Genomic DNA, 57,671 nt, shown 5'->3' with positions numbered 1-57,671 from the left:
TTCTAGCGACGTAAAGGCTCGTTGCATAGTATTGGGGTTAACACCAGCTTCCTCAGCCAAGTCTCTGACAGTGGGAAGCTGCTGACCAGGCTTAATTTCTTGACTGATAATCTGCATTTTAATATGATTAGCAATCTGAAGATAGATGGGTGATTTTTCGTTAAATTTCCAAGCCATCTTTAACTCCCTTCTAAATGTATAATTGTGTTATATATATAATACAATTATAACAAAATAATGTCAAGAGGTAATTTAGGAATACTAGATGAGACTATATAAAGCTGTAAAAGATTAGCAGAGAATTATGGCTATTTATAGTATAATAGAAGGCAAGAGGATTTTAAGGAGAAGGCCATGTTTGCACAATTAGATACTAAAACCGTTTATAGTTTTATGGATAGTTTGATTGACTTAAAGTCTTACATCAAAAAGGCTAAAGAGCTGGGGTATTCACATATTGGTATTATGGACAGGGACAATCTCTATGCTGCCTTTCATTTTATCAAAGCAGCTCAGCAGGAAAATTTGGTGCCGATTTTAGGGCTTGAAACAGATTTAATGCTAGGTGATGAGCAGGTGACTATGTGTTTTATTGCTCAAAATACGATTGGCTATCAGAATCTGCTTAAAATTTCAACGGCTAAGATGACTGACCACCAGCTGTTTTCTGATATCGAAGAATTTATGGAGGGTGTTGCGGTTGTTATTCCTTACTTTGAGGGGATCGAAAATATTGAACTGTCTGTTCCTTTCTATATTGGTGTTAGGCCGGATACGCCGCAGCTGAATTTCACACATAAACTCCTGCCTCTTTATACTGTGCGCTATTATGAAAATGCTGAAACGGAAACCCTTCAAATCTTACATGCTATCAGGGACAATCTTCCTTTAAGAGATGTAGCCCCCATCGCTAAAAATCAGTACCTTTTGCCTGAACAGGAGCTGGAAGCCGTTTTTGCAGAACGTTTTCCAGAAAGCCTCCCAAATTTAGAAGAGCTTGTGACTTCAGTTTCCTATCAGTTTAATACTGATTTGAAACTGCCGCGCTTTAATCGCCATAAGCCTGCTGCTGAAGAACTAAAAGAATTAGCGCAGCAGGGACTGAAAACTAAAAATCTTTTAAGCGGCAGTTATCAGGAACGCTTGATAGATGAATTAAATGTCATTCATAAGATGGGATTTGATGATTATTTTTTGATTGTTTGGGATTTGCTGCGTTTTGGCCGTTCCCAAAATTATTATATGGGTATGGGACGGGGCTCTGCAGCAGGCAGTCTGGTGGCTTTTGCCCTAGATATTACTGGAATTGATCCTGTAAAAAATGATCTGCTTTTTGAGCGTTTTCTCAACGAAGAACGCTATAGCATGCCGGATATTGATATCGATTTGCCCGATATTTATCGCAGTGAGTTTCTTCGCTATGTCCGTGACCGCTATGGTTCGACTCATTCTGCCCAAATTGTTACCTTTTCAACCTTTGGAGCCAGACAGGCCATCCGAGATGTCTTTAAGCGTTTTGGGGCAACAGAATACGAACTCAGCAACATTACTAAAAAAATCAGTTTTCGTGACACTTTGACCAGTGTTTATGAAAAAAATATTGCCTTTCGTCAGATTATTAACAGTAAAACAGAATATCAGCGAGCCTTTGCCATTGCCCGAAAAATAGAAGGAAAGCCTCGTCAGACCTCTATCCATGCGGCTGGAATCGTCATGAGTGATGATAATCTAACTGACCACATTCCTCTTAAAGCAGGAGAGGAAATGATGATTACCCAGTATGATGCTCCGGCGGTTGAAGCTAATGGACTGTTGAAAATGGATTTTCTTGGCCTTAGAAATTTGACCTTTATCCAAAAAATGCAGGAGAAGGCGGCGCAGGAGTATGGTCAGGTTATTGATATTAAATCTATTGATTTGGAAGACAAAGAAACGTTGGCCCTCTTTGCTGCTGGTAATACAAAAGGTATTTTTCAGTTTGAAGCTGCAGGAGCTATTAATCTATTAAAACGCATTAAGCCATCGCGATTTGAAGAAGTGGTTGCAACCACCAGTCTTAACCGCCCCGGTGCCAGCGATTATACAGAGAACTTTATTCGGCGTAAGTACGGTCAGGAAGAAGTGGATTTGATTGATCCTGCGGTTGCTCCCATTTTAGAGTCAACGTACGGTATTATGCTGTATCAAGAGCAGGTAATGCAGATTGCTCAGGTATTTGCAGGCTTCACACTGGGCAAGGCCGACTTGCTGCGCCGGGCCATGTCCAAAAAGAATGCCCTTGAAATGCAAAAAATGGAAGAAGACTTTTTGTCAGGAGCCGAGCAGCTAGGGCGAAACTCTAAGGTAGCTAAGGACTTATTTGCCAGAATGGCTAAGTTTGCAGGCTACGGCTTTAACAGAAGTCATGCCTATGCCTACTCAGCTCTGGCTTTCCAGATGGCTTATTTTAAGGCACATTATCCAGCAGTTTTCTTTGATATTATGTTAAATTATTCCAGCAGTGATTATCTTGATAATGCGCTGGAAGCTGGTTTTAAGGTAGGAAAACTCTCTATCAATACGATTCCTTATTCTGATAAAATAAGTCACGATCAGATTTACTTAGGTATGAAAAATATCAAAGGATTAGCGCGTGATTTTGCCTATTGGATTATTGAAAACCGTCCTTTTTCAAGTGTAGAAGACTTTCTAACCAGAATGCCGGAAAAATATCAGAAGGCTGAAATCATAACTCCTTTGGTTCAAGTTGGTCTTTTTGATCAGTTTGAAAAGAATCGCAAAAAAATTGTTGTGAACTTAGAACATCTCTTTACCTTTGTCAATGAGCTGGGGAGTTTGTTTGCAGATTCTTTTTACAGCTGGTTGGAAGAAGAAGATTACACTAATGCAGAAAAGTATCAGCTGGAGCAAGATATTATCGGTGCAGGTATCAGCCCTCATCCGCTGATTGAAATTGCTAAGCAATCAGCGAAAAACTTGGTGGCTCTAAGCGATCTGACTGAGGGAAGCGAGGTCACTTTGCTTGCGCAAATCGATGCTGTCAAGGTTATTAGAACAAAATCAAGAGGAGAGCAAATGGCTTTTCTCAGCGTAACCGATACAAAGAAAAAGCTTGATATTACTCTTTTTCCTGAAACTTATCAGAAATACAGACAAATTCTAACGGAGAAAACAATCTATTATTTCACCGGCAAAATTCAGGAGCGGGATCAGCGCCTGCAGATGATTTTGCACCAGCTGGAGCCTGCTTTGACGGAGAAGTTTTGGATAAAGCTGCAAAATCATGACTATGATAAGGAAGTTTCTGCCATTTTGGCGGATTATCCCGGAAATATTCCAGTTGTGCTGCATTATGCAGAAAGTAAAGAAACCTTGCAAAGCAGCCGTCATTTTGTTGCCAAAAGCTCAGAGCTGGAAGAAAAACTGGCCAATTATGCGCTGAAAACGCTTTTTCGCTAAAAAGTAGGAAAGAAAGTGAACATTTTACCAAGGTTTGTGCTATAATAATAACGTTAATTTAAATAAAGGAGTATCAAGCAAAATGAAACGTATTGCTGTTTTAACCAGTGGCGGTGACGCCCCTGGTATGAATGCTGCTGTTCGCGCAGTCGTTCGTAAAGCAATTTCTGAGGGAATGGAAGTTTGCGGAATCAATCGTGGCTATGCCGGCATGGTTGAGGGTGATATTTTCCCGCTTGACGCCAAAGGTGTGTCAAATATCCTTTCCCGCGGAGGAACTTTCCTCCAATCTGCACGTTATCCTGAATTTGCTAAGCTTGAAGGGCAATTAAAAGGTATTGAACAACTCAAAAAGCATGGGATTGAAGGTGTTGTTGTTATTGGCGGTGATGGTTCTTACCACGGCGCTATGCGCTTGACCGAGCATGGTTTCCCTGCTATCGGTTTGCCGGGAACAATTGATAACGATATTGTCGGAACTGATTATACAATCGGTTTTGATACTGCTGTTAGCACTGCCATGGAAGCTCTTGATAAAATTCGTGACACTTCGTTTAGTCACGGCCGTACTTTTGTTGTAGAAGTTATGGGACGCAATGCTGGAGATATCGCACTTTGGGCTGGTATCGCTGCAGGCGCTGACCAAATCATTATACCTGAAGAGGATTACGATATCAACGAAGTTGTAGCTAAAGTTAAAGACGGCTATGTCACTAAGGCTAAAAATCACCACTTAATCGTTCTTGCCGAAGGTGTTATGCATGGTGAAGAATTTGCTGCTAAAATGAAAGAAGCAGGAGATGACAGCGATCTTCGTGTGACAAATCTTGGTCATATCCTTCGTGGTGGAGCACCAACTCCTCGTGATCGTGTTATCGCATCTTGGATGGGAGCTCATGCAGTTGAATTGCTGAAGGCTGGTAAAGGCGGTCTTGCTGTTGGTATTCAGAATGAGAAGCTGGTTGAGCATCCAATTCTTGGAACTGCAGAAGAAGGTGCACTCTTTAGCTTGACAGAAGCGGGTGAAATTGTCGTGAACAATCCGCATAAAGCACGTCTTGATTTTGCGGCTTTAAATCGTGACTTAGCTCACTAAGACTGCAAGTGCAATATAGTTTTTTAATAATAATCAATGATTGATATAAATAAGGGAGTTTCATAAAAAATGAATAAACGCGTAAAAATTGTTGCAACATTAGGTCCAGCGGTTGAAATCCGCGGTGGTAAAAGATTCGGTGAAGATGGTTACTGGAGTGAAAAACTTGATGTTGAAGCGTCAGCTGCCAAAATTGCTGAATTAATTACTGAAGGTGCTAATGTATTTCGTTTCAACTTCTCACATGGTGACCATGCTGAGCAAGGTGAACGTATGGCAACTGTACGCCGTGCTGAAGAATTGGCCCGTCAAAAGGTTGGATTCCTTCTTGATACTAAAGGACCTGAAATGCGTACAGAATTGTTTGCAGATGGTGTCAAGGAATACGAATATAAGACTGGCGATAAACTTCGTGTAGCAACTAAGCAAGGTATCGAATCAACAAAAGATGTTATTGCTTTAAATGTTGCTGGTGGTCTTGATATTTATGATGATGTTGCTGTTGGTCAAACTATTCTTATTGATGATGGGAAACTTGGTCTTACAGTAACTGCTAAAGACATTGCTACTCGTGAATTTGAAGTTGTTGTTGAAAATGATGGCATCATTGCTAAACAAAAAGGTGTGAATATCCCTAACACTAAAATTCCTTTTCCAGCACTTGCTGAACGTGATAATGCAGATATTCGCTTTGGTCTTGAACAAGGTCTTAACTTTATTGCTATCTCTTTTGTCCGCACTGCTAAAGATGTTAACGAAGTTCGTGCTATCTGTAAGGAAACTGGCAATGAACATGTTAAATTGTTTGCTAAAATTGAAAACCAACAAGGTATTGATAACATTGATGAAATCATTGAAGCTGCAGATGGTATCATGATTGCCCGTGGTGACATGGGTATCGAAGTACCATTTGAAATGGTTCCAGTTTACCAAAAAATGATTATCACTAAAGTTAATGCAGCTGGTAAAGCAGTTATCACAGCAACTAACATGCTTGAAACTATGACTGACAAACCACGTGCAACTCGTTCAGAAGTATCTGACGTCTTTAATGCGGTTATTGACGGTACCGATGCAACTATGCTTTCAGGTGAATCTGCTAACGGTAAGTATCCAGTTGAATCAGTACGTACAATGGCTACAATTGACAAGAATGCTCAAACACTTCTTAACGAATACGGTCGTTTGAACTCTGACAGTCTGCCACGTACTAACAAAACAGAAGTGGTTGCTTCAGCTGTTAAAGATGCAACAAAATCAATGGATATCAAATTGGTTGTTACCATTACTGAAACTGGTAATACTGCTCGTTTGATTTCTAAATACCGTCCAGATGCTGACATTTTGGCTCTAACATTTGATGAAAAAATTCAAAAATCATTGATGATTAATTGGGGCGTTATTCCAATTTTGACTGAAAAACCTGCATCTACTGATGACATGTTTGAAATTGCTGAAAAAGCAGCACTTAAATCAGGTTTGGTAGAATCTGGAGATAACATTGTCATTGTTGCTGGTGTGCCAGTTGGTTCAGGCGGAACAAATACAATGCGTGTCCGCACTGTAAAATAAAATTTTTAAAGTGTAAAAGACTCTTGCAGCCTTTTACACTTTTTTAATACTGAAAAATAAAATTAAAGCAGTTTTCTTGGTATTTTAAAATTTTCTTGTTACACTGGTTATAGTCTTATATAGAAAGGCAGAAATTATGGGATTAATTTGGTCGTTAATTGTTGGAGCTGTAATTGGCTCTATTGCTGGTGCCTTAACAAATAAAGGGAAATCCATGGGCTGTTTTGCAAATATTTTTGCTGGTCTGCTTGGTTCTTGGGCTGGTCAGGCTTTATTTGGCAGTTGGGGTCCTAGTTTAGCTGGAATGGCCCTGGTTCCGTCTATTTTAGGGGCGGTTATTGTTGTAGCTGTTGTTTCCTTCTTTTTTGGTGAAAATTAGGAGGGTGTAAAAAACAGCAATCATGATGTCTTTTCCACTCCTGTTTGAATATAAAAAAGAGTGATTGTAAAGTGGATTAGGAGAAATTACGATTTTTAAATCACTTTCTTTTTTTATTACCTGAAAAGTGCTATAATAAATAGCAGTAACTTAAGGAGAAATTAATGGTTAAACGTGACTTTATCAGAAACATTCTTCTGACTATACTGGCAGTTTTAGTCCTGCTTTTATTACGGATATTCGTTTTTTCGACCTATCGGGTAATGCGAGAAGATGCTAATAGCTATTTAAGAACAGGTGATCTTGTTACCATTTCAAAAAAAGAAGAGCCAGCTTATAAAGATTTTGTCGTTTATCGAGTCGCGGGTAAGTCTCATATCGGTCGTATTATTGCTAAACCTAAGGACAGCGTAACGTATATGGATGATATCTTTTATCTGAATAATAAGGTGGAAGAGCAGTCTTATATTGAGAAGCTGAAAAGCAAATATCACAGTAAAAATGGGGAGAATCCTTTTACAGCTGACTTTACCATTGCCACTCTTACCAAAGGAAAATATCAGCAACTTCCTAAGGAAAAGTATCTCATTTTGAATGATAATCGCACAAATACAAAGGACAGTCGGACTTTTGGTCTTATCAAACGGTCGCAGATTAAAGGAGTTGTGACTTTTAGGCTTTTGCCGATGAAAGATTTTGGATTTGTTAAGAAGGAGTAGTGAGGCTACTTTTTAAACTGCAGACAAACTTCATTTTGAGGTTTGTCTTTTTTTTTAGCTTCAAAAAGTTTTCTTTGCTACTTCAAATAAGACTATACCAATTTTATTGTTGACTTTATAGAAATAAAGTTATATACTGGTTTTGTTAATTTTTGGAGGCCTAATTAGGCTATACCAATTATAATAATTTAAGGAGGAAGCAGCAAGAAAAGGCTGCTGTAAGAAAACTATGTGTGGTATTGTAGGTGTTGTAGGCAATCGTAATGCAACAGATATCTTAATGCAAGGATTAGAAAAATTAGAGTATCGCGGATATGATTCTGCCGGAATTTATGTTATCAATAAGCCTGAAAGCGGACGCTTGATTAAGTCAGTCGGCCGTATTGCAGATCTGCGTGCTAAAATCGGTATTGACGTGGCTGGATCTACAGGTATCGGTCACACGCGCTGGGCGACTCACGGGCAAGCTACAGAGGCCAATGCTCACCCGCATACATCAGCAACGGGCCGTTTTGTTTTGGTGCATAACGGTGTTATTGAGAATTATTTGCAAATTAAAGAGGAGTACTTGGCTGGCCATACTTTAAAGGGTGAAACTGATACTGAAATTGCCGTCCATTTAATTGGTCAGTTCGTTGAAGACGGTTTGTCTGTACTTGAGGCTTTCAAAAAAGCTCTGCATATCATTGAAGGTTCTTACGCTTTTGCCTTGGTTGATTCACAAAATCCGGATACTATTTATGTTGCTAAGAACAAATCGCCGCTTTTGATCGGTCTTGGCGACGGCTACAATATGGTCTGTTCGGATGCCATGGCTATGATTCGCGAAACCAATCAGTTCATGGAAATCCATGACAAAGAATTGGTTGTCTTGACGAAGGATAATGTGGAAGTGACAGACTACGACGGTAATGCTGTTGAGCGTGAAGCCTACACAGCTGAGCTTGATTTGTCGGATATTGGCAAGGGAACTTATCCTTACTATATGCTTAAGGAAATTGACGAGCAGCCTACTGTTATGCGCAAATTAATTTCAACCTATGCAGATGATAAAGGAAACATCACCGTTGATCCTGCTATTGTTAAGTCTGTTCAAGAAGCAGATCGTATCTATATCTTGGCTGCGGGAACATCTTACAATGCTGGTTTTGCTTCAAAATCAATGATTGAAACACTGACAGATACTCCTGTTGAATTGGGAATTGCTTCTGAGTGGGGCTACAACATGCCATTGCTGAGCAAAAAGCCGATGTTTATCCTGCTGAGCCAATCCGGCGAAACGGCTGACAGCCGTCAGGTACTGGTCAAGGCTAATGCCATGGGAATTCCTAGTCTGACGATCACAAACGTGCCTGGTTCAACCCTGTCTCGTGAAGCAACTTACACAATGCTGCTCCATGCCGGTCCTGAGATTGCAGTAGCTTCAACGAAGGCTTATACGGCACAAATTGCAGCGCTTGCTTTCTTGTCAAAAGCAGTCGGTGAAGCTAATGGTAAAAAAGAAGCTTTGGAATTTGACTTGGTGCACGAACTGTCAATCGTTGCTCAGTCTATTGAAGCCAGCCTGTCAGAGCGAGAAGTAATCGAGAAAAAAGTTGCCAATTTATTAGCAACCTCCCGCAATGCCTTTTATATTGGTCGCGGCAATGATTACTATGTGGCTATGGAAGCTTCTTTAAAACTCAAAGAAATTTCTTATATTCAGTGTGAAGGCTTTGCTGCTGGGGAATTAAAACACGGAACGATTTCGCTTATCGAAGACGGAACACCTGTTCTTGCTTTGATTTCATCAAGCGAGACTGTTGCGGCTCATACTCGCGGCAATATTCAGGAAGTTGCGGCACGCGGCGCTAACGTTCTGACAGTGGTTGAAGAAGGTTTGGATAAGGAAGGCGATGATATTGTCGTTAATCAAGTACATCCTTATTTGGCAAGCATTTCAATGGTTATCCCAACACAGCTGATTGCTTACTATGCTTCGCTTCAGCGCGGTCTTGATGTTGATAAACCTCGTAATTTGGCTAAGGCCGTTACAGTTGAATAATAGGAAAAGTCCGAAGCTTTGTTTCGGGCTTTTTCAGGTGTTTAGGATTTCATTTCAATTTGTCAGAAAAAGTCATAAATGGCAAAAATTTTTTGCCAAAGTTTGAGTTTTATTAGAAAAAAGATGATGGTATAGTAGTCTTAGAATAAAAAGGAGGCGTTCTGATGGAACAAAAATCTTCATTGAAGGTTCGGATACAAAAACTAGGAACCTCATTATCAAATATGGTTATGCCTAATATTGGCGCCTTTATTGCTTGGGGGGTTGCAGCCTCTCTCTTCATCGCAACAGGCTATCTGCCAAATAAGGATTTGGATGCCAATGTTGTTGGACCGATGCTGAAGTATGTGCTGCCTCTCCTAATTGGTTATACTGGAGGGTATAATGTTCACAAGCAGCGCGGCGGTGTTATCGGTGCCATTGCTTCGTTCGGTGCCATTGCAGGGTCTACTGTAACCATGTTCATCGGTGCTATGGTTATGGGGCCGCTGTCAGCTTGGTTACTGAAGAAATTTGATGAAAAAGTTCAACCAAAAATCAAAACTGGTTTTGAAATGTTGGTTAATAACTTTTCACTTGGTCTAATTGGCTTTGCCTTGATGGTGCTTGCCTTCTTTATCATCGGACCGGTTGTTGCCCAATTAACAGAATGGGTAGGTATGGGAGTTGAAGCTATTGTCAAAGTTCACCTCTTACCTCTGGCTAACTTAATTATTGAACCAGCTAAGATTCTCTTCTTGAACAATGCACTCAACCACGGTATCTTTACTCCGCTTGGAACTGAACAAGTAGCCAAAGTTGGTAAATCTGTTCTCTTCTTGCTGGAAGCAAATCCAGGACCAGGTCTTGGTGTACTGATTGCCTATGCTACATTTGGCAAGGGATCTGCTAAATCCTCTTCTTGGGGAGCTATGATTATCCACTTCTTTGGCGGTATTCATGAAATCTACTTCCCATATGTTATGATGAAACCAGCTATGTTCTTAGCTGTTATTGCCGGCGGTCTGACTGGTACCTTTACTTTCCAAACACTGGGAGCTGGTTTGACAGCGCCTGCTTCACCGGGCTCAATCATCGCTATCATGGGAATGGCACCTAAAGGCTGGGGACCTCATTTGGTCGTTCTTGCCGGAGTCTTTGCAGCAGCCATTGTATCTTTCTTGGTAGGTTCGGTAATCTTGAAAGCTGATAAATCTGACGATGATTCTCTTGAAGCTGCACAGGAAGCTACTCAGGCAGCAAAAGCTGAATCTAAGGGACAAACAGTTCAAAGCGAACCGCTTAGTACAGACATTACAACGGACAATATTCATCAAATCATTTTTGCCTGTGACGCTGGTATGGGCAGTTCAGCTATGGGAGCATCTATTCTTCGCGATAAGGTGAAAAAAGCAGGTCTTGATATTCCTGTAACCAATCAGGCCATCTCTAATCTGCAAGATACAGCTAATACATTGATTGTGACGCAGGAAGAACTGGCTGACCGTGCAGGACAAAAAACGCCGCGTGCGGTACATGTTGCTGTAGATAATTTCCTGGCCACTCCAAAGTATGATGAAATTGTTGCAACCTTGACCAACAGCAGTGTTGCTCCTGAAGTCAGTGAGGTTTCTGCAGGAGAAGCTGACAGTACAGAAATTGATTTAAATCATGTTGATGCCGTCGTCTTTGCTTATGGCAAAGCTAAAGGTTCAGCAACTATGGGTCAAGAAACACTCCGCTCAATCTTTAAAAACAATGACATTAAAATTCCAGTTTCAACAGCAGCTTATCAAGATTTAAAAGACTACAATGCTAAAAACATTCTGGCTGTAACGACAATTGCGCATCAGGGAGAAGTACAGCAGTCAGCTCCTCATGCTCAGCTGTTAGTCGTTGACAGTCTGGTGACAACGCCGGAATATGATAAACTTGTTGCCAGAATGCATAAGTAAACCAAGCTAAAATATTGTATAATAAGTTTATGCTACTAACAAAAAGAGAAGAACAACTGTTGAAGGCTTTCCAGAATTATGGAAAGCTTTCAATAAAGCAGATAGCAGACTTGCTAAAGGTATCTCAGCGGACAGTTTATCGTATTATTTCTGACTTAACAGAGAGCCTTAACGCCATTAATGTTAGCATCATTAAAGAAAATCAGCACTATTTTTTGGCGGGGAATTTGGAAAATCTTGCTGATTTCTATCATCATCGATTAGATACTTATGAACAATATGAACGGCTGAATCTAATTACCTATAAGCTTTTGCTGGCTGCAGGCAGCATTACAAATGAGCAGCTGCAGGCGGATTTCAAGGTATCTAATGTGACTATCATTCAGGATATTGCTGAAATAGAGAAGCGTTTAGCTGACTTTAATGTATATTTAGAGCGCAAAAAAGGTTATCAGCTGCGGGGAAATAAGAATATTCTGCGGCGTTTGCTGGCTATTCTCTTGACTAATAATATTTCTGTTTCTGACTTTTGGGCTGAAAAATATGGGCATTTTACAGATTTTGATAGTCATAAACTTGCAATTGCCAAACAAATTTTTCAGACATCACAGACTGACCTGCCTGAGTTGGATGCAAAGATGAGTGAATTTTTCATCATTCTTTTAGCCTTATCCGGCTGGCAGGAAGGCGAGTCGGTAGGTCACAATATCAGCAAGGCTGCACTTGATTTTTCACAAACGATTTATACGGCTTTTTCTCAGCAGACCAATCAGTTTTATACGATTCAGGAAATTCTCTACTATGCTAGTGTGCTGGATGAATTGGTCATCAAAAGGCAGGAAACACCCCTCTTTCATGAAAAGTTTGACAGTGCCTTTTACTATAATATTTCCAATCTCATTGATAAGGTATCGCTTTACACTAAAATCAATTTTGTTAAGGATAAGACACTCTTTCATTTCTTGTTCAACCATATTCGTTTGAATTTAGCAGTTCCGCAGATTTTTGAAGATAAGGCCAATGTCAGTATTGCCCATGAAGCAGCAGCGGGGAATGACTATCTTCACCGGGTTGTCAGTCTCTTGGTTCAGGATATTTTCCCCAAATATTTGCAACGAGAGTCCGAGTATGAATTGATTACGTTGCATTTTGCTTCCAGTCTGAGGAGAAGTCCAGATATTTATCCCATTAAAATTTTGCTGTTGACAGATGAGCGTCCGCTTGCAAGAGAGCTTTTGATTACCCGTATCAAAACGATTGCTCCTTTTGTTGATAAAGTTGATGTTAAAGCTTTGAATCAGTATGAAGCAGCAGATCAGGATTATTATAACTGTATGCTTGCTACCAGTCCCTTGGCAGATGACAATGTTAAACACATTTCTGTATATCCCGATGCCAAAGAAATCTTGCAGCTCCAAGAATATTTGCAGGAGGTACAGGCCCACCAAAAAATCATTATCCATGATGAGCCTAAACTATCAGCTGGTTATGATTTACAGACTTATTTTGCAGCTGCCCAGCAGTTGCTGCAGGAATTTTCTTACCAAACGATTGACAATCCAGATCAGTTTGAAACCAGTGTTCCTGAAATCATTGATACCCTGAATATTGTTTCGGACAAAAAGTACCTATCGGATAAACTGTTGAATCGATTTGCAGTTAGTCCGCTGGCTATTCCGGAAACCAATCTGGCTCTTCTGCATACGCAGTCCAGCAAGGTAGAGAGGTCTTGTTTTAAAATCTATGATTTAAAAAGACCTGTCAAGGCACTTTCTATGAATTATCAGGAAGAAACTGTCAGTCGTATTTTAGTCATGCTGACCCGACTGGATGAATCACGGGAAATCAGAGATTTGATGACAGCTATTAGTCAGTCAATCATTGAAAATCACCTTTATACAGAAATCTATAAAACCGGTAATAAAGATATTATTTATCAATTATTAAACCAGATATTTACAGAAAAAATAAAGAAATTGGAGACCTAAGATGGAATTTCAAAAAGAGTTAATCAAACTGAATCAGCAGTTTGCAGATAAAGAAGAAGCCATCCGCTTTTGCGGTCAGCTCTTGCTTGATGGCGGCTATGTAGAGCCTGCTTATGTTGATGCCATGGTGCAGCGTGATAAAGAATTATCTGTTTACATGGGCAATTTCATTGCTATTCCGCACGGAACCGACGATGCTAAGAAAAATGTTCTTAAGTCCGGTATCACAGTTGTTCAGGTACCTGATGGCGTTAATTTTGGAACACCGGATAATCCTCAGGTTGCTACAGTTCTCTTTGGTATTGCCGGTATTGGTGATGAGCACCTGCAAATTATTCAGAATATCTCTATCTTTTGCGCAGATGTTGATAATGTTGTTAAATTGGCAGATGCACAGACAGAAGATGAAATTATTAAACTGTTGAGCAATGTAAAATAGACACGGGCTAAAAGCGTCGAGAAAAAGATAGCCTGCCTTATGCGCAAAGCGCGTGGCGTCAGGATCCTATTTTCTTCTCGCTTTCTTCACGCCCTTTGCGACACTTCGTTTGGTTAGTCGATTTTACTAACTTACTAACCAAGCGAAGTTAGTGGCAGAGGTAGCCAAGTCACAATGGTGATTGGCGTTTGTTATCAAGTGCAGAGCACTTAGATAACAATCCTCTGCCGTATCTTATGTAACTGAACACGAGCTGCGAGCTGTGTCAAAAAGATAGCTTCTCCCAGAGTCCTGTGACTCTTGGTCGAACCTCCAATTTTGACTTTGCTCGCTGACGTCCTTTGCGACACTTCGTTTGGTTAGTCGATTTTACTAACCAAGCGAAGTTAGTGGGAGAGGTAGCCAAGTCACAATGGTGATTGGCGTTTGTTATCAAGTGCAGAGCACTTAGATAACAACCCTCTGCCGTATCTTAGTAATTGAACACGGGCTAAAATCCTAGTAAAAAAGATAAACTTCCTTGTGTCTTGGGGACACAGCGTCAGTTTCCTATTTTTATACGGATTTCTTCACGCCCTTTGTATCTTAGTTAAAGGAGCATACCATGAAAAAAGCAGTACACTTTGGTGCCGGAAATATTGGGCGCGGTTTTATTGGACAAATTTTATTTGAAAACGGCTTTGCTATTGATTTTGTTGATGTCAATGACAAGATTATCAGTGCTCTCAATGAGCGGCACGCTTATGAAATTGAAATTGCTGAAGATGGCAAACGCCATATTGCTGTATCAAATGTTTCGGGAATTAACAATAAGGAGAATCCCCAAGCTGTTGTAGAAGCTGTAGCAGAGGCTGATCTAGTAACAACAGCTATTGGGCCAAACATTTTACCTTTTATTGCAGAATTGATTGCCCAAGGGATTGAAAAGCGCCGTGAAAACGACAATAAACAGCCGCTTGATGTTATTGCCTGTGAAAATATGATTGGAGGATCAAGCTTCCTTTGGGAAGAAGTGCAAAAGTATCTCAGTTCTGATGATCTTGCTTTCGCCAAAGACCATATCGGTTTTCCAAATGCAGCAGTTGACCGCATTGTGCCTGCTCAGATCCACGAAGATCCGCTCTTTGTTGTGGTTGAGCCTTTCTCGGAATGGGTTGTCGAAACAGCAGCTATGAAGAATCCTGATCTGAAGCTGTCAGCGGTTCACTATGAAGAAAATCTGGAACCGTTTATTGAAAGAAAACTGTTCTCAGTTAATTCAGGCCATGCAACAACAGCTTATACAGGCGCTTATTTTGGAGCTAAAACAGTCTTAGAAGCGCTTCAAAACCAGCAGGTTAAAGAGCAGGTCAAAGCTGTACTGGGAGAAATTCGTCAGCTCTTGATCGCTAAATGGGAGTTCAAGGAAGAAGAGCTGAAAGCTTATCACGACATTATCATCAGCCGTTTTGAAAATCCTTATATCGTTGATGATGTGGCGCGGGTTGCCCGTACACCAATTCGAAAATTAGGTTATGATGAACGCTTCATTCGCCCTATCCGCGAATTGAGAGAACGTCAATTATCTTATGACAATCTTTTAAAGACCGTTGCTTATGTTTTCCAATATAAAGATGAGACAGATGAACAAAGCGTTCAGCTGCAAAAACTCTTGCAGGAAAAACCTTTGGAAGATGTCATCAAAGAAGTAACAGGGCTAACAGATGAAGCCTTGGTACAAGAAATTGTAGCCAGTATTCAATCCTTAAAATAATAGTAAGAAGCAGCTGAAGCAATGACATTCAGTTGCTTTTTTAGGAGCAGCTTGGCTCGTCTGTCAATTGGGGATTTGGGGCTTGCCAAGCAGTGAAAACTCAGGTAAACTTAGATAGTAATAAAATAATAAGGAGTTTATATGTCTTTACCTAATTGTCCAGAGTGTCACTCAGAGTATGTTTATGAGGATGGCATTCTCTTAGTCTGCCCAGAATGTGCCTATGAATGGAATCCGGCAGAGGCTAAAGAGGATGAAGGAGTTATTGCTATTGATGCCAATGGCAACAAACTGGCTGACGGCGATACTGTCAGTTTGATTAAAGACCTCAAAGTTAAGGGAGCACCTAAGGATCTCAAGCAAGGAACACGTGTGAAAAATATCCGCATCGTTGAAGGTGATCACAACATTGACTGTAAGATAGACGGTTTTGGTGCCATGAAATTAAAATCGGAGTTCGTTAAAAAGCTGTAGATTGCGAAGTGTCTTTTAAATTAAAGGGGAAAGAGCAGGGGAATTTTCGATAAAAGGTATCGAAAAGCCACCTTGCTCTTATTTGCTTGCCTGTACTGAAGAGATTGATTTAGCTTGGCTGACAAAAGATACTTAAAGATTTAAATCTATCTATCAAATTTTCAGAAAATTTGATATAATAATAACGATTATCTTTACAGGAGAGATTATGTCTTATATATCGGAAGTTTTACCCAGTCTTTTAGATGGGGCGCTTATCACATTACAGGTCTTTTTTATTGTTATTATCTTATCTATTCCTTTAGGAGCTGTTCTTGCTTTTCTGATGCAGATTAAGTTCAAGCCTTTGCGCTGGCTTTTAAATCTTTATGTTTGGGTCATGCGCGGAACGCCGCTCCTTTTGCAGCTGATTTTCATTTATTATGTATTGCCCAGTGCAGGCGTCACTTTTGATCGGATGCCTGCAGCTATCTTGGCTTTTACGCTGAACTATGCGGCTTATTTTGCGGAAATTTTCCGCGGAGGTATTGAAGCCATTCCTAAGGGACAGTATGAAGCAGCAAAAGTATTAAAGCTGAGTCAGCTGCAGACAATCCGTTATATCATTCTGCCGCAAGTGGTTAAGATTGTTCTGCCCAGTGTTTTTAATGAAATTATTAACCTTGTCAAGGATTCCTCGCTGGTTTATGTTTTGGGTGTGGGCGATTTGCTTTTGGCCAGCAAAACAGCGGCCAACCGAGATGCAACCTTAGCACCGATGTTTATTGCTGGCGGTATCTATTTGATTTTAATTGGTATCGTTACTCTCTTATCTAAGTATGTTGAGAAGAAATTTAGCTATTACAAGTAAGGGTGAATCATGTTAGAATTAAAAAATATATCCAAGCGATTCGGTCAGAAAGTGATTTTTGATCAATTTAATTTAAGTATTCCGGAAGGCAAGATTTTATCCTTGGTGGGTCCGTCCGGCGGTGGGAAGACAACCCTTCTTAGAATGCTGGCAGGGCTGGAAAAAATTGATTCCGGTCAGGTCATCTATAATGACGAAGAGGTTCCCATAAATCATTTGGAAAATCGCAACTTGCTGGGCTTTGTCTTCCAGGATTTTCAGCTGTTTCCACATCTGACGGTTTTAGACAATTTAATTTTGTCGCCGACAAAAACAATGCATGAAGCAAAAGAAGAGGCCAAGCAAAAAGCTAGGGAGCTTTTGAAACGGCTAGGATTGCAGGAGCATGAAAATGCCTATCCTTATTCCCTATCAGGCGGGCAAAAGCAGCGGGTAGCTTTGGCGCGTGCCATGATGGTTAATCCTAAAATTATTGGCTATGATGAACCGACCAGTGCTCTTGACCCGGAGCTGCGTCAGGAAGTGGAAAAGCTGATTTTACAAAATCAGGAAATAGGAATTACGCAGATTGTTGTCACGCATGATATGCAGTTTGCCCAAAACATCTCTGATGAGATCATCAAAATCAATCCAAAATAAAAAGAAAGTTTAGGTAGTAACATGACATTAAAAAAAGCAGCAGCGGTTTTTCTAGCTTTTCTGGCAGCAGTAACCTTGATTGCCTGCGGTAAAAAAGATACTAATGCTAAGGATAACTGGAAGACGTTTGAATCGAAAAAGACCATTACCATTGGTTTTGACAACACTTTTGTTCCTATGGGCTTCAAGGATAAAAACGGGAAAAATGTTGGTTTTGACGTTGATTTAGCCAATGCAGTATTTGCTGAGTATGGTATCAAGGTCAAATGGCAGCCCATCAACTGGGATTTAAAAGAAACCGAGTTAAAAAACGGTAAGATTGATCTCATTTGGAACGGCTATTCAAAAACCAAAGAACGTGCCCGTAAGGTCAGTTTTACAGAACCTTACATGAAAAATGATCAGGTTCTTGTGGCTAAAAAATCTTCCGGCATTGCCAGCTTTGCCGACATGAAGGGCAAGGCTTTAGGAGCGCAGTCAGGTTCATCTGGTTACGATGCTTTTACAGCCAATCCTAAGGTTTTAAAGGATATTGTCAAGGATAATGATGCAACCCAGTATGAAACCTTTACACAAGCTTTTATCGATTTAAAAAATGACCGCATCGACGGCCTCCTGATTGACCGCGTCTATGCCAACTACTATCTCAAACAGGAGCAAGAACTGGATAACTATAATATTATTAAAGGAAAATATGCCAGCGAAGATTTCTCAGTCGGCGTTCGCAAATCTGATAAGACCTTGGTTAAAAAGATCAACCAAGCCTTTGAGAAACTGTATAAAGACGGCAAATTCCAAGAAATTTCTCAAAAATGGTTTGGCGAAGACGTCGCAACTAAAGCAATAAAAAAATAAGTCCTGCGGGGCTTATTTTTTTGGTATTTCAATTGGTGTGATTTGATGGTAAATAACCCGCCAATTCTCATGGCGGCGCCAAAGACTTGTATGTCGGTGATTATCCAATTCGTAAGTAATTAGCTTTGTTTTTTGGCTGATAGAAATCATTTTAAAGTAGCTGAATTGATTTGCCCGACTTGGCCGAGAACTTAGGAATTCTTCTTTTGTGTTAACGTGTCCCTTCTCATCAATTAAAATAAACTGCTCTGCCAGAAGCGGTTCATAGTCAGGAATTTTAGATAAAATAATCTTTTCATATTTATAAAGTTTATGATAGACATTTTCAAAGATTTCATCTTCAGGGATAGCGGCTGGTTCAACGTGTATGTCAATATCATAGACATTGAAGCGCTTTTGCAGCAGGTTTTCAACTTTTTCTGTGATGGCATGACTTTCATATACGGATAAATCAGGATTCATTTCTAAAACCAAATCCAAATAAACATTGCTGCCATAAGTACGGCCGCGCTGGGACTTAACTGCTGAAATTTTAGGAATTTCTAAAATAGCTTTTTCATACTCTTGCAGCTGCTTGTCATCAAAACCATCAGAAAGGCTAAAGGCACTGGTCATAAAAATATCATAGGCTGTTTTTAAAATTAAGAAAGTGATGATGACCGCCGCAACTTTATCAATAATAGGCAGGCTAAAGCTGCTGGCAATAATAGCAATGGTTGTTCCCAATGACGTTAAAGCATCAGATAGATTGTCTTTTGCTGCTGCTTTTAGCGCACCTGAATGAAGTTGCTTAGCCAATCTAAGGTTATAACTGTAAACCATAAGCATAAAGGCAGCCGATATAAGACCGACAAAAGCTGCCACAGGATCAACCCTGACTTGATCATTGTTGAGCAGCTTATTGATCGTCTCAAGAAGTACCTGAAAACCAACGGTAAACATGATGAAAGATGTCACCAAGCTGGCCAAATCTTCTATTTTCCAATGGCCAAATTTATGGTCACTGTCTGCAGGCCTGCTTGCTAAGTGCAGACCAATCAAAATAGTGACATTCCCTACAATATCAGAAGCATTGTTGAAACCATCGGCTGTCAGGGATGCCGAATGCAAAAAGTGGCCAGCAAGAAGCTTAAATACGGTTAATAATAAATAAACAATGATACTGACAACAGGACCACGTTGTGCCAGTTTGAGATTATCTGCTGGTGTCGCCATGATGTTCTCCCAAAAAGTATTAATAGTCCTTATTATAGCACGTTTAGTGCAAAACAAAAACCATTAAAAAATGGTTTTTGCGATTTAATGTTTACTGTTAAAGTAGAGCTTTGTCTCTTTTATAATAATAGGTGAGAGCGCAAGCAAAGCAACCAAGTTTGGCAGAGCCATCAGACCATTGACGATATCTGCAATAATCCAGATCAATTCTAATTTGAGGAAGCCTCCAAGGCTGACCATAACAACGAAAATGGTTCTATATACAGAAATGTATTTTGTTCCAAAGAGAAACTCAAAACAGCGCTCACCATAATAAGACCAACCAAGAATAGTGGTAAAAGCAAAGAGAACCAAGCAAAGCGTTAGGGCAACGGCTCCCGGTGCTCCAAAAACTGTTGAAAATGCGGATTGGGTCAAAGGAGCCCCTTCAAGTCCTGCAACTGTCCATTTGCCGGTTACCAAGATAGACATGCCTGTTAAAGTACAGATGATCAAAGTATCAATAAAGGTTCCTGTCATTGATATAAGCCCCTGCTCAACAGGCTGCTCTGTTTTAGCGGCAGCAGCAGCAATCGGAGCAGATCCGAGTCCAGATTCATTGGAGAAAACACCACGGGCAATTCCTTTTTGAATAGCTTCTTTGACAACAGCTCCAGTAAATCCGCCGACAGCAGCGGTTCCGGTAAAAGCTCCAGTAAAGACTGCCTTCAAGGCTGGTATAATTTGATTGGCATTGGCGAAAATGACAGTCAAGGTTGCAATGATGTAGATAATTGCCATGAAGGGAACAATTTTTTCAGAAACCTTAGAAATAGACTGAATACCGCCAAAGATGATAATGGCAACGATAAGAGCGATAATGATACTGACAATTTTTGGCGAAAAATGAAAACTGTTTTCGAGCGATGATGTAATAGAGTTTACCTGAGAAAAAGTTCCGATTCCTAAGAAGGCAACAAGAATACCCGCAAGGGCAAAGAAAACAGCTAAAGGTTTCCAGCGTTTGCCCATTCCGTTAGTGATATAGTACATTGGACCGCCGGAAATTTCGCCATTAGCATCTTTTGAACGGTACTTAATAGCAAGCAAACCTTCGGCATACTTGGTTGCCATTCCAAAGAAGGCAGCGATCCACATCCAAAAGAGAGCACCAGGCCCGCCTGCTTTAATGGCTGTGGCAACACCAACGATATTTCCAGTTCCGACAGTTGCCGCAAGAGCCGTTGCCAAGGCAGCAAAACTTGAGATGTCGCCTTCTCCCTTGTCATCAGCAAAAATAAGCTTAAAAGCTTTAGGAAGTTTTAAAATCTGCAAAAGCCCAAGCCGAAGACTAAGATAAATCCCAGTCCCCACCAAGAGGATCAGCAAAGGTGCTCCCCAAACAAGGTTGTCAAGGGCCGTAAAAAAGTCCAACATGAAAAACAATCTCCTTTGATGATTGCGCGTTTGTCATAGAAAAAAGAAGCTGCCTGCAGACAACTTCTGTGAGTAAGGGGATAAGCGGAAATGTATTAGAAAAACATCAAAAGCCACTTATCTTCTGTCCTTTTGCCTGAGAGATTGAGCATATGCCTTGCCCCTTCGGCGCCTAAAAAGGTCTCTCCAGAAGTCCGTCAGTTTATCAGTCCTGTCATAAGACACCTGAAAGTATTACTCCTTCGGTGAAAGATGCTGGGCATCTTTTCTCTCCTGAAAAACGTCAATCGGTTTTTAATTTTTAAATATGATAGATTTATAGTATAACAAAAGTCGAATGATGTCAAGGCAGCTTTCCGGCTTTTTTGGTTAAAAACCGAATGATTAGTAAAAATACTAATTTTAGCTTGAAGAAAACGTCCTTTTTCTTTGATACTTCCTTAAGTGATGTCGGACAGTAGCGACTTCCTAAGGAATTCCATGCCTAAACTTTGAGCCACGGTCTCAAAATTTCCAAGTGTTAGAATTGGCTTAAATTCACCATTTCTGACACTTTCATCACGGCGGAAGTATCCTTTAAACTCGTTTGCGTTCGTGGAATTTATATGGTAGTCTGCAGACTTCTTTGCTGATCAAGGTAGGCAAATGGAGATTTGTCTACAGTCTGTGATTAGTAAAAATACTGATTTATTTTTACTAGCCTGTTGTTTAATGTTTGATTCCGTAGCAGATTTCAGACAATCTCCTTGCAACTTGGTAAAATAATATCATTAGATAAAAAGGAGAAAAAAATGAAAACATATGATTTATTAGTTATTGGTTTTGGCAAGGCTGGAAAAACTCTGGCAGCTAAAATGAGTGGCTTAGGCAAGAAGGTAGCACTGGTAGAAAAGGATGCACAGATGTATGGCGGAACCTGCATCAATGTTGCCTGTATTCCGACAAAAACTTTGATTCATGCAGCTGAGGAAAACCTATCTTTCGCTCAAGCCATGGCGCTGAAAGATACAGTCACAGCACGCCTGCGCCAAAAAAATCAAGCTGCGCTTACAGGCGCGGGAGTAGATCTCTATACAGCCAAGGCCAAATTTATTTCAAATAAAGTGGTGGAAATCTCTGTCGGTGATGAGCGTGAGCAGTTGAGCGCTGACGTCATTGTCATCAATACAGGTGCCGTTTCTAACCACCTGCCTATTGAAGGCTTGGCAGAAAGCCGCCATGTCTATGACAGCACAGGCATTCAGCAGTTGGAGAGTCAGCCTGAGCGTCTGGGGATTATTGGCGGCGGCAATATTGGTTTAGAATTTGCTAGTCTCTATGCCAATTTAGGCAGTCAGGTAACTGTACTTGAAAATTCACCGATGATTCTGGGACGTGCTGATGAAGCAGTGGCGCAGCTGGCGAAATCCTATTTGGAAGAAGACGGGGTTCGTTTTGTTTTAGCTGCTCAAGTGGAAAAGGTGAGCAACCAAGGCGATGCGGTGCTTGTTAAGACAAGCGACCAAACTTATGAATTTGACGCACTCCTTTATGCTACAGGACGAAAACCTAATGTAGAGGACTTAGGACTTGAAAATACTGATATCCAATTAACTGAGCGCGGAGCTATTCAAGTGGATGATTTCTGTGAGACGAGTGTCAAAAATGTTTATGCAGTAGGCGATGTTCACGGGGGACTTCAATTTACCTACACCTCGTTGGATGATTTCCGAATTGTATTTGGCAAATTGACTGGCAAGGGCCATTACAGCTTAAAAGAGCGCCGCAATGTACCTAATACCGTCTTTATTAATCCACCTTTGTCTCAGGTTGGTTTGACTGAAAAAGAAGCTCAGGCTGCAGGTCTGCCTTATCAGAGCAAGGAGTTGCCTGTTGCCAATATGCCGCGCGCCCATGTCAACAATGACCTGCGCGGTCTCTATAAGGTGGTTGTTCATTCAGAAACTAAGGAAATTCTCGGAGCAACTCTTTTTGGCCAAGCTTCTCAGGAAAATATTAATCTGATTAAGATGGCCATGGACAATAAGATTCCATATACCTATCTTAAAAATCAAATTTTCACCCATCCGACAATGGCTGAAAACCTAAATGATGTATTTAATTTTTAGAAAGAGGGGCAACTCTCTTTTTCTTTTTAGCTTTAAAAATGGTACAATAGACAGGCACGATTATAGTAAAGAAAGGAATGGACAACAAAAGTCAGATTTTGCTGCTTGTGCAAAAAGGCGCATGACCTTGCTTGCATAGGACTGTGGCTACAGGAAAGCTCAAAAACTGACTCTTGCTTAAGTATAATGAATCCTTTATTAAATGGAATGAATGATAAGCAGGCAGAGGCCGTTAAAACAACAGAAGGACCACTGCTGATTATGGCAGGTGCTGGTTCGGGAAAGACTCGTGTCTTGACTCACCGCATTGCCTATTTAATTGATGAGAAATTTGTTAATCCTTGGAATATCTTAGCTATTACCTTTACCAATAAAGCAGCGCGTGAGATGCGAGAACGGGCTATGCTGCTGAATCCGGCGACCAGTGACACTTTGATTGCGACCTTTCACTCCATGTGTGTGCGAATTTTGCGCCGCGATGCAGATCATATCGGCTATAACCGCAATTTTACCATTGTAGATCCTGGAGAGCAGCGTACGCTCATGAAGCGGATTATGAAGACTCTTAACCTTGATCCCAAAAAGTGGAATGAGCGGGCGATTTTAGGCACCATTTCCAACGCCAAAAATGATTTGCTTGACGAAATAGCTTATGAAAACAAGGTGGGGGATGTGTACACCCAAATTGTGGCCAAATGTTATAAGGCTTATCAGGAAGAATTGCGCCGCAGTGAAGCCATGGATTTTGATGATTTAATCATGCTGACCCTGCGACTCTTCGATAAAAATCCTGATGTATTGGCCTACTATCAGCAACGTTATCAGTACATCCATGTGGATGAATACCAAGATACCAACCATGCCCAATATCAGTTGGTTAAACTCTTAGCTTCGCGCTTTAAAAACATCTGCGTGGTCGGCGATGCAGATCAGTCTATCTATGGCTGGCGCGGTGCTGATATGCAAAATATTCTTGATTTTGAGAAGGATTATCCTGAAGCCAAAGTTGTACTCTTGGAAGAAAATTACCGCTCGACGAAAAAAATTCTGCAGGCGGCTAATGATGTCATCAAACATAACCGTAATCGCCGTGATAAGAAGCTCTGGACACAAAATGATGATGGAGAACAGATTGTTTATTATCGGGCAGATGATGAACGAGATGAGGCTGTTTTTGTTGCTACGACTATTGATAATGTTATCCGTGAAATGGGTAAGAACTTCAAAGATTTTGCTGTCCTTTACCGTACAAATGCCCAATCTCGTACCATTGAAGAAGCTCTGCTCAAATCTAACATTCCTTATACCATGGTTGGCGGTACCAAATTCTACAGCCGCAAGGAAATTCGTGATGTTATTGCTTATTTGAATGTCATTGCTAACACGGCTGACAATATCTCTTTTGAACGTATTGTCAATGAACCTAAGCGCGGTGTTGGGCCTGGTACTTTGGAAAAAATCCGTACCTTTGCCAACTTGCAGAATATGAGCCTGCTAGAGGCTTCAGAAAATATCATGCTCTCTTCTATTAAGGGTAAGGCTGTACAAGCTGTCTATGAATTGGCTCGTATTATTATGGATTTGCGATCTAAACTAGATCACTGCAGTATTACAGAAGTCGTTGAAGAAGTTCTTGACAAGTCCGGTTATCTTGAGGCCTTAGAAATCCAAAAGACTTTGGAAAGCCAGGCACGGATTGAAAACATTGAAGAATTTCTTTCCGTTACCAAAAATTTCGATGAGACAACTGATGATATTCCTGAAAATGAAACAGGCCTTGAAAAATTAAGTCGCTTTCTGAATGATTTGGCTTTGATTGCTGATACTGATGAAGGTGATACCGAAGCATCTGAGGTAACCTTGATGACTCTGCATGCCGCTAAAGGTTTGGAATTTCCAGTAGTCTTTCTCATTGGGCTTGAAGAAGGTGTTTTTCCTCTGTCACGCGCCCTTGAAGAAGAAAGTGAGCTGGAAGAAGAGCGCCGTCTAGCCTATGTTGGTATCACACGGGCCGAGCAAATGCTTTTTATCACTAATGCTAATTCTCGTACACTTTACGGGCGTACCAGCTACAATCGTGAAAGCCGCTTCATTCAGGAAATTTCAGAAGATTTATTGGCACATCAAGGCTTGGCACGCCCTGCAGCAAGCTCCTTTAAAGTCAGTTATGCTGATGACAGGCCTGTCAAATTTGGTCAGGGAATGAGTCTAGCTCAGGCTTTGCAGGCTCGAAAAGCTGCTTCGCAGCCTCAAAGACCTCAGCCTTCTTATCCTAGTGCTCTAGGAAATCAAGCAGACCAAATTGATTGGCAGATCGGTGATATTGCCCATCATAAAAAATGGGGAGATGGTACAGTCTTAGAAGTTTCAGGCAGCGGAAAAAATCAAGAGCTTAAAATTAAGTTCCCAGAAGTTGGCCTAAAAAAATTGCTGGCCAGTGTTGCGCCGCTTGATAAAAAAGAATAGTAAAACAAGCAGGTTAAAGAGTTGTGATGTTCCGACAATCACAGCTCTTTAGCCTGCTTATTTGCTTCATTCAAAGAATTTCATAAAAGTCCTCCTATAGTTTAAAACTATAAGCCAAGATAAGTAATAGGAAATGGTCATTTGGCAAATAATGGAGTAGAATGGAACTAATTAATAGTAAAAGGAGAGCTTCCATGACTCGAGAATTTTCTTTTGAAACCCTACAATTGCATGCCGGACAGACAGTTGATCCTACGACAAAATCACGAGCAGTGCCAATCTATCAGACAACATCTTATGTTTTTAATGATGCCCAAGATGCTGAAGATTCTTTTGCCCTTCGTACACCAGGCAACATTTATACACGGATTACCAATCCGACAACAGCTGTTTTTGAAGAGCGAATGGCTGCTCTTGAAGGTGGTGTTGGCGCGCTGGCGACTGCTTCAGGAATGGCTGCCATCACTTATACAGCCTTGGCTTTAGCACATGCAGGAGATCATATTATTTCAGCGACAACTGTTTACGGCGGAACCTTTAATCTACTCAAAGAAACCTTGCCACGTTATGGAGTTACAACTAGCTTTGTTGATGTGGATGATTTCATCCAAATAGAAGAAGCTATTCAAGATAATACCAAGTTTATCATTGCTGAAACCTTGGGGAATCCTCTGGGAAATGTTGCTGACCTTGAAAAGCTTGCTGAGATTGCCCATCGCCATAATATTCCGCTGGTCATTGACAATACCTTTGGAACACCTTATTTAATCAATGTTTTTTCTTACGGTGTTGATATTGCAGTTCACTCAGCGACTAAATTTATCGGCGGACACGGAACATCTATTGGCGGCGTCATTGTTGATTCCGGGAATTTTGATTGGGAAAAATCAGGTAAATTTCCGCAGTTTGTAGAACCAGATCCTTCTTATCATGACATCAGCTATACTCGTGATATCGGAAAAGCAGCCTTTGTAACAGCAGTGCGTACGCAATTGCTGCGCGATACTGGCGCTTGTATCTCTCCTTTCAATGCTTTTCTCTTGCTGCAAGGTCTGGAAACCTTGTCACTTCGTGTTGAGCGTCATGTGGAAAATGCTAAAAAGGTTGCGCAGTATCTAGAAAATCATCCTAAAGTTACCAAGGTTAACTATGCCAGCCTACCATCGAGTCCTTATCATGATTTGGCCCAAAAATACCTGCCTAAGGGCGCCAGCTCTATCTTTACCTTCAATGTGGCCGGAGGAGCAGAGGCTGCCCGCAAGGTCATTGACAGCCTTGAAATCTTCTCTGATTTGGCTAATGTAGCTGATGCTAAATCATTAGTTGTCCATCCAGCGACGACTACCCATGGTCAAATGACTGAAGAAGACTTACGTGCCTGTGGTATTGAGCCTGAACAGATTCGTGTTTCTATTGGTTTGGAAAATGCCAATGATTTGATTGAAGATTTACGCTTGGCACTTGATAAAATTTAAAGAAGACAAGTTTTTGAACAGTGTCGTTATTTTATATAAAATGGTTTTAATTTGTAATCTCTCTTTAAAGTTTAAGAGAGATTTTTTGATATAATGAAAAAATAAGAATAACAGCCTATGACAGGATAAAAGGACTCTATCCAATCCTTGTCTTTGTTCTATTAATTTATAGAATGGATAGCATATGAATCTTCAAAATATTACGATTTTGACATTGTTTGTTGAAGGCCTTCTATCGTTTTTCTCCCCTTGTGTTTTACCTATCTTACCAGTCTACATTGGTATTTTGGCTGGTCAGGGAGAGGAGCAGCAATCTGGAGAAATGGTTTGGAATAGACAAAAAGTCTTTACGAATACTTTCTTGTTTATTTCTGGTATAGCAGTAACCTTTTTTATTTTAGCTTTTGCCAGCAGTCTTATTAGTCGTTTTTTTCAAAGTCATATCCATTTTCTTAAAAATTTGGGTGGGATTTTAATTTTTATAATGGGATTGATCCAGATTGGACTTATTAAATCGCGCTTTTTTACCAGAGAATTTTCAGTTAAAAATAAGGTCTATCAAACAGGTCAGAGAGTAACTCCCTTAATTGCTTTTTTAATGGGATTTACCTTTAGTTTTTCTTGGACACCTTGTATTGGTCCGATTTTGGCCAGTGTCTTCTTATATGCCAGTACGCATCAAGGCCTTTACAGTGTTCTGCTGATTTTGATCTACTGTTTAGGATTTGTTATTCCTTTTGCCTTAATAGCAGTCTTTTCACAGAAGATATTGACTATTTTTAAAAAGCAAAAACGATTTTTAAAGTATACTAAGCTTATATCAGGAATTCTTCTTATTCTGATTGGAATATCTATTTTAACCGGTTCATTTGCTAGATTAGCTCGTTTATTAACTTAAAAGGAGATAATAATGAAAAAAATTATTTTACCTCTAGTGCTTGCTACAATGCTTTTGGGAGCATGTTCTAATAATCAAACAAAGTCATCTTCATCATCAGAAAAAACTAGTCAGAAACATCAAACTGAAAAAACAGTTAAAAACCCAGCTCCTAGTTTTAAATTGAAGGATGACAAAGGGAAAACGGTTAGTTTAGATGATTATAAGGGAAAAAAGGTTTATATTAATGTTTGGGCAACTTGGTGTGGACCTTGCATGCGGGAAATTCCAGGTTTAGAAAAAGTCTATCAAACTTATAAAAATAAAAAAGATTTTATTTTCTTATCGGTAACATCACCAAATGATTCTAAATATGAAAACAACGATCCCATTGATGAGGATGAGAGCACTATCTTATCCAAGGCTGAAGATGAAGGAATTACCTACCCAATTCTTTACGATTATCAGGATAATTTTGCACAGGCATATGGAGTTCGCTCTGTTCCAACCCATATCTTTATCAATAGTGATGGCAGCCTTTTAGAAAATATTGCAGGAGGTCTGGATGAGAGCTCTCTTGAATATTATTTGAAAAAATTGAAGTAATTATACCAGTTTGTTTATCTCATATCCAGACTAAAGTCACAAATGAAAAAGTGAGAAAAGACCTTGTATTAAGGGATTTTTCTCATTTTTGTTTTATGCTGGACATTTTAAGGACCTATGTTGCTACATATGGATCTCCAATAATTATTATTGTGAAATGCTAATCAGATGAACCTCTTTTTAAGCTCTCTAACTGCTAGTCCATAAAATAAACAAACATAGCCTATATTACATGTTAAGAATAGAATAAATTCCGGCAGGGTAAAGGCTGCCAAAGCACGAGTGCGAAGACCTACTACAATTTGGGTATAGGGAAAGACAGCAAACAGACTTTCTCCGATAAAAAGGGTCATGAGACCTGTCATTGCTAAGATAGCTGAGATAAGGATTGGTACTGCAAAGTTTTTCAGACGAACACTGATAAAAACTTGGCTAGTAACGATGGTAACACTTCCTAACCAGCCTGTGATAGACCAGATTAAAAAGTTTGGCAGAGAACTGATAAAGGGTACTTTCAAAACGACAGCACTAAGAATGTAGAAGAAAAGCAGCAATAATTGACTGATGGCCGTAACGATAGATAAACTAGCGATTTTTGATAAAATAATGCGGCTGGGTTTGATGGGAATAGTCAAGAGGCGCTGCCAGTTCTTATTAGCTTCCTCAAATTGACAAGAGGTAGAGCAGATGATTCCAATCAAAATAGGAGTGAAAATCTGTGATGCATAGAAGACTGTTTGTCCCCAAAGAATAAGAGCTTCCGTCCCATCAACAAGGAACTTGCGATTAAGAGCAAAAATCATTGTTCCCAATAAGGTTCCAACAAGGTTGAAAAAGATGAGTATTATCGGAATCGCACTTTTTTTGATTTTCTTAAATTCAAATGTCATCATAATAAATCTGCCTTTCTGATAAGTCTTTTACTGATAAAGACAGCTAAAAGAATGATAAGCAGCAGAGCAACTAATTTAAAGGGATAGTTATTGTCGTATTGAAAAAGATATGTGTGAGCACCTGTTATCCGCTTAGCCATTCCCATCATAGAGAAGTATTGCCAAGGGACAAAGAAACGAATAGGCAAGGGCAAGGCGCTAATACCGACAAATGATAAGAAAGCACCAATTAAGCCTGTCACTACCGTCACACTTGGCTTTTGATAGATAAAGGCTAAGCAAAGATGGAGGCAGGATAAGAAAATACAGACTAAAAAAGTTGTCAGCAAAGAAAAAGTTAATTGAAGAGAACTTACATTGATTTGTGCAGCTTGAATGATAAATTTCAAAAAAATGGTTTGTAACAAACTGACCACAAAGGCAAAAATGGCCATCAAAGTTAGCTTTGCCTTAAAAAGCTGCCAAGGACTTTCGTTGCTGGTTTGCAGCAGTTTAAAAGTTTTGCCTAAGTGTTCCAGTTCAAGTAACCTAGAAGCTAAAACTGAAATAAAAAGCGGTAGGATGAGGTCGTTCATGTAGGCCATATCATAGATGGCATTATAGCTTCTATGCGTTTTAACCAGTTCATAATTGATAACAACACCACTCCAGACCAATCCTACGATAATAATGACAACCAAGGACAGCAAGAAAGATCGTCTTTTTAATTTGGTAAATTCTAATCGTAGATTGAGCATTATGAGACACCTCCTTTGCGACCTGTCATATCAAGGAAGACATCTTCCAATGATTTGCGAACCATGCGAACTTGGTAAATATCAATATCATTTTTAACCAAGAGTCTGATAGCAAAAGCTATATTAGCCTTACGTTTATCATTGATAATCAATTCCTTTTCATCATCAAGAATAAAACCTTTAGATATTAGCATTTTTTTAGCTCTTGCATCATCATTTGTTTCAAAAAGATATTTTTCATCTTCTTCAAGATCAGCTAAACGGCCTTCAAAAAGCAGTTTTCCTTTATTGATAATACCGACAGTTGTTGCCATCTGTTCAATCTCTGACAGAATATGGCTGGAAATAATGACTGTCATATCATATTTTTGGGGCAAAGATTTAATCAATTCGCGAATTTCCTGAATACCAGCAGGATCCAGTCCATTAGTTGGTTCATCTAGAATTAGAAGTTTGGGAAATTTGACAATGGCCAAGGCAATTCCCAGACGCTGTTTCATACCCAGTGAGTAATTTTTAACCAGCTTATCCTTTTGATCGTAAAGTTTGACAATCTTCAAAACCTTGTCAATATTTTCCTTGGGGAGTTTAAGTAAACGCTGAATGATTTGCAAATTTTCGTAGCCGGTCAGATTGGCATAATAAGAAGGTTCTTCAATGAGGGAACCCACATTTGAAAGCAATGCATTTTGATTGCTCTTAAAATTTTTGTTAAAAAGTTTAATGGAGCCGTGTGTTGGCTGCAGCAAGCCCAAGAGCATTTTCATGACAGTACTCTTACCAGCACCATTGGGTCCTAGGAAACCGTAAATTTCATTTTTTCTGACATGAATAGATAGCTGATTAACAGCTAGTTCACCTGAAAAATCCTTACTTAATTGCTCGGTTTCAATGATATAATTGTTCATTTTGCTTCTCCTTTAAATTGTTTAAGACGATGTCTTTGTCTTTTTGATGCTTTCATTATAGTGAAGTTTCTTTATCTTAACCTGCTCCTTACCTTAATTCTCCCTTAATTTTTGCTTTGAAATCTCTGAGCAAGGAAGCGATGTGTTATACTAATTTTGTTGAGGTAACAGTATGAATTATAAAGAGAAAAAAATCTTAATTTTAGATGACAATCCAGAAATTTTAGAAATGGTACAAGAAGCTTTGACTATTGCAGGTTTTCGTAATTTGACAAGTGTGCAGTCGCAAAAAGAAGCTTTAGCACAATTTGAAGAAAAATCCTTTGACTTAGCCGTTTTAGATATCATGTTATCTGAAGGGTCGGGTTTTGAAGTTCTAAAAGGCATCCGTAAAACTTCAACAATTCCTGTCTTGTTTTTGTCAGCAATTTCTGATATTGAAAAACAATATCAAGGATTTGAGCTAGGAGCGGATGATTATATTGTCAAGCCTTTTCGGCCAAGAGAGCTGGAGCTGCGAATTCTTTCTATTTTAAAAAGAGCCTATCCTGAAAATGAGGATACCCTTGTTTTACCTGCTTGTCAGGTGAAGTTTAGTCAAGCTCTGATTATTAAAGGAGATTTAGAAATTCAGCTGACAGCTAAGGAATACAGCATTCTTAAGGTTCTATATGATAATAAAAATCGTATTGTTACCTTTGAACAACTCTTGGAGAAGGTATGGGGCTTGCAATATCAAGGGTATGAAAATACGCTAATGGCTCATATTCGTAAGATTAGACAGAAAATTGAAGCTAACCCTTCTAAACCAGAAAGTTTAGTAACAGTTAAAGGTTTGGGTTACAAACTAAAGGTGAATTAAATGGATACCGTTAAATTTTTTACCAAGCTATTGACCAAGTATGTCTTGTTAACTTTTGCCTTGCTCATAGGATTGATTTTTGTTTATGGTTTGTTTATTTCAATCTATCTTAGTCACTATGGAAAGGAAAAACCTGAATTGATTTACACTAAAATCGTGCAATCAAGTCAACAGGATCCTTTCAATTTTAATAAAAGCAGCCAAAAAGAGATGAACAGGCAAAAGACTTGGGCTATGGTGCTGAATCAGGATGGCAATATTGTCCAATCTTATCATTTGCCTAAACAGCTCAAAAGGCATTATACTAACACTGATTTGGTGAAATTTTCACGGTGGTATTTAGAAGATTACCCTGTTTTCTCCTATGTACGTGGTCAGCAGATTTTAGTTATTGGCTATCCTAAAAAGCATTCTTTAGTAAAATATAGTGTTTATGCTAATACGCGATTTATTCAGGACTTTCTTAATTTAGGGCTTGTTTTTTTAGCTATCATTTTTATATATATTTTTGTTCTGTTTAGCCGCTCAAAGCTGCGCATTAAAAAAGAAATGGAGCCAATTGTTTCTGCAGTTGCTTCTTTGTCACAGGGCCTAAGTATTACTCTCAATGAAAAAGGCAATCTCTCCGAAATCAAGACAGCTCTTAATAAGACTTCCCGTATTTTAGAAGAAAACAAGATTATGAAGGAGCAGTGGATTAGAGGAGTCAGTCATGATTTACGCAATCCGCTTATGCTGGTTTCAGGCTATACCAGCCAATTGGAGCAGCAGTATGGCAGAGGAAAACAAACGGAGCAGATTGAAAATCAGATTCAAAACATGGAAGAAATCATTTCTAACCTCAATCTAAGTTATCTATTAGATAACCAAAAACATTACTCTGAATTTGTCAGTCTTGATTTAGCAGCTGTTTTGCGGACAGTAATTGCTGATATTCTTAATAATTATGAAACAGTCAGACTTAATTTTGACTTGCCTGCTGACGCAGTGCTGATAAGAGGTAATGCAACTTTGCTAGAGAGAGCTTTTCGAAATCTTTTGCTTAACAGCATTAAGCACAGCGGCTCTGAGCAGATTGATTTGACCTATCAATTATTTGATAATAAGGTATTTCTTGTCTTTGCAGATAAGGGAAATATTACAGCCTCGAAAATTGCAGAACTGAATCAAAAATCAGCTAATTATGAGTCACATGGCATGGGAACAGTTATTACTAAGCAAATCATAAAACTTCATCAAGGTGAGATTGTCTTTTCGGATAATCACCCAGGTCTAAAGGTGACTCTTGCTTTGCCGTTAACAGATGAATTGTAGGTTTAAAAATTAAAAGATAGGTGAAAGAATCAAGCTATTGCGGTGAAAGGGCAGAAGAGAATAAAATCAAGCGATGATTTTATTCCCAAGCTCTTGAAACGCATTATTCTGTGAGATTACACCGTTTTGCGGGTGATGATGCAGCAATCATGGCTGCCTTTCCCGCTCCCTACTGATTTTTGACTCACTCTCGCTTTTCTTTTGTCCATCCCTTGGGAATCTATGCTATAATTAAAATTATGATTTCAGGAATTATTAATCTCAAAAAAGAAGCCGGAATGACATCGCACGATGCAGTTTTTAAACTGCGAAAGATTCTGAAGGAAAAAAAGATTGGCCACGGAGGCACCTTGGATCCTGATGTTGTGGGAGTACTGCCAGTTGCTTTAGGTAAAGCAACCCGTGTTTTGGAATATATGACAGAGTCCGGCAAAGTTTATGAAGGACAGGTAACTCTTGGTTTTTCAACGACAACCGAAGATGCCAGTGGTGACATTGTTGATAGAACACCGGTTGATGTTAGTCTATCAGAAGCAGAAGTTGACAAGGCTATGGCAAGCTTTCTTGGTTCCATTGAACAGCTTGCCCCCATGTATTCGGCAGTTAAGGTTAATGGCCGTAAACTTTATGAATACGCGCGTGCCGGAGAAACCGTTGAGCGCCCCAAGCGCCAAGTAAGTGTTTATGAATACAAGCGCACGAGTCCTCTGATTTTTAAAGATGGCTGCTGTTCCTTTGATTTTAAAGTTTCCTGCAGCAAAGGGACATATATTAGAACTTTGGCTGTTGATTTAGGGATTCGGCTCGGTTATGCTAGTCATATGTCCTTTCTTAGAAGAACAGCTTCAGCTGGTTTAGAACTGAGTGATGCCCTAACCTTGAATGAGATTGCTGAAAAAGCAGCTGCAGATGATTTCTCCTTCCTTTTGCCTCTTGAATATGGAATTTTGTCTTTGCCTCGAACTGAACTAAGCAAGGAAGCAGCTACAGAAATTTCTTTCGGCAGACGAATCGAACTGTCTCAGAAGGATAATTTGCTGGCCGCTTTTTATGAAGGCAGGCTCGTTGCTGTTTTGGAAAAACGAGGAGCTTTTTATCAACCTAAAAAAGTTTTTCTTTAAAATATGTTTTTAGAAAGATGATATAGCATGAATATTTTTAAAATCCGCAGCCATGAGGAAATCGATTGCCAGGAAGCATCGGTTTTGGTTTTGGGTTATTTTGATGCTCTTCACAAGGGACATCAAAAACTTTTTGCGGCAGCTCAAAAGATAGCTAAAAAGAAAAAACTGAAAATTACGGTTCTTACTTTTTCCGAATCTCCTCAGCTAGCCTTCTCCCGCTTTAGTCCAGAATTACTCAATCATATTAATTATCCGGAAAAGCGCTATGCCAAGTTTGAAGAATATGGCGTTGATAATCTTTATCTGACTGATTTTACCTCAGCTTTTGCAAAAATCAGTTCAGATGACTTCATTACTAACTACATTCAGACACTTAAAGCCAAAGCTATTGTAGTTGGTTTTGATTATAAATTTGGTCATGACAAAACGGACTCAGCTTATCTTGAGCAGCATTTTTCAGGACAGGTTATCACGATTCCTGAAGTTCAGTACCAAGATGAAAAAATCAGCTCAACCAGAGTCCGTCAGCTAATCAGCCAAGGAGATGTGGCTCAGGTTAACCATCTTTTAGGCTATGAATTTTCAACACGGGGAATTGTTGTACACGGTGATGCCAGAGGACGAACGATTGGTTTTCCGACAGCCAACCTAGCACCTATTGATCGGACCTATTTACCAGCGGATGGTGTTTATGTAGCGGATGTCATAGTGAGCGGGAAGCGTTACCGTTCAATGACCAGTATCGGCAAAAATGTTACCTTTGGCGGAACAGAGCTGCGCTTAGAAGCCAATATCTTTGATTTTGACGGAGATATCTACGGGGAAACAATTGAAATTTTATGGCTGGATAAAATTCGTGAAATGGTCAAGTTTAACGGCATTGATGATCTAGTTAAGCAGCTTGAAACAGATAAAGAATTTGCCCTAAATTGGGGAAAAGCATAGCCAAGTCACTTAAAATCTTGTATAATAAAAAACGAGTATGAATAAAGGGGTAGGTTATGATTACCTTATTTTTATCACCTAGCTGTACAAGCTGCCGCAAAGCAAGAGCTTGGTTAAATAAACATGATGTTGCCTTCAAGGAACACAATATCATCACAAGTCCTTTGAGCCGCGATGATTTACTGAAAATTCTTTCCTACACAGAAAACGGAACAGAAGACATTATTTCAACACGATCAAAAGTTTTTCAAAAGTTAGATATTGATGTGGATGAATTGTCTGTCTCTGAGCTAATTAACCTTATTTCTAAAAATCCCAGCCTGCTTCGCCGTCCGATTATTATGGATGACAAGCGCATGCAGATTGGTTTTAATGAAGATGAGATTCGAGCTTTTTTACCACGAGATTACCGCAAACAAGAACTGCGTCAGGCAACGATTAAAGCAGAAATTGAGGGAAGAAATGAGTAAAAACTATTCTTATCCTTTGGATTTATCGTGGAGCACTGAAGAAATAACCTCAGTGCTTTCTTTTTTAAACTTAGTCGAAAAAGCTTATGAAGGCAAGGTTGAGGTCAGCCGTCTTTTGGAAGGCTACAGAGAATATAAGAGGGTTGTTGTCAGCAAGTCACAGGAAAAACAAATTGACCGTGACTTTGAAAAAGTTAGCGGTTATTCAGTTTATCGTGCGGTTCAAGCAGCAAAGACTAAAGAGAAAGGATTTATCTCCCTTGGAAACTAAATTTCAATTTGCAAAAGAACTTATCTGTGAAGCAGGGCGCTATATTCGCGATAATATGACACATGATTTGGTGATTGAGGAAAAATCGCGCTTTGATGATTTGGTGACCGACTTGGATAAGGGTGTTCAAAAATTGATGGTTGAACGAATTCACAGCGCTTATCCCCAAGATCATTTTTTTGCAGAAGAAGATAATCTTGTATCAGATATTAATGATGGTTCTGTCTGGGTCTTAGATCCTATTGACGGAACAGTTAATTTTGTTGTTCAGGGCTGCGATTTTGCAGTTATGATTGCTTATTATGAAAACGGTGTTGGTCAATTCGGTCTTATCTATGATGTTATGAGAGATATTCTCTACAGCGGCGGCGGCCAATTTGCAGTAACGGCCAATAACAAACCTCTATCGTCTTTTCGTGACAGGCCTTTAAATCGCTCTTTAATTGGTGGAAACAATGCCATGTGTGCTCAAAATGTCATGGGAATAGCTAATTTAGGACGTCAGACCCTGGGGATACGGGGCATTGGCAGTGCTGGCCTTAGTATCTGCCGTGTTTTAGAAGGCCGCTTTATTGCCTATTTTTCTGACATTGCGCCTTGGGACTATGCTGCAGGCAGTATCATGGGAGAAAAATTAGGATACACCATTCTTGACCTGCATGGACAAAAACCCAACTATAAAACCCGGCAAAAGGTCATGTTTATTCCAAAAGCCAAATTAAAAGAAATTCAAAAATATATTAAATAAACAAGAGCTGTTTAGACAATCTTCTTTCATAAATTACCAAAAATAGAGTATAATATGTCATTACCTGAAAAATTTGTAGAAAAATATCGCACTATTTTGGGGAGCGAGGCTGAAAACTTTTTCGCGAGTTTCAAAGAAGAAGCAGTGGCTGCTTTTCGGGTCAATCCATTAAAAGATGGACAAGTTCCATTTGAAAATCCGATTCCTAATACAGATTGGGGTTATTACGGCAAAGTTTCTGGGAAATCTGCGGAGCATGTTTCAGGCTTAATTTATTCTCAAGAACCGGCGGCTCAGATGGTTGCTCAGGTGGCAGCGCCCACAAAGGGGATGAAGGTGCTTGATTTAGCAGCAGCTCCGGGCGGGAAGACCACTCACCTGCTTTCTTATCTGGACAATACGGGAATTCTGGTCAGCAATGAGATTTCTAAAAAACGCTGCAAAGCCCTTGTTGAAAATGTAGAGCGTTTTGGTGCCAGAAATGTTCTGGTTACCAACGAAAGTCCTAAGAAACTGGCTCAAAGTTTTAAACATTACTTTGATCTAATCGTTTTGGATGCGCCGTGCTCAGGCGAAGGAATGTTTCGGAAAGATCCGGCTGCCATGCAATATTGGCATGAGGATTATCCGACAGAATGTGCTGAACTTCAAAAGGAAATCCTGCGAGAAGCTGTAAAAATGCTGACTCCGGGCGGCAGCTTAGTTTATTCGACCTGTACTTGGGCTCCGGAAGAAAATGAGGCTGTTGTCAATTGGCTGCTGTCACAGTATGATTTTTTGGAACTGGTAGAAGTGCCAAAAATTAACGGCATGGCTGAAGGTATTGATATGCCTGAAGCTGCACGAATGTATCCTCACCGTTTTAAGGGCGAAGGCCAGTTCGTAGCTAAATTGCAGGATAAAAGACCAGCTCAGCCTTTAGCATCTTCAAAACTTGCAAAATCTCAGCTGAACAAGAAAGAGCAAAAACTTTGGCAAGCTTTTGCTAAAGAAAATATTAAAATTAAATTAGAAGGACTGTATCAGACTTTTGGCGATCAACTTTATTTACTTCCGCAAGGGCTGCCTGATATATCTAGGCTAAAAATTGCTAGAAATGGGCTACATTTAGGAACTTTTAAAAAGAATCGTTTTGAGCCTTCTTTTGCTTTAGGAGTGGCTTTGAAAAAAAGTGAAGTAGTACAGTCAATTGAAATTGATATAGAACAGTTTAAGATTTATGTTTCAGGAAATACCTTGCCTCTCTCTAAAAATTATAAAAAAGGCTGGTATCAAATTCTTGTGAATGGGAATGGCCTAGGTTTTGCGAAAGTGACAGGCAACACCCTCAAGAATTATTTTCCTAAGGGACTTCGTTTTCAAGCATAAATGTTATAGAATACATTTTGAAAAATTTTTACAATTGCAGACCGTTTGATTTATTTTATTGTTATAATTGATAAGGAAAGGAAAGCAAGTAAATGAGAAAGAAAAAAATAGTTTTATCCTTGATGCTGGCTCTTGTCAGCCTAGGTTTGACGGCCTGTTCCAATTGGATTGATAAAGGACAGTCCATTACCAGTGTTGGTTCGACTGCCTTACAGCCTTTAGTAGAAGCTTCAGCAGACGAATTTGCTCAGGCTAAATCTAATTTGGGTAAAACTATCAATGTTCAAGGCGGTGGTTCTGGTACAGGACTTTCGCAAGTACAGTCTGGTGCTGTTCAGATTGGTAACAGTGACCTTTTCGCTGAGGAAAAAGACGGTATTAACGCTAAAGCATTGGTAGACCATCAGGTTGCCGTTGCTGGAATTGCTGTCATTACCAACAAAAAAGTCAAAGTGTCTAATTTAACGGTTGAACAGCTACGAAAAATTTTCACTGGTGAGTATACAAACTGGAAGCAAGTAGGCGGACAGGATTTAGAAATATCCATCATCAATCGAGCTGCCAGCTCTGGTTCTCGGGCGACATTTGACAGTGTTATCATGGATGGAAAAGATGCAAGGCAAAGTCAGGAACAAGATTCCAACGGTATGGTAAAATCTATTGTTTCACAAACGCCTGGTGCGATTTCTTATTTAGCCTTTGCTTATGTGGATCATTCAGTTAAATCCTTAAAATTGAATGGTTTCAAACCGACTGTAAAAAATGTAACGACCAATGATTGGCCGCTTTGGTCATATGAACATATGTATACTAAGGGAAAAGCAAAAGGTTTGACCAAAGAATTTTTAAAATTTATGATGAGTGACAAGGTTCAAAAGAGTATTGTCACCCGCATGGGATATATTTCTGTAAATGATATGAAAGTTGTCAAAAGCGCAGATGGCACTGTGACTGCTAAATAATATCATTAGAAAGCAAAAGAGATAAAAGTCATACAGCTTATTGTTGCTAACTGCTTTTATTGCTTTTCAAAGTTCTTATCTTGATGTATGGAGGAATCATGAAAAATCAAGAACTGATTAAAAAGCTGACATCACCGTCTAAAAATTCTCGCTTAGAAAAATTTGGCAAGATAATCACCTTTTTTTGCTTGGCTTTAATTGTCCTTATTGTCGCAATGATTCTTATCTTCGTTGCTCAAAAAGGCTTATCAACCTTCTTTGTGGATAAAATCAATCCTTTTAAGTTCCTTTTTGGGACTGAGTGGCAGCCAAATGTCAAGGGAGCAGACGGAAAACCTTTGTTGGGAGCTCTACCCATGATATTAGGGTCTTTCATTGTTACTATTTTGTCAGCTTTGATTGCTACACCTTTTGCCATTGGCGCAGCAGTATTTATGACTGAGATTTCGCCTAAATACGGTGCCAAAATTCTTCAGCCTGTTGTAGAGCTTTTGGTGGGAATTCCGTCAGTTGTTTATGGATTTATTGGTTTGCAGATTGTGGTACCTTTTGTCAGAACTCTTTTTGGCGGTACTGGATTTGGAATTTTATCCGGAGTATTTGTTCTTTTTGTCATGATTTTACCGACTGTAACCTTTATGACAATTGACAGTTTAAGGGCTGTTCCACGGCATTATAAAGAAGCCAGTCTTGCTATGGGAGCAACACGTTGGCAAACCATTTGGCGTGTTATTTTAAATGCAGCAAGGCCAGGAATTTTTACAGCAGTTGTTTTTGGAATGGCTCGTGCTTTTGGTGAAGCCTTGGCTATTCAGATGGTTGTTGGTAATTCAGCCGTCATTCCGGCTTCTCTAACAACACCTGCAGCGACTCTCACTTCCGTATTAACTATGGGAATTGGAAATACAGTTATGGGAACTGTCCAAAATAATGTCCTTTGGTCTTTGGCATTGGTTCTTCTGATTATGAGTTTAGCCTTTAATATGCTGATGAAATTTATTACAAGGGAAGGTAAGAAAAATTATGCACGCTAAAAAACTGGATAAATTAGTTACTGGTATTTTGTATACCATTGCTGGTATTATTATTGCTATTTTGGCTTCCCTCTTATTTTTTATTCTTATGCGGGGAATACCTAACATTAACTGGCATTTTTTAACAGGCCGTTCCTCTTCTTATGAAGCTGGCGGCGGTATTGGCATTCAGCTTTATAATTCCTTCTTTCTTTTAGTTGTAACATTAATTATTTCTATTCCACTTTCGATGGGAGCAGGTATTTATTTATCTGAATATGCTAAAAAAGGCCGTTTGACAGATTTTATTCGTACCTGTATTGAAATTTTGTCTTCCTTGCCATCAGTGGTAGTGGGGCTTTTTGGTTATTTAATTTTTGTCGTTCAGTTTCAATACGGTTTTTCAATTATCTCAGGTGCCTTGGCGTTGACCGTTTTCAATTTACCACAGATGACACGCAATATTGAAGATAGTTTGCGAAATGTTCATCATACGCAGCGTGAAGCAGGTCTTGCTTTAGGTATTTCGCGCTGGGAAACCGTCCTTCATGTTGTGATTCCAGAAGCACTTCCAGGAATTGTGACCGGTATTGTGCTTGCCTCTGGACGTATTTTCGGGGAAGCAGCAGCACTTATTTATACAGCCGGTCAGTCTGCACCGGCTCTTGACTGGGGAAATTGGAATCCGCTTAGTACAACAAGTCCGATTTCAATCTTTCGTCAGGCTGAAACACTTGCTGTCCATATCTGGAAGGTTAACAGTGAAGGAACTATTCCGGATGCTACTAAGGTATCTGAAGGCAGTGCAGCTGTTTTACTTGTTTTTATCCTTATCTTTAACCTGTCAGCACGCTACATTGGTAAGAAACTGCATGCCAAGCTGACATCAGCAGTCTAAAGGAGGACAAATGGCAGATTACAATTGGAATGAAAGGCATATCATTACCTTTCCGGAAGGAAACCTAGCTTTATCAACCGAGGATTTACATGTTTATTATGGTGAAAATGAAGCTATCAAAGGGATTGATATGCAGTTTGAAAAAAATAAAATTACAGCTCTAATCGGTCCATCAGGCTGTGGCAAGTCAACTTTTCTTCGCAGTCTCAATCGAATGAATGATACCATTGATATTGCCAAAGTAACCGGGAAAATCATGTATGAGGGAATTGATGTCAATGCGCAAAATATTAATGTTTATGAAATGCGTAAGCACATCGGCATGGTTTTTCAAAGGCCTAACCCCTTTGCTAAATCAATTTATAAAAACATAACATTTGCCTATGAACGGGCTGGTATTAAAGACAAGAAGGTCTTAGATGAAATTGTTGAGACATCTCTCAAACAAGCAGCGCTTTGGGATCAAGTAAAGGATGACTTGCATAAATCGGCCTTTACCTTGTCTGGCGGTCAGCAGCAGCGCTTATGTATCGCTCGTGCTATTGCGGTGAAGCCTGATATTCTTTTAATGGATGAACCAGCTTCAGCTCTTGATCCAGTTGCGACAATGCAGTTGGAAGAAACTATGTTTGAACTGAAGAAAAACTATACCATTATTATTGTGACTCATAATATGCAGCAGGCAGCCCGGGCCAGTGACTATACAGCCTTCTTTTATTTGGGAGATTTGATTGAGTACGATACCACTAATCATATTTTCCAAAATGCTAAGTTGAAATCAACCAGCGATTATGTGTCTGGACACTTTGGATAGAAAGGAAAAGAATGACAGAACCTATTTTAAAAGTCAATGACTTGTCTGTTTACTATGGCAAAAAGAAAGCACTTAATACTGTTTCCATTGATTTCTATCCTAATGAGATCACATCTTTGATTGGTCCATCAGGATCCGGAAAGTCTACCTTGCTACGTGCTATTAATCGAATGGGAGATATCAATCCTGAAGTAACTGTCACAGGCTCTATCATGTATAATGGCCATAATATCTATAGTCCACGGACAGACACAGTAGAATTGCGCAAAGAGATTGGCATGGTCTTCCAGCAGCCTAATCCTTTCCCAATGACTATTTATGAAAATGTTGTCTATGGTCTGCGCTTGAAGGGTATTAAGGATAAGAAGGTTCTGGATGAAGCTGTTGAAAAATCCTTAATTGGAGCTTCGATTTGGAATGAAGTAAAAGATCGTCTGCACGATTCAGCAATTGGTTTATCCGGTGGTCAGCAGCAGCGTGTTTGCATCGCTAGGGTTTTAGCAACCAGTCCGCAGATTATCCTTTTGGATGAGCCGACATCAGCTCTGGATCCTATTTCAGCTGGAAAAATTGAGGATACGTTGTATGATCTGAAAGAAAAGTACACGATGATTGTTGTGACTCGTTCGATGCAGCAAGCTTCACGTATTTCTGATCGGACAGGCTTTTTCTTAGCAGGGGATCTAATTGAATACGGCAATACTAAAGAAATGTTCCTGAACCCGCAGAAAAAAGAAACTGAAGATTACATTACAGGTAAGTTTGGATAATATAATAATAGAAAAGAGATGAGAACATGTTAAGATCGCAATTTGAAGAAGAATTAGATAAATTACATAATCAATTTTACGCGATGGGTACAGAAGTACTGGCACAGATTAATAAAACGGTGCGTGCTTTTGTCAGTCACGACCGCGACTTAGCCAAAGAAGTTATTGCTGATGACGATGTGGTTAATGAGTATGAAACTAAGCTTGAAAAAAAGTCTCTCGAGATTATTGCCCTGCAGCAGCCTGTATCAAATGATTTAAGGACAGTTATTACAGTTCTGAAGGCTTCTAGTGATATTGAACGCATGGGCGACCATGCTTCCTCAATTGCTAAGGCAACTATCCGTATGAAGGGAGAAGAGCGCCTTCTGGTTGTTGAAGAAAAGATTAGTGAGATGGGCAAGGCTGTCAAACGCATGGTCGAGGATGCCTTGAATGCCTACATCAATGGTGATGATAAAAAAGCTTATGAAATCGCTGCTAGTGATGAAATAATCGATAACTATTTTAAAGATATTCAAAATCTGGCAGTTGAAGAAATTAAGAAGACACCAGATGCTGCTTTTGCAGGCAAAGAATACTTCCAAGTATTGATGTATCTTGAACGAATTGGTGATTATGCTCGAAATATCTGCGAATGGATTGTTTATCTTAAAACTGGAAAAATCATTGAATTATGATATAATAACAATTTAGAAATTTTGAAATAATAAGGGAGATACATGGAAACTGTAGAACGCTTTATTGAAAAGTTTGTACCTGAAAATTATAATATTTTTCTAGATATTAACCGTCAGGAGAAGACCTTCTCTGGGAATGTTGCCATTAACGGAGAGGCACTTGATAATATTATTTCGCTGCATCAAAAAGACCTGAATATCAGTTCTGTTCTCTTGGATAATAGTGAGTTGGTTTATGAATTGGATAATGACCATGAGGCTGTTCGTATCGAACTTCCTGAAACTGGCAGTATGACACTGGTCCTAGAGTTTTCAGGTAAGATTACGGATAATATGACAGGAATCTATCCCTCTTACTATACTGTTGATGGTCTTAAAAAGGAAATTATCTCAACACAGTTTGAAAGTCATTTTGCCCGTGAAGCTTTTCCAAGTATTGATGAGCCAGAAGCAAAGGCTACCTTTGATTTAGCTCTTAAATTTGATCAGGAAGAAGGAGACATTGCCCTTTCTAATATGCCTGAAATTAATGTCAGTCGCCGCGAAGAAACGGGTGTTTGGACTTTCGATACAACTCCAAGAATGTCTTCTTATCTGCTGGCATTTGCTTTTGGCAATCTTCAAGGTAAAAAAGCTTATACGAAAAATGGCACAGAAGTAGGAGTTTTTGCAACTCAAGCCCAAAACAGTGATTCTGTTGATTTTGCTTTAGATATTGCTGTTCGTGTCATTGATTTTTATGAAGATTACTTTGGTGTTGCTTACCCAATTCCTCAATCTTATCATCTGGCTCTTCCGGATTTTTCAGCCGGTGCCATGGAAAACTGGGGACTTATTACTTATAGAGAAGTTTATCTCTTAGTTGATGATAATTCAACAGTAAGCAGTCGTCAGCAGGTGGCGCTTGTTGTTGCTCATGAATTAGCCCATCAATGGTTTGGTAACTTGGTAACTATGCGATGGTGGGATGACCTTTGGCTCAATGAAAGTTTTGCTAACATGATGGAATATGTTGCTGTTGATGCTATTGAGCCTGACTGGCATATTTTTGAAGATTTTCAAACAAGCGGAGTTCCGCATGCTCTTAAACGGGATGCTACTGATGGTGTTCAATCTGTACACGTTGCAGTTAATCACCCTGATGAAATCAACACTATTTTCGATGCAGCTATCGTTTATGCTAAAGGAAGCCGTTTAATGCACATGCTCCGGCGCTGGTTGGGAGACAAAGATTTTGCAGCCGGCTTAAAGAGCTATTTTGAAAAGTATCAGTATGCTAATACTATCGGACGTGATCTTTGGAATGCTTTGTCGACTGCTTCTGGCAAAGATGTTGCCAGCTTTATGGATGCTTGGCTGGAACAGCCGGGTTATCCTTTAGTAACCCTGTCTGTCAAAGATGATAAACTTCGCATTTCGCAAAAACAGTTCTTTATTGGGGAGCATGAAGATGCTGATAGGATTTGGCAGATTCCGCTTAACAGCAACTGGTCTGGTCTGCCTGATACCTTAGAAGAAGAATCTATCGAAATTCCGAACTTCAGTCAGTTGCTGGCTGACAATAAGGATAAGGGGCCTCTGCGGTTAAATACCGACAATACCGCACACTACATCTGCAATTATGACGAGCAGCTTTTAGAAGCTATTTTGGCAGATTTTGACTGTCTGGATAATACTTCAAAATTGCAGATTATTCAAGAGCGCCGTCTGTTAGCAGAGAGCGGTCAGATTTCCTATGCGGAATTAGTAGCTTTGCTGTCAAGATTATCGAATGAAACATCTTATATGGTAATGTCAGCAGGCCATCAGTTGGTGACTGGTATAGAAAGATTCTTAGAAGAAGGCAGCCAGATCGAATCAGATTTTAAATCTTTGGTTCGTAACGTTTATCAAGCTAATTATCAGCGTCTTGGTTTTGAAAAATCAGCTCAAGAGAGCGACGAAGACGAAATGGTCCGTCAAATTACTCTGAGTAACATGATTTATGCCGATGACCCTGATGTTAATGAAAAAGCACAGGCAATTTTTGAAACTTACAAAGGAAATATTGAAGCTATTCCAGCTGCTGTTCGTCTTTCTGTTTTGACCAACCAAATGAAACATGCTGAAACCGATGAGTTGGTAACACTTTATTTGGACACGTATGTAGAGACCAATGATAGTAATTTCCGCAGACAGCTAGCCAGTGCTTTGGCGAAAACAAAATCGCAGGCAACGCTTGAGAGAATTTTGGATCAGCTGCAAAATAAGGATGTCATCAAACCTCAGGATTTATCATTTTGGTATAGACTTTTCCTCAGTCAGCCTTTTGCTCAGGAAGCATTCTGGAGCTGGGCACGTGACAATTGGGATTGGATCAAAGCCACACTTGGCGGTGATATGAGTTTTGATAGTTTTGTTATTATTCCGGCTAATATCTTTAAAACAGATGAACGCTTAGAAGAGTACAAAGCATTCTTTGAACCACAGTTAGATAATTTGGCAATCAGCCGCAATATTACTATGGGAATCAAAGAGATATCTGCTCGAAAAGCCTTGATTGAAAGAGAAAAGGCTGCTGTTTGGCAGGCAGTTGCTAGACATTTCTGATAATCCTGTTAAGAGACTAAGGAGTTTCAGAGTTTAAAGGAATTCTGATTAAGTAAAATAATTTAAAAAAGGATTAAGGTCTGCATTGATGCTGCCTGATCCTTTTTGCTTGATTCAAATATGTTTGTTTATTTACTATATATATTCGTAAGCAATCCTCTTACCCTTCAAAAATCAATATGAATTTTCTATGAATTTCTACCCAGCGCAAAGCAATTTATAGTTTTTATTAAGCCTCTTTTAAGAATGATTGGCTAAACTAGATTTATCTTAGGAAAAAGGGCTTGTTTTTGATGAAAAAGTATTTATAGCCCCATTTTACCGTTGGCAGTAAAATCTATTCTAAAAAGTTTAATTGTATTATTGCAAGCAATTGATACAACTGACGGAACTTTTTGTAAAAGAAGAACTAGTCGAAAACTTCTAAGTCATGCTATAATAGAAAGTGAAAAGGAGCAGAACATGATAAAAATATTATTAGTAGAAGATGATTTAAGTCTGTCAAACTCTATTTTTGACTTTCTGGATGATTTTGCAGATGTTATGCAGGTTTTTGATGGTGAAGAAGGTCTCTATGAAGCTGAAAGCGGTGTTTATGATTTGATTTTGCTGGATTTGATGCTGCCGGAAAAAAATGGTTTTCAGGTTTTGAAAGAACTGCGGGAAAAAGGAATCACAACACCTGTTTTGATTATGACAGCCAAAGAAAGCTTAGATGATAAAGGGCATGGTTTTGAATTGGGAGCTGATGACTATCTGACAAAGCCTTTTTATTTGGAAGAATTAAAGATGCGTATTCAAGCTCTTCTCAAACGTTCGGGAAAATTTACCAACAATAACCTTGTTTATGGCGACCTGACAGTTGATACCTCTACTAATACCACCATGGTAAACGGTAAAGAAGTTGAGTTGTTGGGTAAAGAATTTGATCTGCTGATTTATTTTTTGCAGAATCAGAATGTTATTTTGCCTAAATCACAAATCTTTGATCGGATATGGGGATTTGACAGTGATACAACAATTTCTGTTGTAGAGGTCTATGTGTCTAAAATCAGAAAAAAACTCAAAGATACCCAGTTTGGCAAAAATTTGCAGACATTGCGCAGTGTAGGATATATTTTAAAGGATGTTAATTAAGCTAAGACAAAAAAGTAAACAGGGAGAGAATGCCTCCTTTTTCAGCCATTTTTTTGCTGTATTTACAGGGATCTTCTTTGTGATGACAGTCATCATCGTCCAAGTTATGCGCTTTGGTATTTATTCGTCGGTTGATGATAGTCTCAAAAAGGCCACTAAAAATATTGATGATTATATCAATATGGAAATGGTTAGAAATACCGTGATTAATGATGTTATAAGTGATAACAGTGAAGAAACACCCTTTAAAATCAAACCAGACGGCCAAATGGCAGCCAATACGGATACCATTCTCTACGATAAGCAACATCATGTTGTCAATAATATCAATGCTTTTTCTCCCTTGTATCACATTCACCCTAAAATGCACAGGCTGGGTGATATTACCGAACAAAGGGCAAAAAATATTTATGGTCAGATTGAGAAATATCGGACAGTAACTGTTAAAGTTCGCAATGCTTATTATCCGCAGGTCAAATTTGCAACTATTGTTATCAATACAACTCAGCTTGAAGAAGCTAATCAGCGTTATGTGACTATTATTATTAGTGTGATGATTGTTTTTTGGCTGATTTCGGTTATTGCTAGTGTTTATTTGGCCAAGTGGAGCCGTAGGCCTATTTTGGAGAACTACGAAAAGCAAAAATCTTTTGTAGAAAATGCCAGTCATGAATTGCGAACACCGCTAGCAGTTTTGCAAAATCGCTTAGAAAGCTTATTCAGAAAACCGGAAGCTACTATTTTAGATTCATCAGAATCCATCGCTTCTAGTTTAGAAGAAGTCAGAAATATGAGAATGCTGACGACAAATCTCCTTAATCTAGCTCGCCGTGATGATGGAATTGAACCTGAAATAGCAGAAGTTAAACCTAGTTTTTTTGATGATACCTTTAAAAATTATGCCATGATTGCCCGTGAAAATGGGAAAATATTGCATATTACAAATAAGGTTAGTCGCCAGATTAAAACGGACAAGACCTTGCTTAAACAGCTGATGACCATTCTTTTTGATAATGCGGTTAAATATACCGACCAAGAGGGGGAAATTTGGATATCTGTCAAGACAACGGATCGAAGCTTAATTTTCTCAGTAGCTGACAACGGTCAAGGAATTTCAGAGACAGACAAAAAGAAGATTTTTGACCGTTTTTACCGTGTTGATAAGGCCAGAACCAGACAAAAAGGAGGATTTGGTCTAGGACTATCACTAGCAAAACAAATTGTTGACAGCTTAAAAGGCAGCATTATTGTTAAAGATAAAAAACCGCAAGGAGTTATCTTTGAAGTCCGCCTGGCAGCTAGTAAATAAGTAAAAAGTAAAACCCACCAGCTCGATAAGAAGACAGGCTGGTGGGTTTTCGTAGTTTTATTTGGCTGACCAGTGTTAATTGAAAAAGAAAAATAGGAATATTTGAACTTTACTCCTTAAGTTAGCTTACGTTGTCCAGCTCTTTGGAGTCGGTTCATAATATTCCTGTTTTTTAATTTGCCAATTGACGTGCAAGACGTGCTTTATCGCGGCTTGCTTTATTTTTATGAATCAAACCTTTTGATTTGGCTTTGTCAATGCTAGAAGAAGCAGCACGGAAAAGTTCTTCAGTTGGGTTTGCTTCAAAAGCTTTAATAGCAGAACGCATAGCTGATTTTTGAGCTGAATTGCGGTTATTTTGTTTAACGTTAAGTTCAGCACGTTTAATAGCAGATTTAATATTTGCCAATGTCTTTACCTCCAAATTATGATAACTACACTATTATATAGAAAATCCCAGCATTTGACAAGTCTTTATCACTTTTTCAGGTAAATTTCATCTATTTTATGGTCATTTGCTTTATGAAGAATAAGTTCAGCACGATTTCGTGTAGGCTCGATATATTTTTCCAAATTAACAAGATTAATATTTTTCCAAATATTTCGAGCAAAATCAAGGGCTCCTTTTTTCCCCATCTTTAGGAAACGGTGGTAGTAGTTTTCATCGTCATTTTTAGCTAAATCCAGAAGAGCTGAAAAGCGTTCAAGATACCAATTCTCAATATGGCTGCTGTCAGCGTCAATGTAAATTGAAAAATCGAAGTAATCGCTCATGTAAAGACGATTGTTTAAGGGGTTTTGGAAGACATTAATTCCTTCGACGATAAGAAAATCAGGTGCTTTTATTATCTGGCTTTTGTCTGGGACAATATCATAAATTTCATGCGAATAAACAGGAATTTCAGCATTCTGCCCATTTTTCATACTATCTAGAAAATTAAGCAGAAGTTCCATGTTGTAACTTTCAGGAAAGCCTTTGCGGTTGAGTATATTTCTAGCAGAAAGAACAGAATTAGGATATAAAAAACCATCGGTAGTAACCATTTCAACAGTGGAATTTTTAAAGGTTCTTGCCAATAAGAGCTGTAAAAGTCGGCTGGTAGTAGATTTGCCCACAGCGACAGAGCCGGAAACCCCAATGATAAAAGGGCGGTTGTTAAGGTCTTTTTGCAGAAAAATACTTTTGGAAAAGCTGAGGTTTTCCTGTGCTTTTTTGTAAATTTTAATCAAGCTAACTAAGGGAAGATAAATATCAGTAACATCTTTAATACTAATCTGATCGTTAAGACTCTTAATGGAATTTAACTCTGCTTCATTTAAAGGTGGCTGTGATTTTTGATGCAGATGCTGCCAGGTTTGACGGGAAATTTTTTCAAAATTGATAAACTCATTTGCCATTTCAATAAATACTCCTTTAATGAACATTATATCATATTGAATTGAAAACCGTTTCAAAGTATGCTAAAATTGATTAGCATAAAACAGGAGCAAAAATTCATGAGCAATAATATGTACTACACAGAAAATCCTAGCAGTGAGCATCAGTTGCAGGACATCAGAGTTGATTTATTGGGACAGACTTTTTATTTTCTGACCGATTCAGGTGTCTTCAGCAAAAAAATGGTTGATTATGGTAGTCAGGTTCTCTTAAACAGTTTGGATTTTGAAAAAGAAAAAACCTTGCTTGATGTTGGCTGCGGTTATGGCCCTCTGGGCATTTCTTTGGCCAAGGTTTATGGCCTTGAAGTGACTATGGTTGATATTAATAACCGAGCGCTGGATCTGGCCAAAACAAATGCTGAAAAAAATGGTGTTAGCGCTAATATTTTTTACTCAAACAGTTATGAAAATATTTCGGGCTGCTTTGATGCTATTATCAGTAATCCTCCCATTAGAGCTGGCAAACAGGTTGTTCATGCTATTATTGAAGGAAGTATTGAACACTTAAATACTGGTGGTAGCTTGACCATTGTTATCCAGAAAAAACAAGGCGCTCCCAGTGCTAAGGCAAAGATGGAGCAGATTTTTGGCAATGTTGCTATTTTAAAAAAGGACAAAGGTTATTACGTTCTTAGAAGTGAGAGAGAAGGAGAATAAGAACGAACAAAAAGGTTGACTGTGGCAATTTTTAAAAGTCAGTCGCTTTTCATTGTGTTCTTGGTGGTTAGATGATAAGAGCAGTTGATTTAATTCAGAAAAAACGAGACGGTCATGAATTGACGACCCAGGAAATAAATTGGCTTATTGAAGCTTATACCGCTGGTCAGGTTCCTGATTATCAGATGTCGGCCTTTGCGATGGCAGTTTACTTTAAGGGAATGACAAACAGAGAAACGCATGATTTGACCATGGCTATGGTTAAATCTGGGGAACAAATCGACCTGTCTGCCATTCCTGGGATAAAAGTAGACAAGCACTCAACTGGCGGTGTTGGTGATAAGGTTACTTTGATACTGGTGCCGCTGGTTGCGAGCTTTGGCGTGCCAGTTGCTAAAATGAGCGGCCGCGGTCTGGGACACACTGGCGGAACCCTTGATAAGCTGGAGTCAATCAAAGGTTACCACATTGAGCTTTCACAGGCAGACTTTATTAAGCAAGTTCAGGAAATTGGTTTGGCAGTTATTGGTCAGTCTGATAATCTGGTCAAGGCAGATAAGATGCTTTATGCTCTGCGCGATGTGACAGCCACAGTCGATATTATTCCTTTGATTGCAAGTTCCATCATGAGCAAAAAAATTGCTGCAGGGGCAGACCGCATTTTGCTTGATGTCACTGTTGGTGACGGTGCTTTTATGAAGACCTTGCCAGAAGCAGAAATCTTATCTAAAACTATGGTTGCTCTGGGCAAGGAAATGGGCCGGCAAACAATTGCTGTCATAACAGATATGAGTCAGCCTCTGGGTCAAGCTATCGGAAATCGCTTAGAAGTTTTAGAGGCTTTGCAAATTATGCAAGGGCAGGGTCGTAAAGACCTTACCGATTTTATCTGCAAGCTGGCTCAGTTGATGTTAGAGCTGGCAGGGAAAAAGGAAAGTTTAGCAGTTATTTATGACCATTTGACGAAGGGCCAGGCTCTTAAAAAATTTGAGGAAATGATTGTTTGTCAAGGAGGTGATTTAACTGACTTATACCGTCCTTCATCTGCAGAATTTGTAACAGATATCATTGCAGATAAAGAAGGCTATATCAAGGAATTACCGGCTTTAGCCTTTGGTCTTATGGCCATGCGTCTAGGAGCTGGCCGGGCGGTTAAAACAGATAAACTGGACTATGAAACAGGAATTGTTTTTGAGAAAAAAGTCGGCGATTCCGTTCAAACAGGAGATTTGATTGCAAGGGTTTACTCCAATGAAAAATTATCTGAAAACATGCTTACAGAATTCAAAAAAAATGTTAAAATAGATAAGGAAGAATTGAGAGTAAATGAGATTTTAAGAATCATTACTTAATTGTTAAGAAAGGGTAACATGGAAATCAATCACTATATTGACCATACGTTGTTGAAACCAGAGAGCACTCAAGCTCAAATCGAGCAACTTATTCAAGAGGCTAAACAGTATCATTTTGCCAGTGTCTGTGTCAATCCCACTTGGGTTTCTTACGCAGCAACTGCTCTCAAAGAAAGTGATGTCAAGGTTTGTACTGTTATCGGTTTTCCTTTAGGAGCAACGACCAGTGCAGTAAAAGCCTTTGAAACAGAAGATGCTATTAAAAATGGTGCCGATGAAGTTGACATGGTTATCAATATCGGACAAGCAAAATCCGGCAACTTTGATGCTGTCGAAGAAGATATCCGAGCAGTTGTGGAAGCCAGCGGTGACAAATTAGTCAAGGTCATCATTGAAGCTTGTCTTTTAACTGACGAAGAAAAAGTTAAAGCTTGTCAGGCAGCCAAGGCAGCAGGTGCTGATTTTGTTAAAACATCAACTGGCTTTTCTACAGGAGGAGCTACAGTTGAAGATGTTCGCCTCATGCGTCAGACAGTAGGTTCTGAATTTGGTGTTAAAGCAGCTGGCGGAGCACGTACTTTAAAAGATGCTCAAGCTTTCATCGAAGCAGGAGCGACTCGCATTGGAACATCGGCTGGTATTGCGATTGTTGAAGGGAAAGAAGTAAAGGGTGGCTACTGATTTAGTATCTCTTGCTAAAAAAGCCAGCCAAAATGCCTATGTTCCTTATTCGCATTTCCCCATTGGAGCTGCGGTTAAAACCAAATCCGGTGATGTTTATTTGGGTTGTAATATTGAAAATGCTAGCTTTGGACTTACTAATTGCGGTGAGCGGACAGCTATTTTTAAGGCTATTTCTGAAGGCCACCGTGACTTCGAAGAGATAGCTATCTATGGTGAAACCAAGGAGCCGATTTCTCCGTGCGGTGCCTGCCGGCAGGTAATGGCTGAGTTTTTTGAGCCAACAGCCAAGGTTACTTTGATTGCTAAAGATGGTAAGACGGTCGTGACGACGGTCGGGGAGTTATTGCCTTATTCATTTACAGAGTTAAGGTAAAGCTGTTTTTATTTGTCTGTTAAGCCTTTGGGTTTAATATTAATTTTTAGGCAACGTTTGTTGTATATAAAACTTAGGAGGGTTCATCTTTATGAACAAGAAAATTGTTGGTTTAGGTTTAACTGCCGTGGCAGTATTAGGACTTGCGGCCTGCGGCAATCGCGCAGCTAAAAATAATGGCAAGGCTAAGACAGATCTAAAAGTTGCTATTGTAACTGATACTGGTGGTGTTGATGACAAGTCATTTAACCAATCAGCATGGGAAGGTTTACAAGCTTGGGGCAAAGATAAAGGCCTCAGCAAGGGAAGTGGCTTTGATTATTTCCAATCTGCTAATGAATCTGATTATGCAACCAATCTTGATACGGCTTCTTCAAGCGGCTATAAATTAGTATTTGGTATCGGTTATGCTTTGCATGATGCTATCGAAAAAACAGCAGCTGACAATGAAGATGTTAATTATGTTATCATTGATGATATCATTGAAAATAAAGACAATGTTGCCAGCGTTACATTTGCTGATAATGAAGCGGCCTACCTTGCAGGAATTGCAGCTGCTAAGACAACAAAAACCAAGAAAGTTGGTTTTGTAGGCGGTGTTAAATCTGAAGTTATTACTCGTTTTGAAAAAGGCTTTGAGGCTGGTGTAAAATCTGTAGATAAATCTATCCAAATTCAAGTTGACTATGCGGGATCATTTGGTGATGCTGCCAAAGGTAAAACAATTGCAGCTGCTCAATATGCCAGCGGTGCCGATATTGTTTACCAAGTTGCAGGCGGTACAGGTGCTGGCGTCTTCAGCGAAGCTAAAGCTTTGAATGAAAAGAAAAATGAATCTAAGAAGGTTTGGGTTATCGGAGTTGACCGTGACCAAGCTGCTGAAGGTAAGTACACTTCTAAAGACGGTAAAAAATCTAACTTTGTCCTCGCATCTTCACTAAAAGAAGTTGGTAAGGCTGTTCAGCTGATTTCAAACAATACTGCGGATAAGAAATTCCCAGGCGGCAAAGTAACAACTTACGGACTGAAAGATAAGGGAGTTGATCTTGTACCAACCAACTTGTCTAATGATGTTAAAAAAGCTATCGATGACGCTAAAAAAGAAATTGTATCAGGCGACATCAAAGTTCCAGAAAAATAAGGTTTAAGGGCGACCTCAGCCGGTCGCCTTTTTGACACTGAGGTCTTTGTACCTCAATAGAGATTAGGATAAAATAGTCAAAATGGTACTAGCCTCCTGATTTCTATTGAAGTATAAAATTTCTGAAAGGAAAGTACTATGACGCAACATGTCATTGAAATGAGAGAGATTACCAAAAAATTTGGTGATTTTGTGGCTAACGACCATATCAATCTCAATCTCAGAAAAGGTGAAATTCATGCGCTGCTCGGTGAAAACGGAGCTGGTAAGTCAACCTTGATGAATATGCTTGCTGGTTTGCTTGAGCCAACCAGCGGTGAGATTGCGATTAACGGTGAGCTAGTTACAATTGATTCTCCGTCTAAGTCGGCTCAGTTGGGCATTGGAATGGTGCATCAGCATTTTATGCTGGTTGAAGCTTTTACGGTTACTGAAAATATTATTTTAGGAAATGAAATTCTTAAAAATGGTATTTTAGATTTAAAAAAAGCCAGTCAGGAAATTAAAGAACTGTCTGAAAAATACGGTTTAGCTGTTGACCCAGATGCTAAAATTGCCGATATTTCTGTCGGTGCTCAGCAGCGTGTTGAAATTTTAAAGACACTTTATCGCGGTGCTGATATCCTTATTTTTGACGAACCAACCGCTGTTTTAACACCTTCTGAAATTCAGGAGTTGATGAATATTATGAAGGGGCTTGTCAAGGAAGGAAAATCAATCATTTTGATTACGCACAAGCTTGATGAGATTCGATCAGTGGCTGACCGTGTGACTGTTATCAGACGCGGTAAAAGTATTGAAACGGTGGATGTAGCAGGAGCGACATCTCAAGACTTGGCTGAAATGATGGTTGGCCGTTCGGTTTCCTTTACGACTGAAAAGGCTGCTGCCAATCCTAAGGAAGTAACCTTATCTATTAAGGACTTAGAAGTCAATGAAAATCGCGGCGTTCCTGCTGTTAAAGGACTTTCTTTGGATGTCAGAGCTGGTGAAATCGTTGGTATTGCTGGAATTGATGGCAACGGTCAAAGTGAATTAATTCAAGCCATTACAGGTTTACGTAAAATAAAGTCAGGAACCATTACTATTAAAGGGCAGGATGTGACCAAACTTTCAGCCCGCAAGATTACAGAATTAAGTGTGGGACATGTCCCTGAGGACAGACACCGCGATGGACTGGTACTTGAGCTGACGCTGGCAGAAAATATGGCCTTGCAGACTTATTACAAGCCACCATTGAGCAAAAACGGTGTTTTGAATTATCATAAGATTAACGAACACGGACGCCAGCTGATGGAAGAATTTGATGTCCGCGGTGCCAGTGAACTTGTTCCGGCTAAAGGGCTTTCAGGTGGTAATCAGCAAAAAGCAATTATTGCCCGTGAAGTTGACCGCGATCCGGATTTGCTGATTGTCAGCCAGCCAACACGTGGATTGGATGTTGGTGCTATTGAGTATATTCATAAACGTCTGATGGAAGAGCGTGATAAAGGGAAAGCTGTGTTGTTAGTTAGTTTTGAATTAGATGAAATTCTTAATTTGTCTGACCGCATTGCTGTTATTCACGACGGTCAAATTCAAGGCATTGTGACGCCGGAGACCACCAATAAACAAGAATTGGGAATTTTAATGGCCGGTGGAAGTATTGAAAAGGAGGAAGCAAATGTCTAAAAAAACACAACAAATTGTCGTTCCTCTGATTTCAGTTGTTCTAGGAATTATACTGGGAGCCATCATCATGCTTATTTTTGGCTACGATCCAGTATGGGCCTATGAAGGACTCTTTCAAAAAGCTTTTGGCAGCCTAAAAGATGTCGGCGAAATCTTTCGTGCAATGAGCCCGCTAATTTTGATTGCACTTGGTTTTGCAGTAGCTAGCCGAGCTGGTTTCTTCAATATCGGTTTATCAGGCCAGGCCTATGCAGGCTGGATAGCTGCAGGCTGGTTTGCTCTAGCTAATCCTGGTTTGCCGCGGCCTATTATGATTGTGATGACAGTCCTTATTGGAGCAGCAGCAGGTGGAGTTATCGGAGCTATTCCAGGATTTTTACGGGCTTATCTCGGAACCAGCGAAGTTATTGTCACTATCATGATGAACTATATTGTGCTCTACATCGGCAATGCCATTATTCAGGATGGCTTTTCTAACAAAATCATGCGCAATTCTGACTCCAGTATTTATGTTGGCAAAAATGCCAGTTATCAAACAGACTGGCTGCGAGCGCTGACGGATAATTCTCGGATGAATATCGGCTTTTTCTTGGCTCTTATTGCTATTGTACTTGTTTGGTACTTGCTGAATAAGACAACGCTCGGTTTTGAAATTCGTTCGGTCGGTCTTAACCCTCATGCCAGTGAATATGCAGGTATGTCAGCCAAAAGAACCATTGTTCTCTCTATGGTTATCTCAGGAGCTCTAGCGGGACTTGGCGGCGTCGTTGAAGGTCTTGGAACATTTGGAAATGTTTATGTGCAAACTAGTTCGTTGGCTATTGGTTTTGATGGGATGGCAGTTAGTCTTTTGGCTTCCAATTCTCCAATTGGCATCTTGCTTTCAGCCTTCTTATTTGGAGCTCTCAGTGTTGGAGCGCCTGGTATGAGTATCAGTGATGCAACCCATGTTGGCACTCCGCCTGAATTGATCAAGGTAGTGACTGCTCTGATTATCTTCTTTGTTGGTGCTCACTATGTTATTGAGCATTATATCAAACCCAAAAAACAAATGAAAGGCGGTCAGTAAAATGAGTTTAGAAAGTATTTTAGCTCTTTTAGTGTCATCAATGCTGGTTTATGCGACCCCTCTCATTTTTACCAGTATAGGCGGTGTTTTTTCTGAAAGATCAGGTGTTGTTAATGTGGGACTTGAAGGCATCATGGTTATGGGAGCCTTTGCTGGAATCGTCTTTAATTTAGAATTTGCTGAGTCTTTTGGCAAGGCAACACCTTGGCTTGCAGCCCTAGTCGGCGGAGCTGTTGGGTTAGTGTTTTCGCTAATTCATGCTGTCGCTACTGTTAATTTTCGGGCGGATCATATCGTTTCTGGGACTGTGCTTAATCTTTTGGCGCCATCTTTAGCCGTTTTCTTTGTTAAATCTCTATATAACAAGGGACAGACTGATAATATTCATCAATCTTTTGGTAAGTTTGATTTTCCAATTTTATCTAAAATTCCTTTTATTGGCAAGATTTTCTTCGAAGGCACCAGTTTAGTTGCCTACATTGCCATTCTCTTTTCAGTCTTTGCCTGGTTTATTCTGACCAAAACAAGATTTGGTCTGCGTCTGCGTTCTGTTGGTGAACATCCTCAGGCTGCTGATACTTTGGGAATCAATGTTTATCTGATGCGCTACTGCGGTGTTATGATTTCAGGATTCTTAGGAGGAATAGGCGGAGCGATTTACGCCCAGTCAATTTCAGTTAACTTTGCAGTAACAACCATTTTAGGGCCGGGTTTTATTGCTTTGGCAGCTATGATTTTCGGTAAATGGAATCCAATAGGAGCCATGCTTTCCAGCCTGTTTTTCGGTCTCTCTCAAAGTTTGGCAGTTATCGGCAATCAATTGCCTTTCCTCTCAAAAATTCCAACGGTTTATCTGCAAATCGCCCCTTATGTATTAACTATTTTGGTATTGGCTGTTTTCTTTGGTCAGGCAGTTGCTCCTAAAGCGGACGGTGTCAATTATATCAAGTCAAAATAATGCTTTTAAATCACTCCATTACAGGGGTGATTTTTTATAGCAGAAGAATGACGGGTTGTAGACAAACTCTCTAGTTAGCATTTCACAAGCACACACATCTTAGGATAATATCAATTCACAAGCTATAAGAAAAATAGGCGAATGAAACAA

Annotated in this window: 52 protein-coding genes and 1 riboswitch (1 of these 53 running past the window's edge); of the genes, 44 read left to right on the top strand and 8 right to left on the bottom strand. The window is 39.5% G+C overall.

Annotation, left to right across the window (positions count from 1 at the left end; translation table 11 throughout):
• Positions 1 to 177, bottom strand: partial view of a GntR family transcriptional regulator gene (locus SCSH_RS05540; RefSeq protein WP_057490902.1) — the 5' end (the start) only. Its footprint begins 195 nt before the window's first position; 177 of the gene's 372 nt are visible here — the first part of the coding sequence; it begins with the start codon at positions 175 to 177; the stop codon falls past the left edge of the window.
• A 177-nt stretch (positions 178 to 354) separates the two neighbouring features.
• Here SCSH_RS05540 and SCSH_RS05535 point away from each other — a divergent pair, with 177 nt between their 5' ends.
• The 14 genes from SCSH_RS05535 to SCSH_RS05470 all read left to right on the top strand — a co-directional run bounded on the left by SCSH_RS05535 (position 355) and on the right by SCSH_RS05470 (position 18,201).
• Positions 355 to 3,459 (top strand): DNA polymerase III subunit alpha, encoded by a 3,105-nt coding sequence (locus SCSH_RS05535; protein WP_057490901.1) that lies wholly within the window; start codon positions 355 to 357, stop codon positions 3,457 to 3,459.
• An 82-nt stretch (positions 3,460 to 3,541) separates the two neighbouring features.
• Positions 3,542 to 4,555, top strand: a complete 1,014-nt coding sequence (gene pfkA, locus SCSH_RS05530) for a 6-phosphofructokinase (protein ID WP_057490900.1) — start codon at positions 3,542 to 3,544, stop codon at positions 4,553 to 4,555.
• Between the two features lie 69 nt (positions 4,556 to 4,624).
• The gene (gene pyk, locus SCSH_RS05525) at positions 4,625 to 6,127 is read left to right on the top strand and encodes a pyruvate kinase (RefSeq protein WP_057490899.1); all 1,503 of its coding nucleotides are present in this window, start codon (positions 4,625 to 4,627) and stop codon (positions 6,125 to 6,127) included.
• A gap of 136 nt (positions 6,128 to 6,263) precedes the next feature.
• Positions 6,264 to 6,506 carry a GlsB/YeaQ/YmgE family stress response membrane protein gene (locus tag SCSH_RS05520; protein ID WP_057490898.1) on the top strand — a complete coding sequence of 81 codons (243 nt, stop codon included), beginning with the start codon at positions 6,264 to 6,266 and terminating at the stop codon, positions 6,504 to 6,506.
• A 164-nt stretch (positions 6,507 to 6,670) separates the two neighbouring features.
• Positions 6,671 to 7,225 (top strand): signal peptidase I, encoded by a 555-nt coding sequence (gene lepB, locus SCSH_RS05515; protein ID WP_057490897.1) that lies wholly within the window; start codon positions 6,671 to 6,673, stop codon positions 7,223 to 7,225.
• A gap of 229 nt (positions 7,226 to 7,454) precedes the next feature.
• Positions 7,455 to 9,269: a glutamine--fructose-6-phosphate transaminase (isomerizing) gene (gene glmS, locus SCSH_RS05510; RefSeq protein ID WP_057490896.1), complete on the top strand. Its 1,815-nt coding sequence runs from the start codon at positions 7,455 to 7,457 to the stop codon at positions 9,267 to 9,269.
• A gap of 164 nt (positions 9,270 to 9,433) precedes the next feature.
• Positions 9,434 to 11,203: a PTS mannitol transporter subunit IIBC gene (locus SCSH_RS05505; protein ID WP_057490895.1), complete on the top strand. Its 1,770-nt coding sequence runs from the start codon at positions 9,434 to 9,436 to the stop codon at positions 11,201 to 11,203.
• Positions 11,204 to 11,232: 29 nt separating this feature from the next.
• Positions 11,233 to 13,191 carry a BglG family transcription antiterminator gene (locus SCSH_RS05500; RefSeq protein ID WP_057490894.1) on the top strand — a complete coding sequence of 653 codons (1,959 nt, stop codon included), beginning with the start codon at positions 11,233 to 11,235 and terminating at the stop codon, positions 13,189 to 13,191.
• A gap of 1 nt (position 13,192) precedes the next feature.
• On the top strand, positions 13,193 to 13,630 hold the full coding sequence (locus SCSH_RS05495) for a PTS mannitol transporter subunit IIA (RefSeq protein ID WP_057490893.1): 438 nt from the start codon (positions 13,193 to 13,195) through the stop codon (positions 13,628 to 13,630).
• 604 nt (positions 13,631 to 14,234) lie between these two features.
• Positions 14,235 to 15,383 (top strand): mannitol-1-phosphate 5-dehydrogenase, encoded by a 1,149-nt coding sequence (locus SCSH_RS05490; RefSeq protein ID WP_057490892.1) that lies wholly within the window; start codon positions 14,235 to 14,237, stop codon positions 15,381 to 15,383.
• A gap of 141 nt (positions 15,384 to 15,524) precedes the next feature.
• Positions 15,525 to 15,857, top strand: coding sequence for a zinc ribbon domain-containing protein YjdM (locus tag SCSH_RS05485; protein ID WP_057490891.1), 333 nt, complete (start codon positions 15,525 to 15,527; stop codon positions 15,855 to 15,857).
• 208 nt (positions 15,858 to 16,065) lie between these two features.
• Positions 16,066 to 16,707 carry an amino acid ABC transporter permease gene (locus SCSH_RS05480; protein ID WP_057490890.1) on the top strand — a complete coding sequence of 214 codons (642 nt, stop codon included), beginning with the start codon at positions 16,066 to 16,068 and terminating at the stop codon, positions 16,705 to 16,707.
• Positions 16,708 to 16,716: 9 nt separating this feature from the next.
• On the top strand, positions 16,717 to 17,346 hold the full coding sequence (locus SCSH_RS05475) for an amino acid ABC transporter ATP-binding protein (protein ID WP_057490889.1): 630 nt from the start codon (positions 16,717 to 16,719) through the stop codon (positions 17,344 to 17,346).
• Between the two features lie 21 nt (positions 17,347 to 17,367).
• The gene (locus tag SCSH_RS05470; protein ID WP_057490888.1) at positions 17,368 to 18,201 is read left to right on the top strand and encodes an amino acid ABC transporter substrate-binding protein; all 834 of its coding nucleotides are present in this window, start codon (positions 17,368 to 17,370) and stop codon (positions 18,199 to 18,201) included.
• Between the two features lie 12 nt (positions 18,202 to 18,213).
• Here the strand turns inward: SCSH_RS05470 and SCSH_RS05465 are convergent, their stop codons facing one another.
• Complete coding sequence (locus SCSH_RS05465) at positions 18,214 to 19,416, bottom strand: cation diffusion facilitator family transporter (RefSeq protein ID WP_057490887.1); 1,203 nt, start codon at positions 19,414 to 19,416, stop codon at positions 18,214 to 18,216.
• A gap of 84 nt (positions 19,417 to 19,500) precedes the next feature.
• Positions 19,501 to 20,832, bottom strand: coding sequence for an alanine/glycine:cation symporter family protein (locus SCSH_RS05460; protein ID WP_057490886.1), 1,332 nt, complete (start codon positions 20,830 to 20,832; stop codon positions 19,501 to 19,503).
• Between the two features lie 114 nt (positions 20,833 to 20,946).
• Positions 20,947 to 21,032, bottom strand: a riboswitch (glycine riboswitch).
• Positions 21,033 to 21,623: 591 nt separating this feature from the next.
• Here SCSH_RS05460 and SCSH_RS05455 point away from each other — a divergent pair.
• From SCSH_RS05455 to SCSH_RS05435, 5 genes are all read left to right on the top strand, one after another.
• On the top strand, positions 21,624 to 22,940 hold the full coding sequence (locus SCSH_RS05455) for an FAD-containing oxidoreductase (RefSeq protein ID WP_057490885.1): 1,317 nt from the start codon (positions 21,624 to 21,626) through the stop codon (positions 22,938 to 22,940).
• Between the two features lie 186 nt (positions 22,941 to 23,126).
• On the top strand, positions 23,127 to 25,406 hold the full coding sequence (gene pcrA, locus SCSH_RS05450; RefSeq protein WP_057490884.1) for a DNA helicase PcrA: 2,280 nt from the start codon (positions 23,127 to 23,129) through the stop codon (positions 25,404 to 25,406).
• A gap of 194 nt (positions 25,407 to 25,600) precedes the next feature.
• Entirely contained in the window at positions 25,601 to 26,881 is a 1,281-nt protein-coding gene (locus SCSH_RS05445; RefSeq protein ID WP_057490883.1) for an O-acetylhomoserine aminocarboxypropyltransferase/cysteine synthase family protein, read from the top strand.
• A 184-nt stretch (positions 26,882 to 27,065) separates the two neighbouring features.
• Positions 27,066 to 27,779, top strand: a complete 714-nt coding sequence (locus tag SCSH_RS05440; RefSeq protein WP_057490882.1) for a cytochrome c biogenesis CcdA family protein — start codon at positions 27,066 to 27,068, stop codon at positions 27,777 to 27,779.
• A 12-nt stretch (positions 27,780 to 27,791) separates the two neighbouring features.
• Positions 27,792 to 28,364, top strand: coding sequence for a TlpA family protein disulfide reductase (locus SCSH_RS05435; RefSeq protein ID WP_057490881.1), 573 nt, complete (start codon positions 27,792 to 27,794; stop codon positions 28,362 to 28,364).
• A 164-nt stretch (positions 28,365 to 28,528) separates the two neighbouring features.
• Here SCSH_RS05435 and SCSH_RS05430 read toward each other — a convergent pair whose 3' ends face one another.
• The 3 genes from SCSH_RS05430 to SCSH_RS05420 are packed head-to-tail and all read right to left on the bottom strand — an operon-like array spanning position 28,529 to position 30,902.
• Positions 28,529 to 29,257, bottom strand: coding sequence for an ABC transporter permease (locus SCSH_RS05430; RefSeq protein WP_057490880.1), 729 nt, complete (start codon positions 29,255 to 29,257; stop codon positions 28,529 to 28,531).
• Positions 29,254 to 29,994 (bottom strand): ABC transporter permease, encoded by a 741-nt coding sequence (locus tag SCSH_RS05425; RefSeq protein ID WP_057490879.1) that lies wholly within the window; start codon positions 29,992 to 29,994, stop codon positions 29,254 to 29,256. Before SCSH_RS05425 ends, SCSH_RS05430 begins: the two co-directional genes overlap by 4 nt.
• A complete protein-coding gene (locus tag SCSH_RS05420; RefSeq protein ID WP_057490878.1) occupies positions 29,994 to 30,902 on the bottom strand; it encodes an ABC transporter ATP-binding protein in 909 nt (302 codons plus the stop codon). Before SCSH_RS05420 ends, SCSH_RS05425 begins: the two co-directional genes overlap by 1 nt.
• A gap of 172 nt (positions 30,903 to 31,074) precedes the next feature.
• Here SCSH_RS05420 and SCSH_RS05415 point away from each other — a divergent pair, with 172 nt between their 5' ends.
• The 17 genes from SCSH_RS05415 to SCSH_RS05335 all read left to right on the top strand — a co-directional run bounded on the left by SCSH_RS05415 (position 31,075) and on the right by SCSH_RS05335 (position 48,176).
• Positions 31,075 to 31,764: a response regulator transcription factor gene (locus SCSH_RS05415; protein WP_057490877.1), complete on the top strand. Its 690-nt coding sequence runs from the start codon at positions 31,075 to 31,077 to the stop codon at positions 31,762 to 31,764.
• On the top strand, positions 31,765 to 33,078 hold the full coding sequence (locus tag SCSH_RS05410; RefSeq protein WP_057490876.1) for a sensor histidine kinase: 1,314 nt from the start codon (positions 31,765 to 31,767) through the stop codon (positions 33,076 to 33,078).
• 239 nt (positions 33,079 to 33,317) lie between these two features.
• Positions 33,318 to 34,199, top strand: a complete 882-nt coding sequence (gene truB / locus SCSH_RS05405; protein WP_057490875.1) for a tRNA pseudouridine(55) synthase TruB — start codon at positions 33,318 to 33,320, stop codon at positions 34,197 to 34,199.
• Between the two features lie 27 nt (positions 34,200 to 34,226).
• Positions 34,227 to 35,147, top strand: coding sequence for a bifunctional riboflavin kinase/FAD synthetase (locus SCSH_RS05400; RefSeq protein ID WP_057490874.1), 921 nt, complete (start codon positions 34,227 to 34,229; stop codon positions 35,145 to 35,147).
• Positions 35,148 to 35,203: 56 nt separating this feature from the next.
• The gene (gene spx, locus SCSH_RS05395; protein ID WP_057490873.1) at positions 35,204 to 35,617 is read left to right on the top strand and encodes a transcriptional regulator Spx; all 414 of its coding nucleotides are present in this window, start codon (positions 35,204 to 35,206) and stop codon (positions 35,615 to 35,617) included.
• Positions 35,610 to 35,888 carry a UPF0223 family protein gene (locus SCSH_RS05390; RefSeq protein WP_057490872.1) on the top strand — a complete coding sequence of 93 codons (279 nt, stop codon included), beginning with the start codon at positions 35,610 to 35,612 and terminating at the stop codon, positions 35,886 to 35,888. The genes spx and SCSH_RS05390 overlap by 8 nt, the downstream gene beginning before the upstream one ends.
• On the top strand, positions 35,878 to 36,636 hold the full coding sequence (locus SCSH_RS05385; protein WP_057490871.1) for an inositol monophosphatase family protein: 759 nt from the start codon (positions 35,878 to 35,880) through the stop codon (positions 36,634 to 36,636). Before SCSH_RS05390 ends, SCSH_RS05385 begins: the two co-directional genes overlap by 11 nt.
• Positions 36,637 to 36,690: 54 nt before the next feature.
• Positions 36,691 to 38,004 (top strand): RsmB/NOP family class I SAM-dependent RNA methyltransferase, encoded by a 1,314-nt coding sequence (locus tag SCSH_RS05380; protein WP_057490870.1) that lies wholly within the window; start codon positions 36,691 to 36,693, stop codon positions 38,002 to 38,004.
• A gap of 92 nt (positions 38,005 to 38,096) precedes the next feature.
• On the top strand, positions 38,097 to 38,966 hold the full coding sequence (locus tag SCSH_RS05375) for a phosphate ABC transporter substrate-binding protein PstS family protein (protein WP_057490869.1): 870 nt from the start codon (positions 38,097 to 38,099) through the stop codon (positions 38,964 to 38,966).
• Between the two features lie 98 nt (positions 38,967 to 39,064).
• On the top strand, positions 39,065 to 40,000 hold the full coding sequence (pstC, locus tag SCSH_RS05370; protein ID WP_057490868.1) for a phosphate ABC transporter permease subunit PstC: 936 nt from the start codon (positions 39,065 to 39,067) through the stop codon (positions 39,998 to 40,000).
• A complete protein-coding gene (gene pstA / locus SCSH_RS05365; RefSeq protein ID WP_057490867.1) occupies positions 39,990 to 40,877 on the top strand; it encodes a phosphate ABC transporter permease PstA in 888 nt (295 codons plus the stop codon). Before pstC ends, pstA begins: the two co-directional genes overlap by 11 nt.
• 10 nt (positions 40,878 to 40,887) lie before the next feature.
• Positions 40,888 to 41,691, top strand: a complete 804-nt coding sequence (gene pstB, locus SCSH_RS05360; RefSeq protein WP_057490866.1) for a phosphate ABC transporter ATP-binding protein PstB — start codon at positions 40,888 to 40,890, stop codon at positions 41,689 to 41,691.
• A gap of 11 nt (positions 41,692 to 41,702) precedes the next feature.
• Positions 41,703 to 42,461: a phosphate ABC transporter ATP-binding protein PstB gene (gene pstB, locus SCSH_RS05355; protein ID WP_057490865.1), complete on the top strand. Its 759-nt coding sequence runs from the start codon at positions 41,703 to 41,705 to the stop codon at positions 42,459 to 42,461.
• Between the two features lie 26 nt (positions 42,462 to 42,487).
• Positions 42,488 to 43,141 (top strand): phosphate signaling complex protein PhoU, encoded by a 654-nt coding sequence (phoU, locus tag SCSH_RS05350; RefSeq protein ID WP_057490864.1) that lies wholly within the window; start codon positions 42,488 to 42,490, stop codon positions 43,139 to 43,141.
• A gap of 42 nt (positions 43,142 to 43,183) precedes the next feature.
• A complete protein-coding gene (locus SCSH_RS05345) occupies positions 43,184 to 45,730 on the top strand; it encodes a M1 family metallopeptidase (protein ID WP_057490863.1) in 2,547 nt (848 codons plus the stop codon).
• Positions 45,731 to 46,192: 462 nt separating this feature from the next.
• Entirely contained in the window at positions 46,193 to 46,867 is a 675-nt protein-coding gene (gene ciaR, locus SCSH_RS05340; protein ID WP_057490862.1) for a three-component system response regulator CiaR, read from the top strand.
• Positions 46,857 to 48,176 (top strand): sensor histidine kinase, encoded by a 1,320-nt coding sequence (locus SCSH_RS05335; protein ID WP_057490861.1) that lies wholly within the window; start codon positions 46,857 to 46,859, stop codon positions 48,174 to 48,176. Before ciaR ends, SCSH_RS05335 begins: the two co-directional genes overlap by 11 nt.
• Positions 48,177 to 48,348: 172 nt before the next feature.
• Here the strand turns inward: SCSH_RS05335 and rpsT are convergent, their stop codons facing one another.
• Both rpsT and coaA read right to left on the bottom strand, forming a co-directional pair.
• On the bottom strand, positions 48,349 to 48,600 hold the full coding sequence (rpsT, locus tag SCSH_RS05330; RefSeq protein WP_075347106.1) for a 30S ribosomal protein S20: 252 nt from the start codon (positions 48,598 to 48,600) through the stop codon (positions 48,349 to 48,351).
• A gap of 53 nt (positions 48,601 to 48,653) precedes the next feature.
• Positions 48,654 to 49,574: a type I pantothenate kinase gene (gene coaA, locus SCSH_RS05325; protein ID WP_057490860.1), complete on the bottom strand. Its 921-nt coding sequence runs from the start codon at positions 49,572 to 49,574 to the stop codon at positions 48,654 to 48,656.
• Positions 49,575 to 49,673: 99 nt separating this feature from the next.
• On the opposite strand from coaA, the gene SCSH_RS05320 reads away from it, so the two are divergent.
• The 8 genes from SCSH_RS05320 to SCSH_RS05285 all read left to right on the top strand — a co-directional run bounded on the left by SCSH_RS05320 (position 49,674) and on the right by SCSH_RS05285 (position 57,521).
• Positions 49,674 to 50,273, top strand: a complete 600-nt coding sequence (locus SCSH_RS05320; RefSeq protein ID WP_057490859.1) for a class I SAM-dependent methyltransferase — start codon at positions 49,674 to 49,676, stop codon at positions 50,271 to 50,273.
• A gap of 74 nt (positions 50,274 to 50,347) precedes the next feature.
• A complete protein-coding gene (locus SCSH_RS05315; RefSeq protein WP_057490956.1) occupies positions 50,348 to 51,625 on the top strand; it encodes a pyrimidine-nucleoside phosphorylase in 1,278 nt (425 codons plus the stop codon).
• A gap of 18 nt (positions 51,626 to 51,643) precedes the next feature.
• A complete protein-coding gene (gene deoC / locus SCSH_RS05310) occupies positions 51,644 to 52,306 on the top strand; it encodes a deoxyribose-phosphate aldolase (protein WP_057490858.1) in 663 nt (220 codons plus the stop codon).
• Entirely contained in the window at positions 52,296 to 52,682 is a 387-nt protein-coding gene (locus SCSH_RS05305; RefSeq protein ID WP_057490857.1) for a cytidine deaminase, read from the top strand. Before deoC ends, SCSH_RS05305 begins: the two co-directional genes overlap by 11 nt.
• A gap of 91 nt (positions 52,683 to 52,773) precedes the next feature.
• Positions 52,774 to 53,823 (top strand): BMP family lipoprotein, encoded by a 1,050-nt coding sequence (locus tag SCSH_RS05300; protein ID WP_057490856.1) that lies wholly within the window; start codon positions 52,774 to 52,776, stop codon positions 53,821 to 53,823.
• 138 nt (positions 53,824 to 53,961) lie between these two features.
• On the top strand, positions 53,962 to 55,494 hold the full coding sequence (locus tag SCSH_RS05295) for an ABC transporter ATP-binding protein (protein WP_057490855.1): 1,533 nt from the start codon (positions 53,962 to 53,964) through the stop codon (positions 55,492 to 55,494).
• On the top strand, positions 55,487 to 56,563 hold the full coding sequence (locus SCSH_RS05290) for an ABC transporter permease (RefSeq protein WP_057490854.1): 1,077 nt from the start codon (positions 55,487 to 55,489) through the stop codon (positions 56,561 to 56,563). Before SCSH_RS05295 ends, SCSH_RS05290 begins: the two co-directional genes overlap by 8 nt.
• Before the next feature lies 1 nt (position 56,564).
• Complete coding sequence (locus tag SCSH_RS05285; protein WP_057490853.1) at positions 56,565 to 57,521, top strand: ABC transporter permease; 957 nt, start codon at positions 56,565 to 56,567, stop codon at positions 57,519 to 57,521.
• Positions 57,522 to 57,671: the final 150 nt, after the last annotated feature.

Origin of the sequence: Streptococcus orisasini, assembly GCF_001431045.1 — a bacterium.
Lineage (GTDB): Bacteria > Bacillota > Bacilli > Lactobacillales > Streptococcaceae > Streptococcus > Streptococcus orisasini.
Note: the sequence above shows the minus strand (reverse complement) of the source record. Positions and strands in the feature narration are given on the sequence as shown.

What these genes read in the sequence shown, in the direction of transcription:
- SCSH_RS05415 (WP_057490877.1), top strand. Translation starts at nt 31,075, where the DNA reads ATGAATTATAAAGAGAAAAAAATCTTAATTTTAGATGACAATCCAGAA.
- pcrA (WP_057490884.1), top strand. Translation starts at nt 23,127, where the DNA reads ATGAATCCTTTATTAAATGGAATGAATGATAAGCAGGCAGAGGCCGTT.
- ciaR (WP_057490862.1), top strand. Translation starts at nt 46,193, where the DNA reads ATGATAAAAATATTATTAGTAGAAGATGATTTAAGTCTGTCAAACTCT.
- truB (WP_057490875.1), top strand. Translation starts at nt 33,318, where the DNA reads ATGATTTCAGGAATTATTAATCTCAAAAAAGAAGCCGGAATGACATCG.
- SCSH_RS05345 (WP_057490863.1), top strand. Translation starts at nt 43,184, where the DNA reads ATGGAAACTGTAGAACGCTTTATTGAAAAGTTTGTACCTGAAAATTAT.
- SCSH_RS05390 (WP_057490872.1), top strand. Translation starts at nt 35,610, where the DNA reads ATGAGTAAAAACTATTCTTATCCTTTGGATTTATCGTGGAGCACTGAA.
- SCSH_RS05470 (WP_057490888.1), top strand. Translation starts at nt 17,368, where the DNA reads ATGACATTAAAAAAAGCAGCAGCGGTTTTTCTAGCTTTTCTGGCAGCA.
- pstB (WP_057490865.1), top strand. Translation starts at nt 41,703, where the DNA reads ATGACAGAACCTATTTTAAAAGTCAATGACTTGTCTGTTTACTATGGC.
- SCSH_RS05425 (WP_057490879.1), bottom strand. Translation starts at nt 29,994, where the DNA reads ATGCTCAATCTACGATTAGAATTTACCAAATTAAAAAGACGATCTTTC.
- SCSH_RS05285 (WP_057490853.1), top strand. Translation starts at nt 56,565, where the DNA reads ATGAGTTTAGAAAGTATTTTAGCTCTTTTAGTGTCATCAATGCTGGTT.
- deoC (WP_057490858.1), top strand. Translation starts at nt 51,644, where the DNA reads ATGGAAATCAATCACTATATTGACCATACGTTGTTGAAACCAGAGAGC.
- lepB (WP_057490897.1), top strand. Translation starts at nt 6,671, where the DNA reads ATGGTTAAACGTGACTTTATCAGAAACATTCTTCTGACTATACTGGCA.
- SCSH_RS05380 (WP_057490870.1), top strand. Translation starts at nt 36,691, where the DNA reads ATGTCATTACCTGAAAAATTTGTAGAAAAATATCGCACTATTTTGGGG.
- SCSH_RS05520 (WP_057490898.1), top strand. Translation starts at nt 6,264, where the DNA reads ATGGGATTAATTTGGTCGTTAATTGTTGGAGCTGTAATTGGCTCTATT.
- SCSH_RS05375 (WP_057490869.1), top strand. Translation starts at nt 38,097, where the DNA reads ATGAGAAAGAAAAAAATAGTTTTATCCTTGATGCTGGCTCTTGTCAGC.
- SCSH_RS05435 (WP_057490881.1), top strand. Translation starts at nt 27,792, where the DNA reads ATGAAAAAAATTATTTTACCTCTAGTGCTTGCTACAATGCTTTTGGGA.
- SCSH_RS05410 (WP_057490876.1), top strand. Translation starts at nt 31,765, where the DNA reads ATGGATACCGTTAAATTTTTTACCAAGCTATTGACCAAGTATGTCTTG.
- pfkA (WP_057490900.1), top strand. Translation starts at nt 3,542, where the DNA reads ATGAAACGTATTGCTGTTTTAACCAGTGGCGGTGACGCCCCTGGTATG.
- pyk (WP_057490899.1), top strand. Translation starts at nt 4,625, where the DNA reads ATGAATAAACGCGTAAAAATTGTTGCAACATTAGGTCCAGCGGTTGAA.
- SCSH_RS05320 (WP_057490859.1), top strand. Translation starts at nt 49,674, where the DNA reads ATGAGCAATAATATGTACTACACAGAAAATCCTAGCAGTGAGCATCAG.
- SCSH_RS05445 (WP_057490883.1), top strand. Translation starts at nt 25,601, where the DNA reads ATGACTCGAGAATTTTCTTTTGAAACCCTACAATTGCATGCCGGACAG.
- SCSH_RS05430 (WP_057490880.1), bottom strand. Translation starts at nt 29,257, where the DNA reads ATGATGACATTTGAATTTAAGAAAATCAAAAAAAGTGCGATTCCGATA.
- phoU (WP_057490864.1), top strand. Translation starts at nt 42,488, where the DNA reads ATGTTAAGATCGCAATTTGAAGAAGAATTAGATAAATTACATAATCAA.
- SCSH_RS05300 (WP_057490856.1), top strand. Translation starts at nt 52,774, where the DNA reads ATGAACAAGAAAATTGTTGGTTTAGGTTTAACTGCCGTGGCAGTATTA.
- glmS (WP_057490896.1), top strand. Translation starts at nt 7,455, where the DNA reads ATGTGTGGTATTGTAGGTGTTGTAGGCAATCGTAATGCAACAGATATC.
- coaA (WP_057490860.1), bottom strand. Translation starts at nt 49,574, where the DNA reads ATGGCAAATGAGTTTATCAATTTTGAAAAAATTTCCCGTCAAACCTGG.
- SCSH_RS05290 (WP_057490854.1), top strand. Translation starts at nt 55,487, where the DNA reads ATGTCTAAAAAAACACAACAAATTGTCGTTCCTCTGATTTCAGTTGTT.
- SCSH_RS05495 (WP_057490893.1), top strand. Translation starts at nt 13,193, where the DNA reads ATGGAATTTCAAAAAGAGTTAATCAAACTGAATCAGCAGTTTGCAGAT.
- SCSH_RS05535 (WP_057490901.1), top strand. Translation starts at nt 355, where the DNA reads ATGTTTGCACAATTAGATACTAAAACCGTTTATAGTTTTATGGATAGT.
- pstB (WP_057490866.1), top strand. Translation starts at nt 40,888, where the DNA reads ATGGCAGATTACAATTGGAATGAAAGGCATATCATTACCTTTCCGGAA.
- SCSH_RS05505 (WP_057490895.1), top strand. Translation starts at nt 9,434, where the DNA reads ATGGAACAAAAATCTTCATTGAAGGTTCGGATACAAAAACTAGGAACC.
- SCSH_RS05490 (WP_057490892.1), top strand. Translation starts at nt 14,235, where the DNA reads ATGAAAAAAGCAGTACACTTTGGTGCCGGAAATATTGGGCGCGGTTTT.
- pstC (WP_057490868.1), top strand. Translation starts at nt 39,065, where the DNA reads ATGAAAAATCAAGAACTGATTAAAAAGCTGACATCACCGTCTAAAAAT.
- SCSH_RS05295 (WP_057490855.1), top strand. Translation starts at nt 53,962, where the DNA reads ATGACGCAACATGTCATTGAAATGAGAGAGATTACCAAAAAATTTGGT.
- SCSH_RS05475 (WP_057490889.1), top strand. Translation starts at nt 16,717, where the DNA reads ATGTTAGAATTAAAAAATATATCCAAGCGATTCGGTCAGAAAGTGATT.
- SCSH_RS05465 (WP_057490887.1), bottom strand. Translation starts at nt 19,416, where the DNA reads ATGGCGACACCAGCAGATAATCTCAAACTGGCACAACGTGGTCCTGTT.
- SCSH_RS05485 (WP_057490891.1), top strand. Translation starts at nt 15,525, where the DNA reads ATGTCTTTACCTAATTGTCCAGAGTGTCACTCAGAGTATGTTTATGAG.
- SCSH_RS05500 (WP_057490894.1), top strand. Translation starts at nt 11,233, where the DNA reads ATGCTACTAACAAAAAGAGAAGAACAACTGTTGAAGGCTTTCCAGAAT.
- SCSH_RS05480 (WP_057490890.1), top strand. Translation starts at nt 16,066, where the DNA reads ATGTCTTATATATCGGAAGTTTTACCCAGTCTTTTAGATGGGGCGCTT.
- SCSH_RS05455 (WP_057490885.1), top strand. Translation starts at nt 21,624, where the DNA reads ATGAAAACATATGATTTATTAGTTATTGGTTTTGGCAAGGCTGGAAAA.
- SCSH_RS05460 (WP_057490886.1), bottom strand. Translation starts at nt 20,832, where the DNA reads ATGTTGGACTTTTTTACGGCCCTTGACAACCTTGTTTGGGGAGCACCT.
- SCSH_RS05335 (WP_057490861.1), top strand. Translation starts at nt 46,857, where the DNA reads ATGTTAATTAAGCTAAGACAAAAAAGTAAACAGGGAGAGAATGCCTCC.
- SCSH_RS05420 (WP_057490878.1), bottom strand. Translation starts at nt 30,902, where the DNA reads ATGAACAATTATATCATTGAAACCGAGCAATTAAGTAAGGATTTTTCA.
- SCSH_RS05440 (WP_057490882.1), top strand. Translation starts at nt 27,066, where the DNA reads ATGAATCTTCAAAATATTACGATTTTGACATTGTTTGTTGAAGGCCTT.
- SCSH_RS05400 (WP_057490874.1), top strand. Translation starts at nt 34,227, where the DNA reads ATGAATATTTTTAAAATCCGCAGCCATGAGGAAATCGATTGCCAGGAA.
- spx (WP_057490873.1), top strand. Translation starts at nt 35,204, where the DNA reads ATGATTACCTTATTTTTATCACCTAGCTGTACAAGCTGCCGCAAAGCA.
- pstA (WP_057490867.1), top strand. Translation starts at nt 39,990, where the DNA reads ATGCACGCTAAAAAACTGGATAAATTAGTTACTGGTATTTTGTATACC.